This is a genomic window from Kitasatospora sp. NPDC127111, from assembly GCF_042677465.1.
Lineage (GTDB): Bacteria > Actinomycetota > Actinomycetes > Streptomycetales > Streptomycetaceae > Kitasatospora.
Genome location: NZ_JBHXTG010000004.1, coordinates 1 through 57,671, shown reverse-complemented (window position 1 = coordinate 57,671; position 57,671 = coordinate 1). Strand labels below are relative to the sequence as shown.

At 72.4% G+C, this 57,671-nt stretch carries 38 protein-coding genes; 14 read left to right on the top strand and 24 right to left on the bottom strand.

Annotation, left to right across the window (positions count from 1 at the left end):
- The first annotated feature begins 55 nt into the window (after positions 1-55).
- Complete coding sequence (locus ACFVHB_RS04355; protein ID WP_380314858.1) at positions 56-1,663, top strand: MFS transporter; 1,608 nt, start codon at positions 56-58, stop codon at positions 1,661-1,663.
- Between the two features lie 117 nt (positions 1,664-1,780).
- Here ACFVHB_RS04355 and ACFVHB_RS04350 read toward each other — a convergent pair whose 3' ends face one another.
- The 5 genes from ACFVHB_RS04350 to ACFVHB_RS04330 form a co-directional block, all read right to left on the bottom strand.
- A complete protein-coding gene (locus tag ACFVHB_RS04350; protein WP_380314855.1) occupies positions 1,781-2,617 on the bottom strand; it encodes a lysophospholipid acyltransferase family protein in 837 nt (278 codons plus the stop codon).
- Positions 2,614-3,537: a GNAT family N-acyltransferase gene (locus tag ACFVHB_RS04345; protein ID WP_380314852.1), complete on the bottom strand. Its 924-nt coding sequence runs from the start codon at positions 3,535-3,537 to the stop codon at positions 2,614-2,616. The genes ACFVHB_RS04350 and ACFVHB_RS04345 overlap by 4 nt, the downstream gene beginning before the upstream one ends.
- A 405-nt stretch (positions 3,538-3,942) precedes the next feature.
- On the bottom strand, positions 3,943-5,322 hold the full coding sequence (locus tag ACFVHB_RS04340; RefSeq protein WP_380314849.1) for a serine hydrolase domain-containing protein: 1,380 nt from the start codon (positions 5,320-5,322) through the stop codon (positions 3,943-3,945).
- A 158-nt stretch (positions 5,323-5,480) separates the two neighbouring features.
- Entirely contained in the window at positions 5,481-6,629 is a 1,149-nt protein-coding gene (locus ACFVHB_RS04335) for a polymorphic toxin type 44 domain-containing protein (protein WP_380314846.1), read from the bottom strand.
- Positions 6,630-6,669: 40 nt separating this feature from the next.
- Positions 6,670-7,011: a hypothetical protein gene (locus ACFVHB_RS04330; protein ID WP_380314843.1), complete on the bottom strand. Its 342-nt coding sequence runs from the start codon at positions 7,009-7,011 to the stop codon at positions 6,670-6,672.
- 204 nt (positions 7,012-7,215) lie between these two features.
- Here ACFVHB_RS04330 and ACFVHB_RS04325 point away from each other — a divergent pair, with 204 nt between their 5' ends.
- A complete protein-coding gene (locus ACFVHB_RS04325) occupies positions 7,216-9,234 on the top strand; it encodes a HEAT repeat domain-containing protein (protein ID WP_380314840.1) in 2,019 nt (672 codons plus the stop codon).
- On the opposite strand, the gene ACFVHB_RS04320 is transcribed toward ACFVHB_RS04325, so the two are convergent.
- The 10 genes from ACFVHB_RS04320 to ACFVHB_RS04275 all read right to left on the bottom strand — a co-directional run bounded on the left by ACFVHB_RS04320 (position 9,217) and on the right by ACFVHB_RS04275 (position 26,406).
- Positions 9,217-12,879, bottom strand: a complete 3,663-nt coding sequence (locus ACFVHB_RS04320; protein ID WP_380314837.1) for a tetratricopeptide repeat protein — start codon at positions 12,877-12,879, stop codon at positions 9,217-9,219. The two genes, ACFVHB_RS04325 and ACFVHB_RS04320, sit on opposite strands and share 18 nt — an antisense overlap.
- Before the next feature lie 82 nt (positions 12,880-12,961).
- A complete protein-coding gene (locus ACFVHB_RS04315; RefSeq protein ID WP_380314834.1) occupies positions 12,962-14,470 on the bottom strand; it encodes a hypothetical protein in 1,509 nt (502 codons plus the stop codon).
- Positions 14,471-14,480: 10 nt separating this feature from the next.
- Positions 14,481-15,662, bottom strand: coding sequence for a hypothetical protein (locus tag ACFVHB_RS04310; RefSeq protein ID WP_380314831.1), 1,182 nt, complete (start codon positions 15,660-15,662; stop codon positions 14,481-14,483).
- 7 nt (positions 15,663-15,669) lie between these two features.
- Complete coding sequence (locus tag ACFVHB_RS04305) at positions 15,670-16,875, bottom strand: hypothetical protein (RefSeq protein ID WP_380314828.1); 1,206 nt, start codon at positions 16,873-16,875, stop codon at positions 15,670-15,672.
- 208 nt (positions 16,876-17,083) lie between these two features.
- Complete coding sequence (locus ACFVHB_RS04300) at positions 17,084-18,415, bottom strand: M1 family metallopeptidase (RefSeq protein ID WP_380314825.1); 1,332 nt, start codon at positions 18,413-18,415, stop codon at positions 17,084-17,086.
- A gap of 77 nt (positions 18,416-18,492) precedes the next feature.
- Entirely contained in the window at positions 18,493-22,533 is a 4,041-nt protein-coding gene (locus ACFVHB_RS04295; RefSeq protein ID WP_380314822.1) for a Pls/PosA family non-ribosomal peptide synthetase, read from the bottom strand.
- A gap of 382 nt (positions 22,534-22,915) precedes the next feature.
- Positions 22,916-23,782: an NmrA family NAD(P)-binding protein gene (locus ACFVHB_RS04290; protein ID WP_380314819.1), complete on the bottom strand. Its 867-nt coding sequence runs from the start codon at positions 23,780-23,782 to the stop codon at positions 22,916-22,918.
- A 33-nt stretch (positions 23,783-23,815) separates the two neighbouring features.
- Positions 23,816-24,271: a hypothetical protein gene (locus tag ACFVHB_RS04285; protein ID WP_380314817.1), complete on the bottom strand. Its 456-nt coding sequence runs from the start codon at positions 24,269-24,271 to the stop codon at positions 23,816-23,818.
- A 197-nt stretch (positions 24,272-24,468) separates the two neighbouring features.
- Positions 24,469-25,002, bottom strand: a complete 534-nt coding sequence (locus tag ACFVHB_RS04280) for a MarR family winged helix-turn-helix transcriptional regulator (protein WP_380314814.1) — start codon at positions 25,000-25,002, stop codon at positions 24,469-24,471.
- Between the two features lie 222 nt (positions 25,003-25,224).
- Positions 25,225-26,406, bottom strand: coding sequence for an FAD-dependent monooxygenase (locus tag ACFVHB_RS04275; RefSeq protein ID WP_380314811.1), 1,182 nt, complete (start codon positions 26,404-26,406; stop codon positions 25,225-25,227).
- A 184-nt stretch (positions 26,407-26,590) separates the two neighbouring features.
- Between ACFVHB_RS04275 and ACFVHB_RS04270 the strand changes: the two genes are divergently transcribed.
- Positions 26,591-27,169 carry a TetR/AcrR family transcriptional regulator gene (locus ACFVHB_RS04270; protein ID WP_380314808.1) on the top strand — a complete coding sequence of 193 codons (579 nt, stop codon included), beginning with the start codon at positions 26,591-26,593 and terminating at the stop codon, positions 27,167-27,169.
- 81 nt (positions 27,170-27,250) lie between these two features.
- Here the strand turns inward: ACFVHB_RS04270 and ACFVHB_RS04265 are convergent, their stop codons facing one another.
- Positions 27,251-27,931, bottom strand: coding sequence for a TetR/AcrR family transcriptional regulator C-terminal domain-containing protein (locus ACFVHB_RS04265; protein ID WP_380314805.1), 681 nt, complete (start codon positions 27,929-27,931; stop codon positions 27,251-27,253).
- Between the two features lie 355 nt (positions 27,932-28,286).
- On the opposite strand from ACFVHB_RS04265, the gene ACFVHB_RS04260 reads away from it, so the two are divergent.
- Positions 28,287-29,882 (top strand): FAD-dependent oxidoreductase, encoded by a 1,596-nt coding sequence (locus ACFVHB_RS04260; protein WP_380314802.1) that lies wholly within the window; start codon positions 28,287-28,289, stop codon positions 29,880-29,882.
- A gap of 532 nt (positions 29,883-30,414) precedes the next feature.
- Here ACFVHB_RS04260 and ACFVHB_RS04255 read toward each other — a convergent pair.
- Both ACFVHB_RS04255 and ACFVHB_RS04250 read right to left on the bottom strand, forming a co-directional pair.
- Positions 30,415-34,866, bottom strand: coding sequence for a hypothetical protein (locus ACFVHB_RS04255; protein WP_380314799.1), 4,452 nt, complete (start codon positions 34,864-34,866; stop codon positions 30,415-30,417).
- Between the two features lie 62 nt (positions 34,867-34,928).
- Positions 34,929-35,369, bottom strand: coding sequence for a hypothetical protein (locus ACFVHB_RS04250; RefSeq protein WP_380314796.1), 441 nt, complete (start codon positions 35,367-35,369; stop codon positions 34,929-34,931).
- Positions 35,370-36,002: 633 nt separating this feature from the next.
- Here ACFVHB_RS04250 and ACFVHB_RS04245 point away from each other — a divergent pair.
- Entirely contained in the window at positions 36,003-37,727 is a 1,725-nt protein-coding gene (locus tag ACFVHB_RS04245; protein ID WP_380314793.1) for an RICIN domain-containing protein, read from the top strand.
- Between the two features lie 552 nt (positions 37,728-38,279).
- On the opposite strand, the gene ACFVHB_RS04240 is transcribed toward ACFVHB_RS04245, so the two are convergent.
- The gene (locus tag ACFVHB_RS04240) at positions 38,280-39,461 is read right to left on the bottom strand and encodes a M6 family metalloprotease domain-containing protein (protein ID WP_380314790.1); all 1,182 of its coding nucleotides are present in this window, start codon (positions 39,459-39,461) and stop codon (positions 38,280-38,282) included.
- A 793-nt stretch (positions 39,462-40,254) separates the two neighbouring features.
- On the opposite strand from ACFVHB_RS04240, the gene ACFVHB_RS04235 reads away from it, so the two are divergent.
- On the top strand, positions 40,255-42,798 hold the full coding sequence (locus ACFVHB_RS04235) for a collagenase (RefSeq protein ID WP_380314787.1): 2,544 nt from the start codon (positions 40,255-40,257) through the stop codon (positions 42,796-42,798).
- Positions 42,799-43,270: 472 nt separating this feature from the next.
- Here ACFVHB_RS04235 and kdpB read toward each other — a convergent pair whose 3' ends face one another.
- Positions 43,271-45,343: a potassium-transporting ATPase subunit KdpB gene (gene kdpB / locus ACFVHB_RS04230; RefSeq protein ID WP_380315180.1), complete on the bottom strand. Its 2,073-nt coding sequence runs from the start codon at positions 45,341-45,343 to the stop codon at positions 43,271-43,273.
- Positions 45,344-45,755: 412 nt separating this feature from the next.
- Here kdpB and ACFVHB_RS04225 point away from each other — a divergent pair, with 412 nt between their 5' ends.
- On the top strand, positions 45,756-46,625 hold the full coding sequence (locus ACFVHB_RS04225) for a hypothetical protein (RefSeq protein WP_380314785.1): 870 nt from the start codon (positions 45,756-45,758) through the stop codon (positions 46,623-46,625).
- A 25-nt stretch (positions 46,626-46,650) separates the two neighbouring features.
- Here the strand turns inward: ACFVHB_RS04225 and ACFVHB_RS04220 are convergent, their stop codons facing one another.
- Positions 46,651-47,016 carry a DUF488 domain-containing protein gene (locus ACFVHB_RS04220; RefSeq protein ID WP_380314782.1) on the bottom strand — a complete coding sequence of 122 codons (366 nt, stop codon included), beginning with the start codon at positions 47,014-47,016 and terminating at the stop codon, positions 46,651-46,653.
- Positions 47,017-47,387: 371 nt separating this feature from the next.
- A complete protein-coding gene (locus tag ACFVHB_RS04215; RefSeq protein WP_380314779.1) occupies positions 47,388-48,728 on the bottom strand; it encodes an NADH-quinone oxidoreductase subunit D in 1,341 nt (446 codons plus the stop codon).
- A gap of 515 nt (positions 48,729-49,243) precedes the next feature.
- Between ACFVHB_RS04215 and ACFVHB_RS04210 the strand changes: the two genes are divergently transcribed.
- Complete coding sequence (locus ACFVHB_RS04210; protein WP_380314776.1) at positions 49,244-50,026, top strand: hypothetical protein; 783 nt, start codon at positions 49,244-49,246, stop codon at positions 50,024-50,026.
- Between the two features lie 167 nt (positions 50,027-50,193).
- Complete coding sequence (locus ACFVHB_RS04205) at positions 50,194-51,291, top strand: glutamate--cysteine ligase (RefSeq protein WP_380314773.1); 1,098 nt, start codon at positions 50,194-50,196, stop codon at positions 51,289-51,291.
- 361 nt (positions 51,292-51,652) lie between these two features.
- Here ACFVHB_RS04205 and ACFVHB_RS04200 read toward each other — a convergent pair whose 3' ends face one another.
- Positions 51,653-52,039 (bottom strand): DoxX family protein, encoded by a 387-nt coding sequence (locus ACFVHB_RS04200; RefSeq protein ID WP_380314770.1) that lies wholly within the window; start codon positions 52,037-52,039, stop codon positions 51,653-51,655.
- A gap of 349 nt (positions 52,040-52,388) precedes the next feature.
- Between ACFVHB_RS04200 and sigJ the strand changes: the two genes are divergently transcribed.
- The 3 genes from sigJ (at position 52,389) to ACFVHB_RS04185 (ending at position 54,488) form a co-directional block, all read left to right on the top strand.
- Complete coding sequence (gene sigJ / locus ACFVHB_RS04195) at positions 52,389-53,303, top strand: RNA polymerase sigma factor SigJ (RefSeq protein WP_380314767.1); 915 nt, start codon at positions 52,389-52,391, stop codon at positions 53,301-53,303.
- Positions 53,304-53,443: 140 nt separating this feature from the next.
- Complete coding sequence (locus ACFVHB_RS04190) at positions 53,444-53,788, top strand: hypothetical protein (protein WP_380314764.1); 345 nt, start codon at positions 53,444-53,446, stop codon at positions 53,786-53,788.
- A gap of 61 nt (positions 53,789-53,849) precedes the next feature.
- Positions 53,850-54,488, top strand: coding sequence for a diguanylate cyclase (locus ACFVHB_RS04185; protein ID WP_380315177.1), 639 nt, complete (start codon positions 53,850-53,852; stop codon positions 54,486-54,488).
- Between the two features lie 98 nt (positions 54,489-54,586).
- Here the strand turns inward: ACFVHB_RS04185 and ACFVHB_RS04180 are convergent, their stop codons facing one another.
- Complete coding sequence (locus ACFVHB_RS04180) at positions 54,587-55,147, bottom strand: hemerythrin domain-containing protein (protein ID WP_380314762.1); 561 nt, start codon at positions 55,145-55,147, stop codon at positions 54,587-54,589.
- A gap of 483 nt (positions 55,148-55,630) precedes the next feature.
- On the opposite strand from ACFVHB_RS04180, the gene ACFVHB_RS04175 reads away from it, so the two are divergent.
- Together ACFVHB_RS04175 and ACFVHB_RS04170 are read left to right on the top strand one after the other, a co-directional pair.
- Complete coding sequence (locus tag ACFVHB_RS04175; protein WP_380314759.1) at positions 55,631-55,960, top strand: hypothetical protein; 330 nt, start codon at positions 55,631-55,633, stop codon at positions 55,958-55,960.
- Positions 55,961-56,209: 249 nt separating this feature from the next.
- The gene (locus ACFVHB_RS04170) at positions 56,210-57,520 is read left to right on the top strand and encodes an SgcJ/EcaC family oxidoreductase (protein ID WP_380314756.1); all 1,311 of its coding nucleotides are present in this window, start codon (positions 56,210-56,212) and stop codon (positions 57,518-57,520) included.
- Positions 57,521-57,671: the final 151 nt, after the last annotated feature.

The following is a 57,671-nucleotide window of genomic DNA, read 5'->3' as shown; positions in this document are numbered from 1 at the left end:
GTCCGTGCCGGTCGGTCCCTAACGCTGTTAGGGGCCTGGAGGATGGAGGAGATCCATGGGGGAGTCGGGCGCCCTGCGCAAGCGGCTCGCACTGGCGACGCTCTGCGTCACCATGTTCATGTCCATGCTGGACAACGTCATCGTCAACCTGGCCCTGCCCCGGATCGGGCAGGAGCTGGACGCCGGGATCAGCGGGCTGCAGTGGGTGGTCGAGGGCTACAGCCTGGTCTACGCCGCACTGCTGCTCACCGGCGGTGCACTCGGCGACCGCCACGGCCGCACCCGGGTGTTCCGGCTCGGGCTCGCCCTGTTCACGGCCGGGTCGGCGGTGGCCGCACTCGCCGGAACCACCGGCGTCCTGGTCGCGGCCCGGATGCTCCAGGGCGTGGGCGCCGCCCTGCTCACCCCGGGCAGCCTGGCGATCCTGCGGCAGGTCTTCACCGACGAGCGCGAGCGGGCCCGGGCGATCGGCCTCTGGTCGGCGGTCTCCGCGCTCGGCCTCTCGGTCGGTCCGGTGATCGGCGGGCCGATGGTCGACCACCTGGGCTGGGCCAGCGTGTTCTGGATCAACGTGCCGATCGGGGTGGCCGGGCTGGTCCTGGCGAGCCGGGTGCTGCCGGACATCGCCCCGCGGCGGCGGCGGATCGACCTCGGCGGCCTGGCGCTCTCCGCGGCCGGCCTCGGCGCGCTCGTCTACGCGCTGATCGAAGGCCCCTCCCGGGGCTGGACCGACGCCCGGGTGCTCGGCTGCGCGGTGGCGGCGGTCCTGCTGCTGGTGGCGTTCGTCCTGCTCGAACGACGTCTGCCGGAGCCGATGCTGGAGCTGGGGCTGTTCCGCGACGGCGTGCTCGGCGGGGCCCTGCTCAGCGGGTTCATGGTCAGCTTCGGGATGTTCGGCGCGATGTTCTTCCTGCCGCTGCTGATGCAGGGCGTCCTGGCCTGGGCGCCGACCGACGCCGGGTACGCGGGGCTGCCGATGTCGGCGATGATCGTCGCCGGTGCGCCGCTGGCGGGGCGGCTGACCGGCCGTCACGGCCCCGGCGTGCCGCTGGTGCTGGGGCTGCTGCTCTGCGCGGCCGGGCTGGGCGGGCTCTCGCTCTACGGCGACCAGGCCCGCTACCCGGAGTACCTGTGGACGCTGTTCACGATGGGCCTCGGGATGGGCATGACGTTCACGCCCGTCTCCATCGCGGTGCTCCAGCGGGTCACCCCGGCCAGGACCGGGATGGCCTCGGCGACCATCAACACCCTGCGCGAACTCGGCGGCGTGGTCGGCGTCGCGGCCCTCGGCGCCGTGCTGACCCACCGCCTGACCGGCACCCTCACCGACTCGCTGGCCCGGCTGGGCGTTCCGCCCGGCACGGCGGGCCGTGCCGCCGACGCGCTGGCCGGGGCGGGAGCCGGGCACGGCGGCCCGACCGGTCCCGGTGGCGCCGGGGCGTCGCTGACCGGGCCGGTGCAGGCGGCGGTGGACGGTGCGTTCGTCGACGGCGTGCACCTCGCGGTGCGCTGCGGCGCGGCCGGGCTGGCGGCCACGGCCGCCCTGGTCGCGGTCCTGCTGCTGCGGCGGGGCAGCCGGTCCGGGCCGGCCGCGCCGGCGAGCGGGCAGCCGCGGCCCGTGCCGTCGGCGGGCACCCGGTCGGCAGGCACCCCGTCGGCGTGAGCGCGTGGACGGCGCGAGCGCGTGGACGGCGCGAGTGCCGCGGGCGCGGCGGGCCGACCCGCGGTCATCGTTGGGCGGTCACCCGACGGCGCGCGCCCGCCGGCCACCGCCGCCCACTCACCCCCGCCCGGCCGCCTCGACCGCCGTCTGGGCCGCCCGGGCGAGCTCCCGGCGGGCCCGCCAACGCTCCCTCCCCGGCCCGGCCGGGGCCGCCGGCACCGCAACCGGCGGCAGCAGCGGCAGGAACGTCACGTCCGCCACCAGCCCGCGCACCGCGACCACCCGGGCGAGCGAGCTGAGCAGACCGTCCTCGCCGACGAAGGCGGGCGCGCGGGTGGGCCGGCCGTCCGCCAGCCGGTAGCGGATCGTCACCGGCTGGACGGGGGTGCCGGCCTGGACCGCGGCCTCGAAGAAGGCGGGCCGGAACCGGCCGCTCTCCCGCCCGCACCAGGTCGACCCCTCCGGGAAGACGACCACCGACCGGCCCCTGCGGAGCACCCCGGCGACGGCGGCGACCGTGCCGGGGAGGGCGCGCAGCCGGTCGCGGTCGAGGAAGACGGTGCCGCCCCAGGCCACCAGCGGCCCGAGGACGGGCCACCGGCCCACCTCGGTCTTGGCGAGCGAGCGGCCGGGCCGGCCCGCCGCGATCAGCGGGACGTCCAGCCAGGAGACGTGGTTGGCCACCACCAGCACCCCGCGCTCGGCCGAAGTGGGCGGTGCGAGCCGGACGTCGATCCCGAGCGAGCCGAGCAGGGTGCGCGCCCAGAGCCGGACCAGCCGGTCGCGCGCCGCCGGCGGGAGGGCGCGGACCGGAAGGCTGAGGCCGATGCCGGTGACGAGCACCGTCAGGCAGGCGGCCAGCCGCAGCGCCCGCCGGGGGAGCGCGACCACGGGGGCCCGGTCGGTCAGACAGGTCTCCGGCGTGCAGGGCGCGGTCGGCAGCCAGGCGCTCACGAGGCGGGGGACGCGCCGGCGCCGGCGGCGGGACCGGTGAGCCCGGGCGTCCCGGAGAGGAAGTGCCGCAGGTAGCGCGGGTCGGTGCGCTCCAGCGACAGCAGCACGTACAGGTCGGCGGTGGCGAAGTCCGGGTCGTGCGCGGGCGCGCCGCAGACCCAGGCGCCCAGCCGCAGGTAGCCGCGGAGCAGCGGCGGCAGGGCGGCCCGCCCGGCCCGCGGGACGCCGGTCGCGTCCCAGGGGCGGTGCGGGCTCACCCGGTACTGCTCGGGGGCGAGGTACTTGGCGTTGACGGTGTCCCAGACCCGGGCCGCGGTGGCGCCGCCGTCGTCCAGGGCGATCGAGCAGCAGCCGCCGACCCAGGTGTTGCCGGTGTCCGCGAGGTAGCGGGCGATGCCGCCCCACATCAGGTTGATCACGGCGCCGTTGCCCCGGTGGTCGGGGTGGATGCAGGAGCGGCCGAGCTCGACCAGTCCGGCGCGCAGCGGGGTCAGGTTGGCGAGGTCGAACTCGCCGTCCGAGTAGAGCCGGCCGGCCCGCCGGGCGGCCTCGGGGCGCAGCAGCCGGTAGGTGCCGACCACCGCGCCGTGCTCGCCCTCCCGGACCAGCAGGTGGTCGCAGAACTCGTCGAACGGGTCGACGTCCAGGCCCGGCAGCGGGCTGTGCAGCACGGCGCCGAGCTCGGCGGCGAACACCCGGTGACGCAGTCGCTGGGCGGCGCGCACGTCGTCCTCGTCGCGGGCCAGCCCGACGGTGTAGGCGGCGGGGGCCTGCGCGGACGCGGGCGTGGGCGCGGACGTGGGCGCCGACTGGACGGCGGTGGGCTGGACGGTGGCCGGCCGGGCCGGGCGCGGGGAGGGTACCGCGGCGGTCGGGCCGGGGGTGACTGCGGGCGGAGCGTACGTGGGGACGGTGGTCATGGCGGACCCTCCAGGGCAGCACGGACGGCGGCGGCCACGGAACGCCGTGGCACCGGCCCGGTCCGCTCGGTCGTGGGGCGTGCGAACCGGTATCCGTATGTTTCTCCGGGCCGGCTGGCGTCCACGTTGCGGTTCGGAGGAGCGCAGATGTGCACCTGCTGAATGGGGCCACCCGGCGCCTGTCGGACACCTGCCCGCTGGCCGCCCGCCGCCGTCCGCTCCGTTCCACGGGGTGGCGCCGTCGGCGGAGGTGCCGACGGGGTACGGGGACGGTGCCCGAGCACCCGGGTGGGCGACGCGGCCCGGGTGCCCGGCCGCCCGCGTGACGATCGCCCACGCCCGGGCCGCCGTCCCGCGGGGCCACCGGCCCCGGCGCGCGGGATCGGGGCCGTGCGGGAGCCGGGCTCAGCCGGCCGACCACCCCTGCGGGTCGACTCCGCCCGGCACGGCGTCGGAGGGGCCGTAGGGCTCGCGGGTGAGGACGAAGGAGCCGAGGTCCAGGTGGCTGACCGAGCCGTCGGCGGCCGGCACCGCCCGCAGCGTCTCGCCCGCGTAGTAGTTGTCCAGGCCCGTCCAGGTGCCGTCCGGCTCGGCGCGGAACCGCGAGCTGCGGGTGCCGCCGGCCAGCGGGGCCAGCTCCAGCATCCGGTTTGCCTTCAGCCGCAGCGCGTGCGCGGACGCGCCCCAGTACCAGGGACCGGTGAGTGCGAGCAGGTCCGGGTCGACGGCGGGCAGCGGCCGCCACGGCTCGGGCAGCCGGGGCTCGTGCCGGGCGGTGAGGGCGATGAGGTCCGCCGCGACGAGCGGGGTGTTGGCGCCACTGGTCGCGTTGGCGAGCGCGATCGCCGCCAGGCCGTCCTTCTCGCTGATCCAGAGCCCGGCCGTGAAGCCCGGCATCGAACCGGAGTGCCCGTACAGCACCCGGCCGTCGTGGCGCAGCAGTTGCAGGCCGAGGCCGTAGCCGCCGGTCCAGTCGTCGCTCTCCGGGCCGACGGCGGGCCGGCGCATCTCGGCGAGCGTGTCGGCGGCCAGCACCTCGTCGTCGCCACCGGCCAGGAAGGCGGCCCAGCGGGCCAGGTCGGCGGCGGTGGACCAGAGCTGCCCGGCCGGCCCCATCAGACCGGTGTCGGTCAGCGGCTCGGGCAGCATGACGTCGGCCCAGGGGTGGACGGCGAAGCCGCCGGCGTGCGGGTGCCGGGGGAGCAGGGTGGTGCGGTCCATGCCGAGCGGTTCGAGGATCTCGCGGTGCAGCACCTCGCCCCAGGAGTCGCCGCGCAGCCGCTCGACCAGCGCGCCGAGCAGGGCGTAGCCGGGGTTGGAGTAGTGGTGGCGCCGCCCGGCCGGGTGCTTCTGCGGGCGCTCGCGCTCCAGGATGTCGCCGAGGGCCGGGCGCAGTGCGCCGTCGGTCCGCTCCCACCAGGGCCCGGGGGTCTCGGCGGCGATCCCGCCCGCGTGGGCGAGCAGCTGGGCGACGGTGGCGTCGTCGGCCGGGGTGCCGGGCAGGTGGCGGCCGAGCGGGTCGGCCAGGTCGAGCAGGCCCTCGTCGCGCAGCCGCAGCACCAGCACGGCGACGAAGGTCTTGGTGAGCGAGCCGATCCGGTACTGCACGTCGGCGGTGGGCGCATGACCGTCGACCATGCCGCGGGCGTCGCTCCAGACCAGTCGGCCGTCCCGCACCACCGCGGCGACCAGCGAGGGGGTGCGGCCCTCGGACTGGGCCACCGCGATCCGGTGCAGCAGGGCGCGGCGGGTGGTGGGGAGCAGCTCGTCGTACTGGTCGGTCATCTGGTCCTCTGAACGAGTCGGTCTCACGGGTCTCACGGATCGAACGGGTCGGCGGGGACGCGGCCGTCGGCGGCCACCGGCGGCCACCGGCTGACCGCCGGCCCCGGCCGGGACCTCGCGGACGAGGGCCCGGCCGGGGCGGATCGGCGGTGCGGACGCTACCGTGTCGGGCGGACCTGCGTGATACTCGCGTCGCCGGCCCGGCGTTTGGCCTCCATCTCGTCGACCAGCTGCAGGACCGCCGCGTCCATCTGCTCCTTCGTCATGTTCGGCCCGTACTTCTCGTACAGATCCATGCCGATGGTCATCGACATGTCGTCACCCGGGTCGTTGGTGCCGGTACCGCCGGTGCCGGCGTTGGCGGCTTCGATGAGCTCCAGCCGGCTGATTCCGGCCGACCGCCCGACGTACCCGTAGTGGATGTTGGAGTAGATGTCGTACGAGACCTCGACGTCCCGGTCGGGGACCTTGAAGTAGAAGTCGTTACTCGACTGGAGGTCGTAGCGCTTCTCCAGGATCGGCTTGTGATCCCACGGACCACCGCTCTTGACCTGCTCGTACCAGATCGCCAGCCCCACCGCGCGCGGCCCGGCCATCGAGCCCGGCACCGGGTTGATGACGGCCCAGGGACTCTCGCTCTGCTCCATGTTCCACCGGATGTCCTTGACCTGCGACGAGTTGATGTTGGTCTTCATCTCGTCGAAGATGAAGTTCGAGGCATCGGCGTAGTGCGCCTCGCCCAACCCGGCCTTGGCACTGCCGAGCGTGCTGTACGAGCCCGGGTTGAACTCGTTGTCGCTGCCGCCGGTGTTGCGCCCCAGCGCCCAGGCGGCCGCGCGGTCCGCCTCGTGGGCGGCCGCCCGCGCGTTGACGATGGCCTTTTCCAGCGCCTTGATGTTCTGCTCGTTCTGGATGCGCTTCCCCAGATCCAGCTCGACCGGGGCCTTCGTGTGCGCCTTCCCGCCCGCCCCGACGACCAGGCCCAACCGCGGCGCCTCCTCGTCGGCAAGCCGCAGCAGCTCCCTGCGGGCGGCGGTGATCGCCGTGTGGGCCTCCACCAGGACGCCGTGGATGGCGTCCGCCTCGGTCATGGCGTCGTACAGCTCCTTCGACACCTTTCCCATGAAGTCCTGCGCCGCGTCCGCGTCGGCGCCGTGCCAGCTGGCGCTGGTCGGCACGATCACCTGGTCGCGGTAGTTGTCCTGCTGCGCGCCCATCACCCGGGCGGCCTTCGACCACTGGTCGGCAGCCTCCTTGAGGTCGGCGAGCGGCGCGGCCAGGACTTGTTCGTATGTCAGCATGCTCATCCCCGTGCTGTGTTCGATCCCGTCCGCATCGGCGGCGGGGTCAGTGGAACTGCGAGCCCATCCCGCGCATCTGTTGTGCGATGCCGTTCTCGGTCGCACTGTGGCCGGCGGCGCTCTCGTCGAGGTTGCGGCCGGTGAGCTCGATCGCCCTGAGGATCGAGACGGTCTGCCGGGCCCAGCGCGCGCTCGCCGCCTGGAGCGCCACCCCCAGCTCGAAGTCCTGGTGCTGCAGCATGCTGCCCGCCTTCCCGCTGGCATACTCCGGCAGCTTCCCGCCGGCCTGCACGGCCGGGGCTATCTCCCGGCAGTGCCCGGCGGACTTGCGCAACACCCCCGTGTCGACGCCGATCCCGCCCGAACCACCGTTCTCGCCTTCCGCCATCCCTGCTGCCCCCTTCGTCGCCGGGGCCTTCAGCCTGCGGCATCGCCAGGCCGACCGGCCCGAATCATCGTACGACTGTACGTTTCTGACGGGGTGGAACGATAGCGGCGATCGGGCCTTCCGGAGGCCGGCCGTCCACCTGTCAGTCGCGTGGTGCAGAGTGTGGCGCAGCACGTACAGCCGGCGACCAGCGAGGAGGGCACCGTGTTCGACAGCCTTCACGAGACCGACTGGGCCGCCCTGACCCACGCCCACGGCCCCGCCGACGACGTGCCCGACATGCTGCTCGGCCTGCTCGCCCCGCACGCCGGCGAACGCGGGGCGGCCCTGGACGACCTGTGCGACACCGTCCACCAGCAGGGCGACGTGTACGACTCCACCCTCGCCTGCGTGCCCTTCCTGTTCGAACTGCTCGCCGCGCCGGACCGGCCCGACCGCGGGCCGGTGGCCGAACTGCTCACCGACATCGGCGAGTCCGTCCACCACCACCTGGTGGACGAGGAGGAGGCGGAGAGCGCCGGCGCGTCCCGCTGGCGCGTCCTCCTCGCCCGCGGCCGGGCCGCCGTCACCACCCGCGCCGACGCATTCGTACCGCTGCTCACCGACCCCGACCCGGCCGTACGCCGCGCCGCACCGCGGGCGCTCGCCCGGCTGCACCCCGACGGCCCCGCCACCCTCGACCGGCTCCGCGACCGGCTCCCGCACGAACCCGACACCGAGGCCCGCATCGCCCTCGCCACCGCCGCGGCCCTGGCGGCCGAGCGCTTCCCCGACCTCGCCGGGCCCGCCACCGGCTGGCTCACCACGCTCGCCGCCGACCCCGACCAGCCCGCCGCGCTCCGCCTCGCCGCCACCGCCCGGCTCGCCGACCGCGCCGCCGGCCCGCTGCCCGCCGACACCGTCGCGGCCGCCGTCGACCTGCTGCGCCGCATCCCCGCCCACCAGGCCGGCCGCTCCACCGACACCGCCCTGCGGATCCTCCACCGCGCCCTCGGCGACCGGCTGGACGACCGGGTGGCCCTCTACACCGAGCAGCTCACCGCCGCCGACCCGGCACTGCGCCGCGGCGCCGTCCGGCAGACCCGTCAGCTGTTCCACGAGCTCCGCGGCCCGTACGGCGGGCTGGTCGCCCTGCTCGGCCGACAGCTCGCCGACCACGACCGCAGCCCGGGCAAGGCCGCCGCCGCCGTCCTGGCGGACCTCTTCGGGCTGGCCGCCCCGGCCGCCGACGCCGTCGCCGCGAGCCTCGCCACCGTCGCCGACCCGTGGGACGACCACCGGGCCGACCACCGCCCCGACGACCACCCCGACCCGCGCGACCTGCTCCGGATCCTCACCCGGCTCGGTGACCCGCGCGCCCTGCCGGCCCTGGCCGCCGCCCTCGACCGACCGGTGCTCCCGCCCGACCTCGGCTTCCTGATCGCCGACCTCGGCCCGGCCGCCGCCCCGCTCGCCACCCCGCTGCGCGAGCGCCTCGCCGCCCTGCCGATCGACCGCACCCCGCGCCACGACCAGGCCGACCCGCTGCTCACCGCCCTCGGCGCGTTCGGCGGCGCCGACGCCGTCCCCGCCGTCCTCCGCCTGCTGCGCGCCGTACCCACCGGCCCGGTGGCCGGCTCCGCCCTGCGCGCCCTGACCCGGCTCGGCCCCGCCGCCGCCGAGGCCGCCCCCGACCTGCGGGCGCTGCTCGCCGACCCCGACTCCCCGCAGGCCCTGCCCGCCGCGGCCGCCCTCTGGGCCGCGACCGGCGACAACGCCGCCGTCCTGCCCCTGCTCCTCGCCCGGGCGGCCGGCACCGACCCCTGGGCCCGCCGCGACGCCGCCAAGGCCCTCACCCCGATCGGCCCGGCCGCCGCCGAGGCCGCCCCGGCCCTGCGCGCGATGCTCACCGCCCCCGACGTCTGGGTCCGGGTCGACGGCGCCACCGCCCTCTGGCACACCACCGCCGACGCCGAGGCCGTCCTCCCCGTCCTCACCGCCGCCTGGACCGCGAACCCGCACACCCGCACCGCCGCCGCGGCCTGCCTCACCGCCATGGGCCCCGCCGCCGCCTCCGCCCTCCCACTCGTCCGCACCGAACTCGCCGCCGCCCGCCGCCACAACGCGGGCTTCGCCGGCAGCCACGTCATCGCCGACGACGAACGACTCCTCGCCACCTGCCGCACGGCAGTGGCGGCGATAGCCCCGGCGGGCGCCCGCGCCGGCTCACGCGGCGACGGGTGACCGCTCGGCCTGCACCGGACTGCCGAGCGCAGCCGGCAGCGGACGGCGGGCGAGCTCGGTCTTCAGCACGATCTCCGTCTCCCGGCGGGCCTGCTCGGCCCCCGCCGGGACCGCCCGGGCCAGTCGGAGGTCGTGCAGGGCGACCGCGAGCGGGGCCCGGGCCAGCAGGTCGGACTTCCGGCCGATCTCAGCCAGCGCCCTGAGGTACGCGGTCTCCGCGGTGACGGGATCGCCACGTTCCAAGGAGTTGAGCCCCATGTCGAACAGCAGCATGGCGGGGTCGTCCGAGGTCGCCAGTGCGCGCAGGTAGGTGGCCGAGGCAAGGTCGTGAAGCTTGAGGCGGTAGAGACACCAGCCCAAGTCGTGAAGCGTCGGGGAGTCGGTGGAACGGGCGTCTGACAGCCGCTCCACCACCTTGCGGTAGCCGAGTTCGGCCTCATCCAGCCGTCCGGCAAGCAGATATCCGTTCGACCGGTGCCGAAGGGGGGCCGGGTCGCCCACAGCCAGTGCGCAGGCCCGTTCGTAGGCGCCGAGCACCTTAGCGATGTCTACCGGCTCGTTGTGCTCCAATGCCCAGCCGAACGCGGCGAACCCGCTGCTCTCGAACGGCGGGAGGAGCACCGCCTCCTCGAACGCTGCCACGGCCTGAGGCCATGCGGCCACGCTCGACAGGAGGTCGCCCAAGGTGAGCAGCGCGTCCCGGGTGCGCGCACGGGCCAGTGCCCGGGCGGCGGTCGCCAAAGCGGTGAAGAAGAGTCCGCACTGGCTCTCGGTGACGGCGAGTTCGGTGAGCAGGCCGATGACAACCGAGTCGTCCGCGCCTGTCCGTTCTGCGAGCCGGACGGCGCGACGGTAGGCGCCCAGGGCCTCGACGAGGTTGCCGGCGTGTAGGCTGACGCGGCCGATGAGCTGTACCGCCTCGACGTCGTCGGGCTGCTGTTTGAGGACCTCGGCCAGGATGCGCAGTGCTTCGGCATCGCGGTCGGCCACACTGAGGACCGCTGCGTACTCCTTCGACAATTCCGGGTCATCGGGACGCCTCGTGCGGGCTTGCTCAACGGCGGCGAGCCCCGACCGCAGACGGCCGCGGTCGTTCTCCAGCAGCCAGAGCCGCTGGAGCGCGAACCGGTTCGTGGGATCGATCTTTACGGCCAAGGTGAGGTTGTCGACGGCCTGTTGGTCCTCGCCCCGGTTGAGGTGGAGGACGCCGAGGGAGGCCAGTGCCCCGTCGTGATCGGGTGCGACAGCGACCGCCCTGTCGAGGAAGTCAAGTGCCTCGTCGAAACGGCCTAGCAGCCGGTAGGCGTCGCCGAGACAGTAGAGGGTCTCGGCGTCCTCCGGGCCGGCGTCCACCCCCTCGGGCGGGAGAGCCCGGCGCAGCTGCTCCACCGCACCGTTGTACTCGTCCAGCCAGTAGAGCGCCCGTCCGCGCAGAGCGAGGACCTCCCGTGTGGCCACCCCCGCGTTGACCAGCAGGTCCAGTTCGGCCAGCGCCTCGGAGTTGCGCCCGACCGCAATGAGCAGCTCGCCCAGGGTCGCCCGGCGCTCCCAGCTGTCCGGGTCCAGTTCGACGGCATGCCGGTGGGCCAGGACCGCGTCGTCGTGGCGCTGATGCCGGAACAGCGCGAAGGCGAGTTGTTCGAACACATCGGGGTTTTCCCCGGCTTGCCGGGCGGCGGTTTCCAATTGCTCGGCGGCCTTGGCGTTGGCGGCAGCTGCCTCCTCTCGCAGGCGTGCTGCCGTCCCGGAGTCGTCCGCTGTCATAGCTTGGTCAGAGAAGTCGTCGCTGGTACGGAGGTAGGCCTCGCCAAGACTGGCATGTGCCCACCAGTCGTCCTGCCCGTGGGCTAGGGCTTCTTCGAGACGGCCGACGGCCTCCTCGGTACGGTCGGCTGCGAGCAGTGCCTGGCCCAGGGTCGCCACGGCGTACCAGTACGGCGGGGCGAGCCTGATCGCCTCGCGGAGCTCGGTGATGGCGGCCTCGTGATCGTCCAGGCGACGCAGCGCCTCACCGAGGACAGCATGTGCGGCCGCATGTGTGGCGTCTTGGGCGACGGCGCGCCTAGCCAGGCGTTCGGCGTCGACCGTGGCCGTCCGGTCTTGAGGGCCATGGGAGTTCAGGATTGCACTGGCCATCCCGGTCAGCGCCTCCACCGAGTCCGGCTGAAGCGCGAGTGCCCGCCGGTAGGACGTCTCGGCCGCCTGGTGGTGCCCCTGAGCGGTGAGGACGTCGCCGCGCAGGGCCCAGCCTGCGGGCCAGTCACCGTCGGTGTAGGTGAGTCCGTCCACGAGCTCACGCGCATCCTCCAGGCGGTCCGCCAGGATCAGAAGCTCGGCGAGGACAGGGAGGGCAGGGCTTCGCCACGGCGCAAGGTCCACGGCCTGGCGCAGATCGGCGATCGCCTCCGGATACGCGTCGGGATCGGCGTCTCTCTCGGCCCCAGTCGCTCGCAGCTGCGCCCGCAGGATCAGCGCGTTGACGTAGTGCGGGTCGACCTGGAGGGCTCGCCGGAGGGTCTCCAGGGCCTCGTCCGTGGCGCCCTGCTCGATCTGGGCGGAGGCGAGCTCGACCAGGATGAACGGGTTCCTCGGGTCGACCCAGTCGGCCGTCCGCAGGGCGGCGACCGCCTCGTCGATCCGGCCGAGGGCACGTGAGACCTGACCGTCCAGGAGGTGGACAACCGGATGCCGGGGGAGCAACTCCTTGAGTCTGTCCAACGGCCCGGCGGCCTCCTTGGCCCGGCCGTCCAGGGCCAGTGCCTGGATCAGGACGATGAGTCCGTCAGGCGTCGCGGCGAGGTCGCTCGCGTCGGCCTCAACGGCACGGATGGCTTCCCGGGGCAGCCCTGCCTCGAGAAGTTTGTAGCCGACCATGGCGCGGTCCGACGCGCTCGCCGCCAGGCTGACCGCGGTGCGGAGCACGTCGGCCGTCCTGCTCCCACCTGCCGCGGCTAGTGCCGTTCCGAGGGCCAGCGCAGCGGCGAAGTCTCCGGGCGCGAGCGCAGTGGCCCGCTCGGCCGTGGTCACCGCGCGAGGGATGTGCCGCACGGCCAGATGGGCTTGCGAGGCGGCCGCCCAGGCGGCGGCCACCTCGGCGGGGCTTGCTCCGTGGTCGGCCAGGACGGTGGCTAGGAGCTCCTGCGTCTGCCACTCGTCCGGAGCGTTTCGGGTGGCTTCCCGGAGCTCGTGCAGCGCCTCGGTGGGTTTGCCGGAGCGCCAGAGGGCAAGGCCCAGGGCACGTCGTACATCCGGACTGTCTCCGTGCTGCCGGATCGCCTTCCGCAAGAGCGGCACGGCTGCGCCGTACGCTCCCGTCAGCGCGAGTGCGATGCCGCGGTAGTCGGTGAATTCTTCCAGCAGAGCGGTCTGTTCGGTCCCGGATTCGAAGGTCTTCACGGCCCGCGCGAACACCTCCCGGGTTGCCGCGGGTATCTCCTCGGCCAGGGATTCCGGCTGGTCCGCGAGTTTGCACAGGCCGAGCAGGACGCCTGCGGCAGCGGCGATGGCCAGCGTGTCCGCCGCGTCGGCGCTGACCGTGCCGAGGTTCCACTGGGCGCGTCCGATCCGGCCTGCGGCCTCGGCGGCTTGGGGGACTCGCCCCTCGGCGTAGTCGGCCTTGGCCTGGTCCAACTGCCGTCGCAGCACGGCCGCCGACGAGGAGGTGTGCGCGGCCCGGGCATCGGTCGCGGGGAGCCAGGGGCCTGGCGGGCGGAGGGCCCCGGGCTGCCTACGCGAGAACATCGCGGCCTCCCTGCGGTGGGCGGACCGGGACACGGTTGTGCCCGGGGACCGTTCCCCTCGGTTTCGGGGTGCCCCAGAGCTTGGCGACCCGGTCGGTGATCGACTGGGCGAGGTTCGAATCTCCCAGGTTCGTGAGCCGGGCCGCCCAGGCGGCGTTGATGACCTCGCAGACCTTGTACTCCGACGCCGACCCCAAGTCGCCCGAGTCATCGGCCAGCATTGCACGAAGACCGTCCAGAGACTTGGACGCGCCGTACACAGACAGGAAGTCGCCCCGCAGGTCGGTCCTCATCGCCTCACAGAAGTCATCGGTGAAGTCACCGAAGGCGGTATCGTGGAGTCTTGCGGGATGATCAACGCCGGCCAGTGCGTTGGCCCACAGTTGCCGGACGTGCTCCACGACCGGTGCGAGCGGGTTGGTTGAGGTGGGGTCCAGCCGGTGGAGCACGCCGAAGACGAGAGCGGCGCGTTCGACATCGGATGGAAGCGTCGTGGTGGAGGCGTCGTGATGCGGCTGGAACCGAAGCAGGGCTGAAGCACACGCATAGGCGGGGCCCATGGTGTAGGTAGCGAAGGCATCGGCGTAAATCTCCGTGGCGAACTCCGACCGGTGGTCGGGAATTCCCTCCGCCAGCACTGAACGGCTCCGTCGTCCCGACTCACCCGGATCCAGTGCGATGAACAGGCCGAGCTCGCGTGCCACGAATGGCAGCTCCCACAAGCTCCATTCGGGGAAGCCGAGCCGTAGCAGGCGCTTGAGGGCGAGGTGCACGGTGTCCCGCCGGGCGGGAAGCGCGATCATCTCGGCCGGGGTGGTTTCCCCCCTCGTCGGTGCGACGAGTTCCCGGATCAGGTTGTCGGCGATCCGACAGACCTGTCCGTCGAGGGATGCGTCGCGGAGGGTGAGTCCGCCGAGAAAGTCGACGTATTCGGCGAAGACGACCTCGCACTTGGTACTGACCAGGTTCTCGTAGGCGAGCCACGAGTCCCGTTCACTGATTCCTCCGTGCTGGATCTTGTCGCGAAGATCCGCGACGTCGTTGTCGATCGCCGAGCAGTGATCCTCGAGGCTCTGATCGAGCTTGAGATTGTAGCCGTCGATCCTCACCGATGTCTCGCGGGCCCTCCGCAGGATTTCCTGCAGCGCGTAAAGGCTGTCCTGAACTTGGTCGATGAGGTGCGGCAGTCCTATCAGGCGGTTCGTCAATTCGTCTTCTGGAAACTTCATGCGTTCGAATTCGGACCGGTGCTTGTGCAGGTCGAGCAACTTTTCGCGCAGTCCGTTCGGACTCTTGACCAGGGCTTTCAGGGAATCCGCCAGCTCCTTTCCCTGGTCGAGAAAGCCGAAGACCTCCGATCCGGGCGCGAGCTGCTGCTCTAGAGCGCTGAGGGTCTCCCCTCGGCAGGACGCGTCGGAGGCGATGCTCCTGACCCGGTTCACGTAGTCGCCGAGGGTCTCAAGGCGCATGTCGAGCAGCTTCTGACTGGCAGGCATCGGGTCCTCCTCACCCCGCCATGACGCACAGCCTTAGCGCGCTGCGGCTCACTTGGTCGGTCAGCCAGCGGCCCGCATTCCAGTGGTTCAGCCACCACAACCAGGCCGCGCCGACCACCTGTGCGGGAGTCGTGCCGTCCGGCGGACCGGCAGGCTGTTCCGCGAGCCCGGTTGCCAGTCGGTCGACGTCGGCGCCGATCGGGTAGAGGAGATCCGCCGGGGTGTTCGCGGCGAGCTTCCGCACCATGTCGCGTCCCTGCTCGGCCGACTGCTGCGCGGCCGGATCGTCGGGCGGGAGGGGTTCGGCACCGGTACTGCGCCAGAGCGGCTCCACCACGCTGTCGGCGAACAACGCGAACCGGGCGTTCTGGTCCGTGGATGAAGGGCGTTCGCTCATCTCGTGCAGCGCACCCAGCATGGTCACGACCCGGCGGTTCCAGGACGGATGCGTTCCCAGGTCGTCGTCGAACCCGTCCGGTACGGCGCGCAGAGCGATGACGCTGAGCGGGTACGCGGGTCCGAGAGCATAGGTGGCGTAGACATCGGCAAACAGTTCGTTGAGCCAGTCGCGCGCCTTCTTCTCCGTCACGTCCGACACGTCGCGCTCCGCCACGGCGGCGGTGCCCAGGTGAGCGACGACCGGACGGCTGTAGAGGTACTCCGGCTTCGTCTCGGCGAGCAGGTGGTTGGCCGCGTGGTGGCCGAGTTCGTGCACCATGCTGGGAAGCGCCCAGACGGTGGTGTCGGTGAAGCGGAACCGCATCATGCTCGTCGAGGGCGCCAGGAACTCCGACACGTCGACCGAGAGCAGGACGTCCCGCTTGATGCCGGAGCGGATGGTGAGGTCGTCCAGCAGCCGGGTGGTCGCCTCGACGAAGTCCCGTTCCAGGACGCTTCTCTGCATCAGCAGCCCCTGGACGAAGGCGAGCAGCTCGCGCTTGACCGGCGTCAGCTTGTCCTGCTCTGCGGCCAGGTCCGCCCAGCGGGCGTGCTGCGGGTCGTCGGCCAGGCCCTGCAGCTGCCCGGTGGCATCGGCCAGCAGCATGCCGAACCGCTGCTGGGCGGCCTTTCCGATCCCGGCCTCGGCGGACACCTCGCGCAGGGCGCGCATCATCAGCTTCAGATCTGCGAGCTCCTGCCCGATCCGGCCGGCAAGCAGGGCATTCCGGTCCGGGAGGGCTGCGGTCGCCACGACGGCATCACCTCACCGCGTCGAGGACCGTCCCGTGGACTCCGCGCACCAGACCGCGGCCGGTGCCCGAGTCAGCGTAGTCGCTGCCCAGCACCACGCTGGCCGCGACCACCGCCAGGGCGATCGCCCCGATGGCGATCGCCACCTGGGGCAGGACGAGATGGAAGATCGCGGACACCACCCCGACCGCCGCCAGTGCCCCGACGACCGCCTGGGCGACGCCCATCAGCCGACCGAACTGTGAACCGAGCTCGCGCACCCGCCCGGCGGCGAGGTCGAGCCGGTCCGGGTGGAAGCCGTCGCCGGTGAGCGCGCGGCCCACCCCTTGTTCGGCGGCGTCGGCACCGATCACGACGCGGATCATGGCGGGCGTGGTCGCGTCGTCACGGGCGTTCTCCCAGATCGCGTGCACCTTGTCGCGGGCCGTGCGCAGGAAGTCGGCGTGGACGAGGGTGTACAGCCGGTTGAGTGCGGCCTCCACCGCTCGCAGGCCCAGGCGGACGAACCTTCCGACGATCTGGCCCACGCGGACCACTTTGCCGATCTGCTCCCATGCCGCGTCGAAGACGGGTACGGCTTTGCGCGCGAGTGACGCAGCACCCGTGGCCACGTCGCTGACCTGAGCGACCAGTCCGTCGAGCGTCGCCGAGGCCTGCTGCCGCAGTGCGCTCGCGGAGACGGCGGATCCGCCCGAGGCGGCCGGAGGTGTGGGCGGGGTGCTCCAGGCCGCTGCTGTCGGGCCGGAGTTCATGCCGGTGGCAACGGCCTCCGCACTCTCCCGAACGAGCCGGAGCGCCTGGTCCAGTGGTGCGGCGGTGTCCGGAGCGGGCCCTGTCCCGGCGACACCTCCGGGGGAGGCTCCGCTGGTGTCCGGCGCAGGTTCCGCCTCGCCGCCCTCCCCGAGCGCGGCTCCGGCCGCGAAGGTGACCTGTGCGACGTTCAGGTCGCCCACGGTGCCGGTCAGCACCTCATCGGCGGCGGTTTCGCGCTCCTCGGGCGTCTCGCCCCCGGCCCCGCCTTCCACCGCCTCGAAATTGCGGACGGCGAGGTCATCCAGGCCACCGAGAGCCGCCTCCGCGACCAGCGCGAGCCGGTCCGCAGCAGCGGCCCTGTGAGCGGGGTTGTCGAGTGCGTTCCGTAACTCGTGCCCGGCGGCGAGAACGTCCTGGGCGGTGCTGACGACGAAGATCTGCGTAGCATTCGCGGGGCTCATGACAACCTCCCGAGGCGTCGGGTGCCTCGTTCCCCAGCCCTTTTCCCCAGGCTAACCAGCGGTCATGACCGTCAGCAATGGGCAATCGGTCCCGACCGTCAGCCCCTCGTCAGGTCTCCCGTCCCTCCCCGAAGCCCACGGTAGGACCTGCACGCCACGGACTCGGCCAGATACGCTCCGTAGTGGAGTCGCTCCGTCCGGCGGCCCGTCAGGCCGCCGGGAGCGGGGGCAGCTCGGGGCGGTCGAGCCAGGCGGTGAAGAGGCCGCCGAGGGAGGTCCGCGAGTAGCGGGCCGCGTGGGCCACGAAGTCCGCGGTGGTGACGACGCCGTGGCGGTTGAGCGTCGCCCAGTCCATGAGCAGGCGGAAGAAGGCCGGATCGCCGACGGCCGTCCGGAGCGCGTGCACCGTGAGCCCGCCGCGCTGGTACAGCCGGTCGTCGAACATCAGCTTGCGGCCCGGGTCGCCCAGCCGGAGGTCCCGCGGGAGGCGCGACAGCAGGGCGTGGGCGGTGGCCGCGTGCGAGGCGGCGGACGGGCCGCCGCTGTACTCGGACCAGAGCCACTCCGCGTACTTGGCGAGGCCCTCGTTCAGCCAGATGTGGCTCCAGTCGGCGATCGACACGCTGTTGCCGAACCACTGGTGGGCCAGCTCGTGGGCGATCAGCCGCTCGCGCTCCCAGCCGCCGCCGAGGTGGTTGGTGCCGAAGGTCGCCACGCCCTGCGCCTCGACCGGGACGTCCAGCTCCTCGTCGGCCAGGACCACCGCGTACTCGCCGAACGGGTACGGGCCGAAGACCTCCTCGAAGTACGCCGCCATCCGGGGCTGGCGGGCGAAGTCCGTCGCGAACGCGCCGGCCAGCCGCTCCGGCACGTAGCCGGTCTGCCGGACGCCGGGGCGGTCGGCGAGCGGAACCGCGCGGTAGGGGCCGATCGACACCGTGACCAGGTAGGTCGAGGTCGGCGCGGACTGCTCGTACACCCAGGTCGTGCTGGACGCCCGGGTGGTGCGGGTGAGCAGCCGGCCGCCGACCACCACCGTGTACGGGGACGGCGTGGTGACCGCTATCTGGTACGTCGCCTTGTCGGCGGGCCGGTCGTTGCACGGGAACCACGACGGCGCGCCGACCGGCTGGCTGGCGACCAGCGCCCCGTCGGTCAGCTCCTCCCAGCCGAGGCCGCCCCACGGGCTGCGCACCGGGCGCGGGTTCCCGGTGTAGTGCACCTCGACGGTGAACGCGGCCCCCGCCGCCAGGGCCTTGGCCGGACGGACCCGCAGCTTGCCGCCCCGGTGGGTGTAGTGCGCGGCCTTGCCGTCCACCAGCACCCGGCCGATCCGGAACTCGGCCAGGTCGAGCGCGAACTCGGCCAGCGCCGGGCCCGCGACGGCGCTGAGCCGGGCCGTCCCGCCGAGCCGGTTCGGGCCCGGCCGGTAGTCCAGCGCGAGTTCGTAACGGTGGACCTTGTAGCGCGGGTCCCCGCTGTTCGGGAAGTACGGGTCGGGCGCGGCGGTGGGGGCCGCCGGGGCGTGCTGGTGGTTCACCGGGCGGGATTTCACCGGGCTGTGCGCTCCCTGCAGGGTTCGGGACGAGGTGGCGGACGGCGGGGAGGCCGGACCGGTCACGAGGTGGTCTGCCACACCTCGATCGGGTTGCCCAGCCACCGCGTGTCCGCGGGGACCGACTCGGCGCGCATCACCAGCGAGGCCGGGCCCAGCGTGCTGCGCGCACCCACCGTACTGCCGGGCAGCACGATGCCGCCCGGGCCCAGGGTGGCGCCCTCGCGGAGGATGACAGTATCCATCCGCATGATCCGGTCGTGGAAGAGGTGGGTCTGCACCACGCAGCCCCGGTTGATGCTGACCCCGTCCCCGAGCGTGACCAGGTCCGCCTCCGGCAGCCAGTAGCTCTCGCACCAGACACCCCGTCCGACGCCCGCGCCGAGCGCCCGCAGCCAGAGGTTCAGCACCGGGGTCCCCGATACCGAGCCGATCAGCCACGGCACCGCCAGCACCTCCACGAAGGTGTCGGCCAGCTCGTTGCGCCAGACGAAGCCGCTCCACAGCGGGTGCTCCACCGCCCGGAACCGCCCGACCAGCAGCCACTTCGCCGCCACCGCGACCAGGCAGGCCGCCCCGCCCGCGGCCAGCAGCACCAGGCCGGACAGCAGCGCCGCCGCCACCGGCGACCAGGCGGCCGCCAGCCCGGACAGCGCCGCCAGGGTCAGCGCGCCCAGCGCCCCGGAGGCCAGCACCGGCAGCAGCCGGCCCACCTCCACCAGCCCGCGCGCCCAGAGCAGCCGGGCCGGCGGCTCGTACGTCAGGCTCCGGTCCGCCCGGTCGGCCGAGCGCGGCAGCCGCATCGGCGGCATGCCCAGGTAGGAGCCGCCCTTCTTGGCCTTCGCCGGCGTCGCCGACAACACCCCCACCAGCCCCCGCTTGGGGACCGACCGGCCGGGCGCGGTCATCCCCGAGTTGCCGAGGAACGCCCGCTCGCCGACCTTCGCCTCGCCCAGCCGCACCCAACCGCCGCCCAGCTCGTACGGGGCGATCAGGGTGTCGTCGGCCAGGAACGCGCCGTCCCCGACCGTGGTCAGGCTCGGCAGTGCCAGCACCGTGGACACCTCGGCGCCGCGGCCGACCTTCATCCCCAGCGCCCGCAGCCAGAGCGGCGTGACCAGTCCCGCGTACAGCGGGAAGAGCACCTCCCGCGCCTGGTCCATCAGCTGGGTGACCGTCCACGCCTGCCAGCCGACCCGGCCGTGCAGCGGGTGCACCCCCGGCGTCAGCCCGATGCTCAGCAGCCGCACGGCCGCGACCAGCTGCGCCGCGTACACCAGCCCGTAGGCCACGGTGGCCGGGAGCAGGCCGAGCAGGGCGCCGCCGAGCGCCGCGCCGAGGCCGGCGCCGGGGTGGACGAACCGGGCGAGCACCGAGAGCCCCGCGAGCGCCGGCAGGACCGGCAGCAGGCTCAGGGCGGTGCCGCTCGCGCCGTAGAGCGCGGCCCAGCGGGCCCGGCGGGCCGGCCGCTCCTTGGGCCAGCTCCGCTCGGCCCGGCCGAGCTTGACAGCGGGCGCGCCGCCCCAGCGCTGGCCGGTCGGCACCTGCCCGGTGACGCTGGAGCCGGGCACCACCTGGGCCCGCTTGCCGACCCGGGCCCCCGGCAGCAGCGTCGAGCGGGTGCCGACCACGGCGCCCGAACCGACCTTGACCTGGCCGACCTCCAGCCGGTCGCCGTCCAGCCAGTAGCCGCAGAGGTCGACCTCGGCCTCCACGGCGCAGCCCCGGCCCAGCTTGAGCATCCCGGTGACCGGCGGCAGTGAGTGCAGGTCCACCTCGGGGCCGACCTTGGCACCGAGCGCCCGCGCGTAGCGGACCAGCCACGCCCCGGAGAGCGCGGTGGCACCGCTCACCTCGGCGAGCCGTTCGGCGGCCCAGAGCCGCAGGTGGGTCGAGCCGCCGCGCGGGTAGCTGCCGGGGCGCAGGCCGCGCAGCAGCAGCCGGGCGCCGCCGGCCGCGACGGCGAGCCGGCCCGGCGGGGAGTACAGCGCCAGCGCGCCCGCGCCGACCGCCCACCAGGAGGCGGTCGGCGCCCACGGGTAGTCGCCGAACCGGGCGAGGACGTTGCCGAGGGCCAGCAGCGCGACCGTCCAGCGCAGCCCGACCACGGTGAACAGCGGGATCAGGAGGAGCAGCTGGAGCAGCTTGGCCCGGGTCGGCACCGGCGCGACCGTGCGGGCCTCGCCGCCGTTCGCCGCGGTGCGCTCCAGGTGGCGGGCGAGCTTGCGCAGGGTCGGCTGCTGGTAGACGTCGAGCACGGCGGCGCTCGGGTACCGGGTGCGCAGCAGGGTGGTGAGCCGGGCGGCGGCCAGGCTGCCGCCGCCGATCGCGAAGAAGTCCTCGCGCGGGCCGCTCACCGGCACGCCGAGGATCTCGGTCCACTGCTCGGCCAGCCAGGCCTCGGTGCCGTAGAGCTCCTCCGTGGGGCCGGCGGTCTCGAGGTCGGGCAGCGGCCAGGGCAGGGCGTTGCGGTCGACCTTGCCGGAGGTGCGGGTGGGCAGCGAGTCCACGGGCGCCAGCAGCGGGACGAGGGCGGCGGGCAGTTCGGCGCGCAGCTGCGCGACGGCCTGTTCGCGGTCCCAGCCGTCCTTGGTCACCAGGTAGCCGACCAGCAGCTGGTTGCCGCCGCGCGCGGTGCGGACGGCGGCCGCCGCGCCGGCCACGCCCGGCAGGGCCTGGAGGGCGGCGTCGACCTCGCCGAGTTCGATCCGGCGGCCGCCGAGCTTGATCTGCTCGTCGGCGCGGCCGAGGAAGAGCAGGCCGGCGGGGTCGGCCTGGACGAGGTCGCCGCTGCGGTAGGCGCGGTCCCAGCCGAGCGAGGGCAGCGGCGCGTACTTCTCGGCGTCCTTGACCGGGTCGAGGTAGCGGGCCAGGCCGACGCCGCCGATCACCAGCTGGCCGGTGCCGCCCGGGGCGACCGGCGCGCCGGCCTCGTCGACGACGGCGAGGTCCCAGCCGTCCAGCGGCAGGCCGATCCGGACCGGCCCGTCGCCGGTCAGCAGGGCCGCGCAGGCCACCACGGTCGCTTCGGTCGGCCCGTAGGTGTTCCAGACCTCGCGGCCCTCGGTGACGAGGCGCTGCACCAGCTCGGGCGGGCAGGCCTCGCCGCCGAAGATCAGCAGCCGGACCTCGTTCAGCGCCTCGGCCGGCCAGAGCGCGGCCAGCGTGGGGACGGTGGAGACCACGGTGATCTCCTGGTCGGCGAGCCACGGCCCGAGGTCGGCGCCGCTGCGGACCTGCGAGCGCGGGACGGGCACCAGGCAGGCGCCGTAGCGCCAGGCCAGCCACATCTCCTCGCAGGAGGCGTCGAAGGCGACCGAGAGGCCGGCCATCACGCGGTCGCCGGGGCCGATCAGCTCGTCCTGGAGGAAGAGCGCGGCCTCGGCGTCCACGAAGGCGGCGGCGTTGCGGTGGGTGACGGCGACGCCCTTGGGGCGGCCGGTGGAGCCCGAGGTGAAGATGATCCAGGCGTCGTCGGCCGGGGTCGGCCTGCGGGGTGCGGTGGCGCTCCGGTCCGCGGCGGCGGGCCGTTCCGCGGTGACGGTCAGCTCACGGCCGGCGCCGAGCACGGCGGCGACGGCGGCCTCCTCGAAGACCAGCTGGGCGCGTTCGTCCGGGTCCTCGGCGTCCACCGGGACGTAGGCGGCGCCGGCGGCGAGGACGGCGAGGATGGCGATGTAGAGGTCGTTGGTGCCGGAAGGGACGCGGATGCCGACCCGGTCGCCCGCACCGATCCCGGCGGCGGTCAGCCGGCGGCGCTGCTGCTCGACCTCCGCGGCCATCGCGCGGTAGCTGAGCACCTGCCCGTCGTCCAGGGCCGGCTCGTGGGGGTGGGCGCGGACGGTGGCGTCCAGGACGTCGACCAGGGTGCGCGGGGCGGGCGCCGGGCGGCCGGGGAACAGGGCCGGTCCGGCGCCGGGCGCCTCGGCGGCCGGTGTCTCGGTGGTCAGTGTCTCGGTGGTCAGTGCCTCGGCGGCGGCATTGCCGGCGGGGGCGTTGCCGAGGGGAGTGTCGCCGGCAGGGGCGGCGCAGGGGACCGGGCGTGGTGGGGTCTGCGGGGCGGCCTGCGGGGTCTGCTCCGTCTGGCTCGGTTCAGCTGTCATGGCAGCCCGTGCGCTCCTCGTCCTCGCCCCTGTCCCGACCGGTGCTCGGCCCCTGGGGGCGGTGGGAGCACTCGTCTGGTCGGGTGACCCCACTCCGGGGCCGGAGCGGACAACCCGACCGATGGTAGCCCCGGGTGATGAACGGTGTACTGCCCGACACTTCACCCAACTCGCGCCGGAGTGGCCGAATCTGACTGGATGTCACTCAATAACTGAGCTGTCGTGAGTCGATTGTGACGAACTGTCAGCGATTTTGACGGACCGTCAGCCTTTTTTCGAGGCCGTGATCCACGCCACACCGGATTTGCTCCGTTCGGGTGCCGGCCGGCACCCCGGCGGCCCGAGTCCGGACCGCCGGGGTGCCCCGGAGCTCGCCGCCGGATCAGCGGAAGCCGTCGAGGTGCTCGCGCAGGAAGGCCTCCAGGGTGCGGGGCGCGCGCCCGGTCAGGCGGGTGAACGCGTCGTCGGGCCGCTCCGGGCGGTGCACGGCGAGCTGCTGGATCTCGACCACGTGGGACGCCAGCCAGTCCGGCATCCCGGCCCGCCGGACGAGGTGGGCGTGCAGCTCCCCGGGGGTGAGGTCGACGTATCGGACGGGCCGGCCGAGCAGCCCGCTCAGCAGTGTGGCCAGCTCGGGGTGGCTGTACGCCCGTCCGCCGGTCAGCTCATACGTGCCGCCGGCCGGCTCGGGCCGGGTGAGCACGGAGGCCGCGGCGTCGCCGATGTCCCGGCAGTCGACGTAGTTGCACGGAGCGGCGCCCATGGCACCGTGGAACTGCCCGGCGGCGGCGATCCCGGGGGCGAGCAGCAGCAGCTTCTGCATGAACGCGTACGGGCGCAGCACGGTCGCGGTCACGCCCGACGCCCGCAGGTGCTGCTCGACGCGGTGGTGGCCGCGGGAGACGGCCACCGGGGAGTCCGGTTCGGCGGCGGGTGCGGAGACCTTCACGATGTGCTCCACGCCGCTCGCCGCGGCCGCGTCGATGACGCGCAGCTCGTGCTCGACCTGCTGCGGGCCGTTGGCCATGGTGAGGAGGAGCCGGCGGGCGCCGCGGAGGGCCGCGCGCAGCGAGGCCGGGTCGCCGGCGTCGGCCGGCACCGCCTCGACCAGTGTCCGGGTGTGCTCGTCCAGCCCGGCGAGGAGCCGGCCGGGGTCGCGGCCGAGGGCGCGGGCCGGGATGCCGAGCCGGGTGAGACTGCGCAGGGTCGCGCCGCCGGTGGCACCGGTGGCGCCCATGATGACGATCATGTTGTCCGCTCTTTCGGAGGTGTGGGTGGGTGGTCAGTGCTGTCGGCGCCGGCGCGGGCGGCTGCCGCGCCAGCGCCAGGTGATCGCGGTGGCGGCGATGGCGGCGGACAGGGGCAGGTCGAGGGGCAGCCTGGCTGGCCACGGGCTGTGCGCCAGGCTCGGCACCCTCGGCAGCCACTGCGCGCCGGACCAGCCGACCAGGAGGCCGAGGCCGGCGGCGGTGATCCCGAAGCCGGCCGCCAGCAGGGCGCGCGGCGGGCGGAGCGTCCAGGAGTGGGCCGGGCGGCGGTGCAGGCGGGCGCCGAGGACGGCCGCGACCACGGCGGAGGTGCCGGCGATGGTGGTGGCGGCCGCGATCATCAGCTCGGACCGCCCGGTGATCGCACCGCCGACGCCGGCTGTGGCGGCGGGCATCACGTAGGCGGCCAGTACTTCGCGCCAGAGGACGAACGGCGGGGGCTGGGCGGGGGAGTCGGAGGTCTCGGACACTGTCGTGGTTCCTTTGATTAGGTGGCTAACTATTTGTGTTTAGGTGGCTAACTACATGGTCGTGCGGATGCCGGCCTGAGGCTGGGGTCGCCGTGGTGGGCGGCCTGCCGGTCGAGTGGTGCGGGTGCGGGTGCGGGTGCGGGTGCGGGTGCGGGGTGCGGGTGGTGGTGGCCGGCCGGTCGGCCGGGTCGGTGGTCTCAGTCGGCGGTCAGGGCGGACATGCCCTCGACCAGGCGGGCGAGCAGGTCCAGGAACACCGCCCGTTCCTCGATCGAGAGGCCGCTGACCATCGCCTCCATGCGGGCGAAGTGGTCGGGCGCCAGCTCTCGCAGCCGCTCGGCGCCGGTCGGGGTCAGGATCACCACGTTGCCCCGGCCGTCCTCGGTGGACGGCCGCCGGGCGACCAGGCCCTCGCGTTCCAGTCCGTCGACCAGGCCGGTCACGGTCGCCCGCGACACGCCGAGGCTCGCCGCCAGCTGGGACGGCGACTTCTCGCCGCCGTGGTCCTCCAGGTCGGCGAGCAGCCGGTAGCGCCCGGTGGACAGTCCGAAGCGGGAGAAGTGCGCCTCCCCGGCCTGACCCAGTCGCGCGCCCGCCGCCATCAGCCGGGCGGCCACCAGGACGGCCTGCGGATCGGCCGACAACCCGTACCGGCCGAGCTGTCGCCGGGCCTGGTCGAGCGTGGGCGCGCCGTGGCCGGCGTCGCCCTGCGGGGGGTGGTTCGGGGTCATGAAAGTAATATGGCGGCTAATCATCTGCCCCGTCAAGGCCGGCCGTCCGGGCCGCGTGGCGGCCTGCGGTGCCGGCCCCTGAGCCGCCGCCACCCGTGAGTCGCCGCCACCCGTGAGTCGCCGCGAACCGTGAGCCGCTGCGGCCCGGGGCGCGGCTTCGGCCCGGGCGCCGCTGGGGCCCGGGCCCGGGTGGGGGTGCGGGTGATTCGGCCGGGCCGTGGGTCAGGGCCGACCGGCCGCGGGGGTGATCCGCGGCGGGGTCCAGTCGGCGTGCCGGAGCGCCGTGCTGATCATCGCACCGGAGGGGGTCAGACGGATGGCGGTGTTCCGGGCGGCGACGGCCAGCGGGTGGGCGAGCTGCTGACCCATCCGGCCCGCCCGCCGGGCGTCCCGCGCCACCGTCTGGCTGCGCGGGCGCCGCTCGGCGTCGTACCGGGCGAGCGCCGCCTCCACGGTCGGCTCGGTGCCGAGCGCCGCGGCCAGGGTCACCGCGTCCTCCAGCGCCTGGCAGGCACCCTGCCCGAGGTGCGGGGTCATGGCGTGCGCGGCGTCACCGAGCAGGGCGACCCGGCCCACCGTGTACGAGGGGAGCGGGGTCGCCAGCTCGTTGATGTCGTGGTGCAGCACCGCGTCCGGGCGGGTCGCCGCGAGCAGGGCCGGGATCGGCTCGTGCCAGCCGGCGAAGCGGCGCCGCATCTCGGCCATCGGGTCCGGGTACCGCACCCCGGCCGGGGCGTTGAGCACCGCGTGCCACTCGGCCCGGCCGTCCGGGAAGGCGATGTGGCCGAACTCCGCGCCGTGCCCCCAGGTCAGCTCGAAGTCGGCGTCCAGTCCGTCGACCGGGTGCTCGGTGATCGCCCGCAGCACCGTCGAGCCGCTGTGGACCGGGCCGGGGTGGTCGGGGAAGAGCCGACGGCGCAGCCGGCTGCCGATCCCGTCGGCGGCCACCACCAGGTCGGCGTCCAGCGCGGTGTCGCCGTACCCGACCCGGACCCGCGACGACGGCGCGGCGTCCACCGCCGTCACCTCGGCGCCGGTGACCAGCGACCCGGCCGGGAGCGCCGCGCGCAGGATGCGGTGCAGGACGGCCCGCGGGATGCCGATGATCGGCGCCCCCAACTCGCGTTCGAGCGCCGCGCCGTCCATCCGGGCCAGTCGCCGGCCGTCCGGCGTGCGGGTGCCGCCGGTGTACTGGCGGCGCGAGGCGGCCTCCACCGCGTCGCCGACGCCCAGGGCGGCGAGCGCCCGCAGTCCGTTGGCGGCCAGCGAGATGCCGGCGCCGGCGTCGTCCAGGACGGGGGCCCGCTCGACCACCGTGACGTCCCACCCCGCGAGCCGGAGTCCGATCGCGGCGGCCAGTCCGCCGATGCCGCCCCCGACCACCACCGCGCTGCTGCCGCTCATGCCCGGCCCCTCCTCCGTCATCGCACTCTTTCTACAGCTGTAGAAGGAGCGTACTACGCACTTACTACGGGTGTAGAAAGGGGGGATGCGGGAAGCTGGGACAGACGGACAGGGGCAGCCGGACGGACGCCGAGCGGGCGGGCGCGGATCGGCGGCGCGCGGGGCCGACCGGCGGGGGGCCGAGGTGCGCGGGGCCGACCGGCGCAGGTTGCTGGCGGACGCGGCGATCGGCGTCCTCGCCGACGCGGGCGTGCGCGGGCTGACCCACCGGGCGGTGGACGCGGCGGCGGGGCTGCCCGCCGGCACCACGTCCGCGTACCTGCGGACGCGGCAGGCGCTGCTCACCGCGCTCGTCCGTCGCCTGGTCGAGCTGGACCAGGGCGAGCTGCAGGTCATGGGCGAGCAGGTGGCGGTACGCTCGGCCGCCGAACTCGCCGAGGGGATCGCCCTGCTGACGGGGCGCCGGCTCACCGGCGAGGGGCGGCGCCGGTCACTGGCGCGCTACGCCTGCGCGGTGGAGAGCGTGCGCGACCCCGAGCTGCGCGAGATCCTCGTCCCGCGCGAGAACGCCGGCCGCGCCGCCGTCCGCGCGTTCATCGCCGGCCAGGGCGTGGCGGATCCGGACGGGCGCACCACCACGCTGCTGGCCTGCGTGGACGGACTGGTCTTCGACCGGCTGGTCGGCGGCGGGAGCGTCGGGGTGGACGAGATCGAGGGGCTGGTCGCGGCGGCACTGCGCCCTTCCGGCGGCGCCGCCGGCTGAGTCGCCGCCCGACCGCGTCGCCGCCCGGTGAGCCACTGCCCGGGTGAGCCGCCGCCCGGGTGGCGACTCGACCGGCAGCGGCTACCCCTCGGCGGTGTCGGGGGCGGGGCCGATCTCCGCGGCGAAGCCCGCGAGCAGGATGCGGAGGGTGCGGTGGAACCGCTGCTCCGAGTCCAGGCCGGCGCCGGTGGCGAAGGCGTGGGCCAGTTGCGGGAACACGGCCGGATCCAGCGAGCGGAACTGCTCCGGGTCGGGCTCGGTGCCCTCGTGGTGCGGGGTCTCGCCGGCTTCGGCGAGGGTGTGCCCGAGGGTGAAGGTGACCACGGCGTTGAGCACGTCCAGCGCGTCGGCGAGCGGTACGCCGTCGTCGCGCAGCGTGCTGAGCCCGCGCTCCAGCAGCCCCAGTGCCGCCGGGGTGGCGACCGGGCGGGTGGCGAGGACGGTGAGCATCGCCGGGTGGTCCAGCAGGATCCGGCGCAGGGCGACGGCGAAGTCGCCGATCACCGCCGTCCACGGCCGCCCCGCGGGGCCGGTGAAGAGGTCCCCGGCCGACAGCTCCAGCAGGCGTTCCACCATCCCGTCGAGCAGTGCCGCCTTGCTGGGCACGTAGTAGTAGAGCGTCATGCCCTCGACGCCGAGGGCCGCGCCGAGCTTGCGGTTGGACAGGGCCGCGAGCCCGTGCTCGTCGACGAAGGCCAGGGCGGCGTCGATGACCTTCTCCCTGGTCAGGCCCGTCCTCGGGCGTCCGCGTCCGCTGGCCATGACCTGTTCCTCCGTGCTCTCCGGGCTGCTCCAGGGTTGCGGCCCGATGACTCTTGCAGTGTAAGAAAATCATAGCGGACGGCCGGTCGTCGATCGGCGGCCGTCGGGTCGGACGGTGCGTCGCCGGTGACCGGTGGGCGGTGCCGGAACACTCATCCGAGTCACTGACAATGCGGCTCCCGGTGAACGGGGAAGGCATTTCTCGAAAAGGACGTACAGTCACATTAATTCGTACAGGGATTCACAGGGGCAAACGTGCGTGCTAGCGTGCGGCTGCCAGCTTCTCAGTTCGAGAAAGTGGGTCCTGTCCATGCGTCAAGAATTCTCCCGACGGGGATTCCTGGGTACGGCCGGAATGGCCGCCGCCGGGGTGTCCGCCGCCTCGCTCGGTCTGGCCGCCGGTCCCGCGGCCGCCGAGCCCGCTGAGTCCGAGGGGTCCAAGGTGTCCGAGGGCCAGACGGTGTTTCCGGGCGATCCGCGGTACCAGACGCTCGGCCAGGGCTTCAACCAGCGGTTCAGCAGTACGCCGGCCTACATCCGGCTGGCCGGGAACGAGGCCGACGCGGTGACGGGGCTGAAGACGGCGCTCGACCAGGGGCGGCGGCCGACGATCCGGGGTGGCGGGCACTGCTACGAGGGCTTCGTCGACAACGACAAGGGCGTCATCCTCGACCTCAGCACCATGCGCGGCGTCCGGACGGCGACGGACAAGTACGGTGCCTCCACCTACTGCGTGGAGGGCGGCGCCACCAACTGGGACGTCTACACCACCCTGTTCCGCAAGTACGGCGTCACGATCCCCGCCGGGTCGTGCTACTCGGTCGGGGCCGGCGGGCACATCTGCGGCGGAGGGTACGGGCTGCTCTCCCGGAGGCACGGCCTGACGGTCGACCACCTGGCGCAGGTCGACGTGGTCACGGTCCGGGGCGGCAGGGTGGAGGTGACCAGGGCGCACCGGGACGACCCGAAGGACTCCCCGGAGCAGGACCTCTTCTGGGCGCACACGGGCGGCGGCGGGGGGAACTTCGGGGTCGTGCTGCGCTACCACTTCCGCCACGACATCCCCGAGCCGCCGCCGCGGGTCTGGCTGAGCAACGTCGCGTGGGCGTGGGGCGACCTGATCAAGGAGCCGGAGGACTTCCACCGGCTGGTGAAGAACTTCGGCGCCTTCTTCGCCGCGCACAGCGGAAAGGACGAGACGGTCTACCGGGGGCTGTTCTCCATCCTCAAACTCACCCACCGGTCGAACGGCAACGTCGTCCTGCTCAGCCAGTGGGACGAGGACGATCCCGCCCCGCTGGACCATTTCCTGGCCGCGATGGAGGCCGGGATGAAAACCAAGGCCACGGTCCAGACCTTCAGCGCGGGCGGCCTGTTCCTGCCGTTCCCGGACAAGCGCCGTCAGATGCCGTGGTTCCAGGCCACCATGACGCTCAACGGCTCCGGCGACAACCAACGCGGCAAGTACAAGTCCGCCTACCACCGCACGACCTTCACCACCCGGCAGATCGACAGCTTCTGGGAGTGGCTGACCAAGCCCGACCCGGAGGGAGAGTTCGGTCAGACCCTGGTCCAGATCGACTCCTACGGCTGCCGGATCAACGCGCGCAATCCCACCGAGGCAGCCATCCCGCAACGCGACTCGATCCTGAAGCTCCAGTACCAGACGTACTGGACCGACCCGGCCAAGGACTCCCTCCACCTCGACTACCTACGCGGCCTCTACCAGGACGTCTACAAGGCCACCCACGGCATTCCGGAGATCGACACCGACACGGACGGCGCCTACGTCAACTACCCCGACACCGACCTCGGCACGGTCGGCCAGAAGAACCCCGTCTATCCCCGGCTGTACTACAAGCACAACTACACCCGCCTGCAGAAGACCAAGAAGACCTGGGACGACAAGAACGTCTTCCACCACGCCCAGTCGATCACCCTGCCGTCCTGACCGCACACGCAGAGCCATGTCCTCCCTCCGGCAACCGGATGATATCGGGGTGAATAGTGCGAGTAGAAAAGCTCAGAGTAGCGACTTGCCCGAGCGCGGTCGCCCACCGAACCTGCTCGCGGGAGTGGTACGGGTTCGGCGTGCCAGGGCGGGAGCTCTCAAGTGCGCGCGTGTTTGTGAGGGTGTACTCGGACTGATGCTGACTTTTGCTGACCTGAGCTGATTGCGCTCACGCCCGGGCCCCCAAGGCCACCGATCGGCCGCCAACCTCGGCGCGCGCCTGACCGCCCAAGCCCCCTGGGCCGCCGACCCACCCCGGAAACACGCACCACACCTTCACCGCGATCGCCGCCGAACTGCACGCCCACCCCTACTGGGCAACCACAGACAACCAGCACAAAGGCGAGGCGAAGCTCAAGCGGGACGCCTGGCACGACCGAGCGCTCTGACTTGGCACGGGCGACTTCCCGCGTCAACCGGCTCGGCGGCTCAGCCCGCCGGTCCGAGCGAAGGGAAGCTGAGCCGCGCCCGGTCAGCAGAGCTTCGGCTGTGCGACGCCCGGGGCGTGCCTCTTCCACAGCTCGTCGGGAATCGGACCGCTCAGCCGACGGCAGGCGAACTCGGTGAGATCGGCCGCGAGGGCGGGAAAGTCGCCCAGTTCCCAGACCTGCAGTGTCTGGTCCGACACACCCACCAGCAACCGCCCGTCCGGGCTGAAGCCGACCTCTCCGCCCGTCGGCATGCTCAGCCGTGCCACCAGGAAGGCCTGGGCGGGAGCCTCGACGTTCCAGACGGCGATCGCGCCGGTGGAACTCGCAGCTGCCACCAGCTTGCCTCCTGGGTGGTACGCCACCGCCTCGCTGTCCCTGATGTCGGCCAGTCGCGCAGCCTCCTTGGGTCTGTCGGGGTTGGCGAGGTTCCACAGGACGACGGCCGCGCCGCTCTCGGTGACGGCCAGCGTCCGGCTGTCCGGGCTGAAGGCGCCCCGGCCGACACCATAAGGATGCCCGTCGTCCTGGACCGCCGTCCATCCGCCCTCCGGTGTCCGGCGGAACACCGCCGACATGGGCTTGGTGAAGTTCCCACCGGTGTCGAGCGGGACGAGCAGCAGCCGACCGTCCGGGCTGATCCGGACGGGGGCGGTCGCGCTGGCCCCTTCCAGGGTGTACGCGGCCACCGGGCGGGTGCGGCTCCTGACGTCCCAGACCACCGAGGTGCCGGACGCGAACGGGTTCTCGGCCCCGGACGTGATCAGCGTCGTCCCGTCCGGGGTGAAGCCGACCGAGGCGTTACCCCGGACACCGGGCAGAGTGACGGCGAGGCGCGGGGCGGCGCGGTCGGTGACGTCCCAGAGGATGGTCTCGTCCACCGCGCCGCTCGCCAGCATGGTGCCGTCGGGGCTGAACGCCACGGTCTCGACCATCCTGTTGTGACCGGTGAGCGTGGCCGCCGCCCGCGGGTGCCGTGGGTCTGAGATGTCCCACAGCTCGACGGTCTCCACGGCGGTGCCGACAGCCGCAAACCGTCCGTCCGGGGTGAACGCGATCCCGTGCCCGGTCGATCCGAGGTCCGCGCGCCCGAGGAGGGTGGGCGCAGCGCGCTTGCCGACGTCCCAGGCGGTCAGGTTGTTTCGGCTGTCCAGCGCCGTGATGGTCCGGCCGTCAGGGCTGTAGGCCAGGCCTTCGACGGGCGTCTCCCGGTTGGTGACGGTGGCGGCCACCCGGGGGTGTGCCGGGTCCGTCACGTCGACCTCCATGACGGTTCCCACGCTGTCCCCACTCGCAAGCCGCCGGCCGTCGGGGCTGAACCGCAACGCCGAGACGTCGTCTACGTGCTCGGCCACGGTGGCCAGCGCCCGGGGGCCGGTCGGGTCGGCCATGTCCCACAGCCGCACGCGCCTTCCGGAACGGGTCACCAGCAGACGGCCGTCCGCGCTGAACACCAGCCCGGCGGACCAGCCGTCGATTCGCTTCAGCCGCCTCGGCTGGCTGGGATCGGAGACGTCCCAGACGGTCATGCCGGAGCGCTTGACGATCGAGTCCGGGTCAGGCACGTCACCGCTGAACTTGATCATGCCGTCGCCGATCACGAGCGTGCGGCCGTCCGGGCTCAGCGATACGGTGTCGCAGTCGTAGAGGTCAGACACCCGGGACACTCTGACCGGCTTCGTACGGTCGCGCAGGTCCCAGAGCGTCAGCGTGCCGCACTCCGTACCCTTCACGCTCCCGACGACGGCCATCATCGCGCCATCCCGGCTGAACGAAACGCTGTCCGCCCCCTCGGTCAGCGCGGGTTCCAGTGCCGTGGTCCTGACGGGCCCGGCCGGATCGGCGAGGTCCCAGAGGGTCACCGTCTTGACCCAGGCGGGGTCGCCGCTGCTCTCCAGCACGGCAAGTGTCCGGTCGTCGGGGCTGAAGACGAAGCCGGTGACCCGCTGCCGGTCCACGGGAACCTCCGTCAGCCGGCGCCGGTGAACGGGATCGGCGACGTCCCATAGGACGACGGCGGTCCGGGTGACGCCCACCAGCAGCCGGCCGTCGTGACTGAACGCCGACTCGTCGATGTAGTCGCCGGGCCGTTCCTCGTGGGCACCCAGGAAGCGCGACTGCGCGAGTGTCTCGGTCAGGCCGGCCCGGGTGTGCGGGGCGGGATCCAGCCGGACGGCCGCAAGCCCCATCGCGATGGCGTTCTCTGGCTGGACGTCCCGGAGGTCGCGGGCGTCGGAGACCAGCACCCGGGCAGTGGCGGCCTGACGCTGCTCCTGCGCCGTCAGCTGCTGCTGTCGGGCGAGGTAGGCGGCTGCCAGGGCGAGGCAGAGCGCCACCGCGACCGCGCCGAGCATGCGCCGCAGTACCCGGACCCGGCGGAGATCGCGCGCCTTCGTGGTCCGTTCCCTGGCCTGGCCGGCCTGCAGGAACTGTTGGTCCACGGCACGCAGCAGCCGCGCCGCCCGTTCGTCGGCGGCCCATTCGACCGCGGCCGCCAGGCGGGTTCCGACGTACAGGTAGGCCGGGTCCCGGTCGGAGTCCTCCCACAACTGAACGTCCGACAAGAGTTTCTGACGTTTGATCAGGTCATCCCGATCCGCTGTGATCCAATCCCTCAGTCGAGGCCAAGCGCGCAGTAGGGCCTCGTGCGTGAGTTCGGCACCGCCGCGGCCGACGGTGACCAGCCGGGCGGCCGCCAGCCGGTCCAGGAGCAGTGACAGTGAAGCCCGCTGCTGGTGCGACCTGCCTTCCCGCAGTACACGCAGCCGGGCCTGCCGACGCACCGCCTCCTCCCGGCCGTCCGGCAGTTGGACCATGCTCAGCATCAGGTCACGCAGAAGGGCGCGGCCCTCCTCGTCCAGGTCGTCGTGGATCGTCTCGGCGGTGTGGGTCAACGAGTCCCAGATCCCCCCGGTGGCGGCGTACCCCGCAAGCGTGAGAGTGCGGCCGGACCTCCGTACCCAGGTCTCACGCAACGCGTGTGAAAGGAATGGGAGCGCCGAACCGAGGGAAGGGTCACCGCCCTGTCCCACGTCGCGCAGCAGCAGATCCACAAGACCCTGCTCCAGTACCAGGCCGGTCAGAGCGGCTGGCCCCTCGATCGACGCCCGCAGGCCGTCCTCACTCATCTGCGGGACGATCACTTGACGTCTGCGCAGCGCCCTGACCAACTCCGGATGATCCAGACAGCTGTCGTACCGGTCGGCACGCAGGGCGATCACCACACGCACACCGGCGGCGCTGGCCCCGGACAGAACGGCGATGAAGCGGCTCCGCTCCTGCTCGTCCCGGCACAGGCTGAAGACCTCCTCGAACTGGTCGACCAGCAGGACGGGGCAGCCCGGGGGCACTGCGCCCGCGCCCAACTCGTTCTCCAGATCGGCCGTCGGCCGGTTCACCATCTGCGCCCAGCGGGTTGCCAGCGCCCGCAACGGGCGCGAGCCCGGAGCCTCCAGCAGCAGAGCGGGCCAGGGAGTCGCGGGGTCGGCGCCGTAACGGTGCTCCAGCGCTGGCAGCAGGCCGGCCCGCAGAATCGACGACTTGCCCGCGCCGGACGCGCCGACCAGCATGACCGGCGATGCCGGCTCCTCTTCGGGGCCGTCGTCCCCAAGGGCGACCCCTTCGGGACGGAGCACCTCGGCCAGGAGGCGCTCGACCAGTTCCTCCCGACCGAAGAAGAACTGGCACTCCTCCGGCCGGAATGCCTCCATCCCCGGGTAGGGGCAGACGGAACCATCGTTGCGGGCCGGTTCTTGGTCCCGGTCGGCCGGCGGCGAAAGGGGGTACGCCCGGTTCCGGGCCAGCACGAGTTGGCCGGCGCTGTCCGAGCTCTGCCGGTGCGGGCGGACATCGGTGTTCGCGAACAGCTGGTCGAGCCGGATATAGACAGCCTCGAGCGTCAACCGGGCGGGCGCGCCGGGGTGTCCCTCGCGGATCAGCCGCAGGAGTTCGCCACTGAATCGGGTGTGCCGCCGGCCCTCGGGTGCGTACGAGCGGTCGTAGCCCGAGGCGGAGGTCAGCAGGAAACTGCCTCGCGGGCGGGCCGAGACGAACGGGTCGCGGCGGAGCCCACCGCCGACATCGGCGAGACCGGAGAAGCAGCAGTCCAGGATCACGGCCGTCGGATGGGGACAACCGCTCAACACGTCCCGAATGGTGCGGAAGTGCACTGCTCCGGCAACCCGGCCGGCCCCGGTACTCGCGCTGGTCGCCACGTAGAGCTCTTCACTGGTACTCAGAACGCCGTGCCCGACGAAGTAGAACAACACCGGGCCGCGCGCCTCGGCGACGGCCTCCTCGACCACGGCGACCACCTCACCGCCCGTCGACGGATCCACCAGCAGGGTGACCTGTTCGGGTGTCATGCCACAGGCCTCAACCAGGGTGGCAGCCATGTCACAGGCGGTGGTGGCGGCACTGGGAAGATCCGGCAGACGCGGCAGGTCGACGGTCCCGTTCGGCGCGGCCGCCGTGTGACGGGCCGTGCCGACGACCACCGCCCGCGCTCCGGACACCCCGAAGCCCTCGGAGGGGTACGTCAAGGGCGATGTCACGGCCGTCAATCCCGCGCGGGCGGCAGCTCGTGGCCGGTGGGCGGCGTCACGGCGGCCGGCGCCCGCCCGGCTGCGGGAGGCGCGGGTTCAATGGCCTCCGCGATCCGACGGGTGAGCTCGGCGAGCTGCTCAGGACTCATCGGACGGACGCTGTCCGAGGCCACCGTCACCTGGCCGCCGTCAGGCCTGGTGACCGTCACCGCGACGCTCTGGCCGCCGCGGCGGTTCTGGACCCAGGTCACCACCGCGGTCGCGAGAACGGCGGCGACACCGCCAGGGGCGAGCACCGCGAGAAGCAGATCTCCGGTGCTGCCCATCGTACCGGGCGGCGGCTCGGCACTGTCGTCCCGCCTGACGGCCCCACGTAGTTCGGGCTGGCGGCTGAGCCACCTCCGCAGGTCGCCAGAGACGTCCTCCCCATCGACGGTCCGCGCCGATATCGCCACCGCCCCGACCGACTTAACGTCACATCACCCTGTTCACCGATCAGTTGACCCATGGGTACTCCGACCCATCCACCCTCTCACCATCGAGCGGGCATCGTCAGGCGCTTACGACGCTTCGGTGGGGGCTTGGTGCTCCAGGACCGCGAGCATCCACAGCGGTGCGCGACATCGGCAACCTTGCCGCAGCGCAGACTCAAGCAGATCCAGTACCGCCCGGATGTGGTCGACGGCTGCCTGGCCGGCACCGGCTTGATCACGGTCGAGTCGTGTCGATGAGTTCGGGGGCGTCGGATCGTCTTGACCTCTCTTTCCATGGCCATTCCTGATGCATGTTGTTGACAGATTGTCTTGCAATATCTGAGCTGTCATCACATTCGCCTTGCCACAGGGCCTTGACGTGGAAGTTCATCGCGGCCAACATCCTCTACCGGCAGGTCGAAGAGTCGCCAGGGGGCGGTGTCGCGGCGCTCGTTCGGCAGGACGTCCGAGTGCGATGTCAGCATCTACCGCGCTTCCGGGGCGTCCGCGCCCGTGGCGTTCCTATTTACGGCCTGTGGCGTTCACGCCCCCCTTGCCGCATCGCGCGGTGACCGTTCGACCGCAAACCCCCGCGGGGCACACAGAGGAGAAGAGATGCCGGACTCGGTGAATGACGTGGCCGCAGATGTCGAAGTGGCACGCCTGATCCGAGGAGGACACGCACGGGGTCGTTCGGCACTCGAGGAAGTGACGCACCGCCATGCAGGTGCGGTGAGGACCTACGCCAGCCTGTTCTGCGGGGAGGACCAAGCCGCGGAGAAGCTCGTGGAGGAGTCCTTCGAGCGAACCCTGGAAGCCGTCCACACCGACGCCGGACCGACGGAGAGCTGGCGGCCGCACCTCCTGGCCGAGGTGAGGAGAGTCGCGGCCGGTTGGGCGGACAGCGGACGCGAAGCGGCGCTGAGCCCCGGCTTCGTCGCCTGGCTGAACGGTCTGCCCCAGCCGGATCCGGCGGTCCCGTCGGCGCGTGCGGCGGTCGCCGCGGCGGAAGCGGACTCGTTCCTCCTGCGCGCGTTCCGGAGTCTTTCGGATCGTCAGCAGGTGGCACTGTGGGGCTGTCTCGAGGAGTCGACCGGTTACCCGTCGACACCTCGACCTGAGCCGGATGCGCCGACCAGAGAGATCCTCTACGACGCCTATCTGCAGGTGTACGCCTCGCGAGTCCCTCATCGGCCCTGCCGCCACCTGACCGCCGCCCTGGGGGACTACGTTCGGCGCGGTGTCGCCGACGACACCAAGAGGCTCGATCACCACCTCTCGTGGTGTGAGAGCTGTGGTCACGCCCGGGCGGAGCTCGTCGCCATCGACATCTGGCAGCGGCCGGTTCTGCTCCGGGGACTGCTGCTGTGGACGGGAGAGCCGTCGTCCTCGGCGCTGCCGGTGGTCGCGGCCTCCTCCCGGCCGCCGTCGACAGCCGTACCACGGTCCTCGCCCGGCACTCGAGTGCGTCCGCCGCACACCGACGGTCGGCGCCCCGGTGGGGGACGTGCACCGGTGGCCTTCGCCGCCGTGGTGGCGGCGCTGGTCATCGCCGGGGTGGCTCTCACCACCGTGGACGCCGCGGAGACACACCCTCCGCTGGTCGGCGCCCTCCCGCTCGCGTCCTCCGCGGGATCGGCATTCCCCACGAGTTCCCCGAGCGCGAGTCCGGTGGACATCTCGGCCTCGCCGTCGGCCTCGGAGGCGGCCTCGCCGTCGGCCTCGGAGGCGGCCTCGCCGTCGGCCTCGGAGGCGGCCTCGCCGTCGGCCACCCCGTCGGCCTCCCCGTCTCCCCGCAAGCCGACCGCCTCGGTGACGGCCCTTCCGTCTCCCACCCCGTCGACCCCACCACCGACCCTGGTCGTCGCCCCGCCACCGCCTGAGCCCGTCGGCCTCCCCCTCGTCAACCGGAGCTCGGGGCTCTGCGTCGGAATCACCGATCGGAGCGCCGGCAGCCCGCTGCAACTCCAGCAGTGCACCGGCCAGGCGTCCCAGCGCTGGGAGCGCATCGCGGCCGATCGGGACACCTACCAGCTCCGCAACGCGGACACGGGAACGTGCCTGGACGGGACCACCTCCGGCGGGAACCTCGTCATGGTCGTGCTCCGAGGCTGCCTGTCCGGTCCGGTCCGCACGCAGCAGCTGTGGCGTTTCGAGCCGGACGCCACATCCGGCGCAGTCCGGCTGTGGTTCGTACCGCCGGTCCCGTCGAGCGACTACGCCTCCCATCTGTTCGGCCCGCAGAACTGGCCGAACACCGACCCACCGCGCGTTGGATCGTCCCTTGTCCACCTGCCCGATTACTACCATTCCGGCAGCTTTCTGTTCACCATGGGCTGACCGGCGTGGGAGCCTGCCGGGTGCGGTGCGGTGCGGTGCGGTGCGGTGCGGTGCGGTGCGGTGCGGTGCGGTGCGGTGCGGTGCGGTGCGGTGCCGTCCGCACGGAGAAAGCGCGGCGGCGCTCCGCGAGCAGGTGCGGGGCGTGGCCGCGCTCATCGTGAAATGGACGGCGCCGTCCGCGGCGGGCAGCCCGACGACCAGCACCAAGTGTCGCTCGCGGCGAGCAGGTCCCGCCGGTCCGTCGCCAGGCCGGCTCGGCCGCCGAGCTGCACCCCCACCCGGCGGCCGAGCCGCTTGTCCTCGACCATGGTGTGCACCGGGAGGAGAGGGCCGGGCGGCGCGGCCGTGGGTCTCGAACGATCACCGCTACTGCCGGGCGGTCGCGTCACGACCGTGTCGTCGAGCTTGCGCTCCCTCCAAGGGGCGTGGTCGAGCCGATCGCCACCGAGCCGGTGCTGGCTCGCACGCCACCAGGCCGCCGCACCGCCGCCGGGCACTGCAGCGGCCTGGTGAGCGGTGTCGTGCCTCTGAAGCGTTTCCGGCGCTAGCCGGTCACCACTTGTAGGTCCAGACCGTGTCGGTGGACGCGTCGGAGGCGTTCACGTAGATCCGGATGCGCGCGGTGTCGTCCTGGAACCACTGGCCGGGGTGCCAGGTCTGCATGTCCAGCGTTGTGCAGTTCCCGGTGGGCGCAGCTGCGTTGGGGTTGCTGACCACGCGGATCGGCCCCCTGCCGGTGGTGACGGAGGTGTCGACCCGGTAGATGACGATGCCGGTGGCGCAGGCGTTGGAGTCGTTGTAGGCGGCCTTGCGGGACTCGGCGACGTAGGCGGTGGTGGGGCTGGTTCTGATCACCGCCAGCCGGTAGCCGTTGCCCCCGTACTCCAGCCCGGTCAGCGTGGTGGAGTACGTGTTCGCCGTGTCCAGGCAGGACACCTGGCTGTCGGTGATCCAGCCGAACTTCCACGCCTGCCAGCCGAAGTACAGCGGGGCCGGGCCGGAGATCCTGCCCATGAGGTCCCAGCCCCCGACGTACTGGTTCAGATCGCCGTCGAAGGCGTACAGGTCGGGCAGGCCGAAGGTGTGGCTGGTCTCGTGGTCGGCGACCTTGTAACCCCAGGTCCACATGTCCTGGCCGAAGGTCACCGCCCAGTGGATCAGCACCCAGCTGCCCGTCTGCGGGTTCCGGACCCAGGTGGGGGCGGCGGGGTCCTGGACGAAGGTCGGGGAGTGCTTGATCGCGCTCGCGGTGGCGGTCGGTACGACGTAGAACATGTCGTACCGGGAGAGGTCGACTCCGGCGTTGGCCGCGGCGGTGAGCGCGTCCTTCACGTAGACCTGGTGCGTCGACCAGGAGAAGCCGCGCTCCCAGTTGTAGGCGGTGGAGTTCTTCGGCATGCGGACCCAGTTGGCGTACGGGACCTGGATGTCCAGCGTGGTTTTGCCGTAAGAGGCGTTCCGCATCCAGTCCTTGGCGCCCTTCAGCGTGTCGTAGTAGGACGTGAGGGGCAGGGAAGTGCCGCCGGCGTCCGGGAAATCGACGTAGATCAAGCCGATGCGCTTGGTGCCGATCGGGTCCTGGAACCGGGCGTAGTCCGTCTGCTGGCCCTCGTCGGTGTACCCGGTCGTCCCCCGCAGCGCACATGCGGAGGCGCTCCGGTTGTTCCCGCGGGCGGGTTGGACGGGGACGACGGCCAGGGCCAGCACGGCGGCGGCCAGGACGAGCACGAGCACTGCCGGCAGCGTGCGCCGGCGTCTGGCTGAGGGTTCCACGGGAGCCTCCGAAGAGATCGATCCGGTGACGAGCCCGGCTGGCCTTCCCCTCACGGGTGGTCAGCAGGGTGTCCTGAGTGCTCCCGCGCACGGCCGGCTACTGCCGCGGTGCGGGGAGCGTGCACGCTATCGTCCGGATCGATCGATGCCTGCGGTAGCTCCCAGTTTTCTATCACGTTGTGTTATGGAAGCGGAGACCCTCCTTCCGAAAACGTTCAGCGGTGGCGGCCACTCGACGTGGCGAACCGCCTCACGGCCAGTGACGCCATCCGCGAGATCGGCCTTCACGGCGCAGAAGTTGACACCGCACCAAACCGCCTCCCACCTGCGGTCGAGCGCTTCGGGCCGGGCGCCCGCGTCCAGCCCTCCTGAAGACCTCCCGCACTTTCCGTTATCCGCAGCCCCGTGCCCGATCTCCCATACGTCGGCGGCAAACCACCCCCATCTGCCGACGAGGAGAGCACATGACCGGCAAACGAGCGGTACGCGGGCGCGACAACGGCCCTGTACCGGTGGGAACTTCGGTAGCGGCGAGCGTCAACGGCGGCGCCCTGTCCCGCCACGGACGATCCCCGAACTGACTGTCAGTCGACTCATCGCCGAGTCTGCGATCGGCCAGGACCAGCCATCGACTCGGTGCCCCACAACCGACACCGGCCGACCGTGCCGGACGAATTGACGAGCATCACCTCGAAGAGCGCAGCCTCCCCGCGAGGCCGCGCTGCACGGTGCTGCCCCCACACCAGGAGAACCCATGAAAGCCGCACACGCCCGCAACAAGCTGCCCAAGCTCCTGATAGCCGCCGCCCTCGCGCTGACCGCCGGGGTCGGGATCGCCGCCAACGGGCCGGGCAACGCCCAGGCGGGGCTCACCAGCCCGTCCCCCGAAGCCAAGACCGACGCTCCCAGCCCGGGTCTGGCACCCCAGTCGGCCACCGACGCCGTCCAGGACGACACGAAGCGGGTGCGTCCCAAGGACCGTCGGCCTCTGCCGTCCAACAACGAGGCGCAGCACCAGACCTACGGCAGCCCGACAACGCCCGCCGCGGCAAAGTCGAAGGCAACGACCGGAGAAGCGGGCAGCCCGAACGCGAGCGCCGCCTGCTCCACCAGCGCCTTCACCGCGAACACGGGCGGCGCCCTGATCCAGGCGATCCAGTCCGCCGGCCCGGACTGCATCAACGGCCTGTTCAACCTCACCGGTTCAGACGCACACCTGGCCTTCCAGGAGTCGCAGATGACCACGGTGGCGAACGCCTTGGCCGCCGCCTCCCGCAGCTACCCGGGGGACAACAGCACCCACGTCCTGGAACTCGTGCTCTACCTCCGGGCCGGCTACTACGTGCAGTGGAACCACAAGTCCGACGTCGGTGGCTACGGCAGCGCTCTGCGGACCGCGATCCAGTCCGCCCTGGACTCCTTCTACGCCAACGCCCACAGCCTGGACGCCACCGACGCCAACGGCGCCGTCCTCTCGGAAGCCGTCACCCTGATCGACAGCGCCAGCCAGAACGCGCGCTTCCTGTCCGTCCTCAAGAAGCTGCTCACCGGCTACAACAGCTCGTACAACAACTCGTACAACATGCTGACCGCGGTCAACAACGTCTACACCGTCCTCTTCCGCGGCCACCAGAACCCCGACTTCGTCACCGCCACCGAAGCCGACCCCTCCATCCTCACCACCCTCGAGACCTTCGCCAACAACAACCTCGGCCTCCTGGGCGGACCGCAGAGCTACCTGGCGTCCAACGCGGGCACCGAGCTGGCCCGGTTCCTCCAGGACCGCACCCTGACCCCCACCGTCCGCCCGATGATCAAGAACCTGCTGGCCAAGTCCTCGATGACCGGCCCCACCGCCCCCCTCTGGGTGGGCATCGCCGCCCAGGCGAACGACAACGACCAGAACAACTGCTCCGACTACGGCACCTGCGACCTCCCCAACCGGCTCAAGAAGGCCGTGCTGACCATCGACCACCAGTGCGGCACGATCCACATCGTGACCCAGGCGCTCACCAAGGAGCAGCTGCTCAGCACCTGCGACAGCCTCACCGGCGAGAACGCCTACTTCCACCAGCTCGCCAAGGACCCCGGCCCACTGCCCAACGACCACAACAGCGCCATGGAGGTGGACGTCTTCCACTCCACCAGCGACTACCAGACCTACGCCAACGTCATCTTCGGCGTCGACACCAACAACGGTGGCATCTACGAGGAAGGCGACCCCTCCAAGCCCGACAACCACGCGCGGTTCGTCGCCTACGAAGCCGACTGGCTGCGCCCGGGCTTCCAGATCTGGAACCTCAACCACGAGTACACCCACTACCTGGACGGCCGCTTCAACACCGCCGGCGACTTCGCCGCCACGACCGCCGTCCCCGGCACCATCTGGTGGATCGAAGGCTTCGCCGAGTACGAGTCCTACGGCTACCGTGGCGTGACCGACACCGCGGCGGTCGCCGACGCGGCCAAGGGCAGCTACCCGCTCAGCACCATCTTCGCCAACACCTACAGCAGCGGCACCGACCGGATCTACCCCTGGGGCTACCTCGCGGTGCGCTACATGATGGAGAAGCACCGTTCCGACATCGACACCCTGCTCGGCCACTACCGATCCGGTGACTACAAGGCCGCACTCGGCCTGATCAAGTCCATCGGCACCAGCTACGACGCCGACTGGGCCAAGTGGCTCAAGGAATGCGCCGCCGGCGCGTGCAACGCCCCCGGCAAGCCGCTCACCGCCACCTTCACCGCCAAGGCGAACGGCCTGAACGTCACGCTCACCGACACCACCGAAGACTCCGCAGCGATCACCGCTCACAAGTGGGACTTCGGCGACGGCACCACCTCCACCGATGCCAATCCGACCAAAACCTACGCCAAGCCGGGCAGCTACCACGTCCGGCTGACCGTCACCGACAAGGCCGGCGCCACCGCGACCGCCGACCAGACGGTCGCGGTCGGTGCTTCGACCGCCGAGTGCACCGCCGACGACCCCCGCCGCCTGGCGCAGAACTGCAGCCGATCCAACCTCACCGCCGCCGCCCGAGACAACACCTACCTCTACCTCGACATCCCCGCCGGAACCAAGAGCCTCACCATCACGACCACCCCCGGCACCGGAACCACCGACCTCTACTACAACCCCACCACCTGGGCCGACAGCACCGCCAACACCGCCTCCGCCACCGGCGACGGCCCGCACACCCTCACGATCCCCAACCCCCCGGCCGGCTGGAACTACATCACCCTCCACGCCACCACCGCCGTCACCGGCGCCACCGTGACGACCAGGTTCTGACCCTGAGGGTCACGCCGTCCCGGCGCCCGGCTTGCTGCCGGTGAACTGCTTCTGCCCGACGCCGGATTCACGTTCGGGTTCGGGTTCAACCGATTCGAACAGGACGGGGCCTTAAACTCGCACAAAAGATCGTACAAGTCTGGTGTGTGACAGGCCGGCCGGGACTCGACCTCGGGTCCTGGCCGGCCTGTCACGGACGTTTCGGACGTTTGGGTTCTGGTCCTGGGTGAGGCGCCCGTGCCCATCGGTGCAGGCCCACCGATGACCTGGGCCGAAGCCGCCTGCCTCGCCCGCCCGAGATCTTCCCGGCCGAGATGACCAGGCTGTCTCGGCCGGGCTCCGCTGCAGCTCGGACGCCTTCCGGACCCCGATGGTTCACCATGAACGCCCTGCCGGGCCGGCCGGAGGGCCGATGACGGCGCCCTGACGGCTGGGCCCGGTCCTTCACGAGGCCTTGACGGCGGGCGGGTGGTCAGTCGAGGCCGGGGACGAACTGGACGAGCAAGTCGATGGTCTTGATGCCGAGGAAGGGCAGGACGAGGCCGCCGAGGCCGTAGACGCGCAGGTTGCGGCGGAGCAGGTCGGTGGCGTTGGCGGGCTGGTAGCGGACGCCGCGCAGGGCGAGCGGGATCAGGGCGGTGATGATCAGGGCGTTGAAGATGATCGCGGAGGCGATGGCGGAGGTCGGGCTGTGCAGGCCCATGATGTTGAGGCGGTGCAGGCCGGGGTAGGCGCCGGCGAACATCGCGGGGATGATCGCGAAGAACTTGGCGACGTCGTTGGTGATCGAGAAGGTGGTCAACGCGCCTCGGGTGATGAGGAGTTGCTTGCCGACCCGGATGATCTCGATCAGCTTGGTGGGGTTGGAGTCGAGGTCGACCATGTTGCCGGCCTCCTTGGCGGCCGGGGTGCCGGTGTTCATCGCGACGCCGACGTCGGCCTGGGCGAGGGCGGGGGCGTCGTTGGTGCCGTCGCCGGTCATGGCGACCATGTTCCCGGCGGCCTGTTCCTTCTTCAGGTAGGCGAGTTTGTCCTCGGGGGTGGCCTCGGCGAGGTAGTCGTCGACACCCGCCTCGGCGGCGATGGCGCGCGCGGTGAGCGGGTTGTCGCCGGTGACCATGACGGTGCGGATGCCCATCCGGCGCAGGTCGGCGAAGCGCTCGGCGATGCCCTCCTTGACGACGTCCTTGAGTTCGATCACGCCGAGGGCCCGGGCGCCGTGCCGGTCGTGGACGGCCACCAGCAGTGGGGTGCCGCCCGCGGCGGAGATCCGGTCGACCAGCGGCTTGGCCTCGACCGGCAGCCGCCCGCCGGAGTGGACCACCCAGCGGGCGACGGCGTTGGCGGCGCCCTTGCGGACCAGGCAGCCGGTGCCGTCGGGCCGGCGCAGGTCGACGCCGCTCATCCGGCTCTGGGCGGTGAACGGGACGGCGGTCTGCTCGCCCAGTTCGCCCTCGGCGCGCGGCGGCACCCAGTACTGGCGGTCGGTCAGCTCGACGATCGACCGGCCCTCCGGGGTCTCGTCGGCGACCGAGGCGAGCTGGGCGGCCTCGGCGAGCTGCTCGACCGTGGCGCCGGGGAAGGGGTGCAGGGCGGTGGCGCGGCGGTTGCCGTGGGTGATGGTGCCGGTCTTGTCGAGCAGCAGGACGTCGACGTCGCCGGCGGCCTCGACGGCGCGCCCGGAGAGGGCGACGACGTTGCGCTGGACGAGGCGGTCCATGCCGGCGATGCCGATCGCGGAGAGCAGGGCGCCGATCGTGGTCGGGATGAGCGCGACCATCAGCGCGACCAGGACGATGGTCGTCTGCGGGGAGTTGGCGTAGATCGCCATCGGCTGGAGTGAGACCACGGCGAGGACGAAGACGATGGTCAGCGAGGCGAGCAGGATGTTGAGGGCGATCTCGTTCGGGGTCTTCTGCCGGTTCGCGCCCTCCACGAGGGTGATCATCCGGTCGATGAAGCTCTGCCCTGGCCGGGAGGTGATCCGGATGACCAGGTGGTCGGAGAGGACGCGGGTGCCGCCGGTGACGCCGGTCCGGTCGCCGCCGGACTCGCGGATCACCGGCGCGGACTCGCCCGTGATCGCGGACTCGTCCACCGCCGCGACGCCCTCGACGACCTCGCCGTCGCGCGGGATCACCTCGCCGGCCGACACCAGCACGATGTCGTGCAGCAGCAACTGCTCGGCGGGGATGGGCTCGTGGCGGTGATCGCGGATGCCGACCCGCCAGTGCGTCAGCCGGCGGGCGACGGTGCCGGTCCGGGCCTGCCGGAGCGAGTCGGCCTGGGCCTTGCCCCGGCTCTCCGCCACCGCCTCGGCGAGGTTGGCGAACAGCACGGTGAGCCAGAGCCAGAAGCTGATCATCCAGGCGAACACGCTCGGGTGGACGACGGCGGTGAGCGTGGTGAGGGCGGAGCCGGTCTCGACCACCAGCATGACGGGGTTCTTCGCCATGGTGTGCGGGTGGAGCTTGCGCACTGCGGCCGGCAGGGCCCCTCGGAGCTGGCGCGCGGTGATCAGCCGCCGCCGTCCGGGCCGGGGCATGGCGGGCCGGTGGCCCGGGTGCGGTGGCGCCGTCTCGGCACCGGAGTCCTTCGGGCGGCGGAACCAGTCGGGCCGGGTCCCGGCCGGGTTGGTGGTGGTGTCCGGTGGGGTGAGGGCCGAGCGGCGCATCGGTTCTGGGACCTTCCGGAGCCGCCCCGAGTGGCGGGGCGGCGTTGGTCGGGGACGGGGGACGCCGCACAGCGAAGCACCGGATCTCCATACGCCGTGTACGTTTTGACGCCCGCTTGGCGCGACACGGGAGCTCCTTGACACCACTCTGACGCGACCACCTGACGCACCGTCGGCCCGCCCTGTCGCACCAGCGGCGTCCGGACAGCACCGGGGTCGTCCGCCGACCGGGCCGGACGGAACGGTGCGGCCCACTCCCGCCGAGTGGAAGATCCTCGCCCTGTTGGTCGCCACCCCCGGGCGGCTGGTGCCCGGCCGGCAGGTCCTGAACGAGGTCCCGAGGCCTGATGCCGTGGACCAGAGCAACTGTCCGCGGGTCCGTCGGGTCCGTCGGGTCCGTCGGGTCCATCGGGTCCGTCGGGTCCATCTGGCCGCCCATGCGCCGCAAGCTCGAAGCCGACCCGGGGCTGGTGAACGTGCCCCTCGCCGTCACCACCCTGCTCGCCCTCGCGGGGCTGATCACCGCGCTGATGCTCGCCTCACGGGCCGACCGCCAGCTGGTCGCGCGGTCGCCTACGACCTGAACGCGGACGAGAGCCGCTACCTGACCGACCCGGCCCGGGCCGCCGCATACGAGCAGGCTTTCCTCGACAAGTCCCAGTCCTTCGCCCGGGTCGACGGCGCGGCCCTCGGCACCTACAACGCGAAGCTCGCCGCTCTGGCGGACGCACACCGGGCGAACCACGCCACCGTCGGCTTCGGCGGGTTCCTCGGCGACGAGCTGCGGAACATCACCTTCCCCGGTGAGCAGGACGCGGCCGAGCGGGTGCTGACAGCGTTCGAGGCCCATCAGCGGGACGACCGCAAGATCCGCGAACTGAACGCGCAAGGGCGCCTCAAGGAGGCCGTCACCTTCAACACCGGCACCGCCGCGGGCCAGTCCAACGCCGACTTCGGCGTGATCGCGGTGCATGCCGCCGGGGTCGATCCCGATGTGCCCGAGGACCCGCAGCCGTACACGCTCTGCGGGCTGGAGAGTGCTCCGATGGAACACGCGCACTACCGGCCGCTCCGGCCGGGCGAGCCGTGGTACCCGCCCCCGCTGGCCGATCGGCGCTGCCTCGAGTGTGACCGGGCCCTGCGCACCCGATGACCGCCGCGGCCGGGGTCGCCGCCGGTCAGCGTGTCCCTTCGGCCAGCCATTCGGAAAGGACGGCGGCCTGGCTGTGGTCCGCGTCCTTGGTGGCGGTCAGCAGTGTGAGCTTGTCGTGGGCGGCGAGGTCGCGCAGACGTCCGGCCGCCTCACGGTGGTGCGCATCCCGCAGTTCGGCCAGGTAGCGGCGGCGGAACTCGGCGAAGCGCTGCGGGTCGTGGCCGTACCAGCGGCGCAGCTCGGTCGACGGGGCCACGTCGCGCAGCCACTCGTCCAGGTCGGCGTCCTCCTTCTTCATCCCGCGCGGCCAGACGCGATCGACGAGCACCCGCCGCCCGTCCCGTGGGGAGGCTGCTTCGTAGATCCTCCGGTAGGTGATCCGTGCGGACATCGGGGGGTCCTTCCGGTCAATCGGCAGCTCCGAACGCTTTCGGCCCGGGGCAGTGCGGGTCGGGGCAGGGCTCGGGCTGCCAGACACGGTGACCGGCCAGGGCGGCGGTCTCGGCGAGGATCCAGCATCGTGGGTGTCCACAGATCGGGCACGGCTGTGCGAGGGCGCGAGACAGCACGGGTCTGGACGTGGGCATGGTGGTCATCGCGGTCACTCCTGCCGGATCGGCCTCAGGGACTCGACCCGCGATGCCGCGGGCGTCCCGCGGGTGCGTGTGCCCGGATCAGGAGGATCCTCACCTGGCCGGAGCCCCGCCGCACAGCCGGCCCGCTCATCGCCGCGTGCCCTGCCAACGCGAGTCCCGACCGCTCTCACCGGTCCACGCCCCCCATCACCGGGTCGATGCTGGCCACCGCGACGATGACGTCCGCGACCTGGCCGCCCTCGCACATCGCGGCCATGGCCTGGAGGTTGGTGAAGCTCGGGTCGCGGAAGTGCACCCGGTACGGCCGCGTGCCGCCGTCGGAGACGACGTGCACGCCCAGCTCGCCCCTGGCTGACTCGACCGCCGCGTACGCCTGGCCGACCGGGACGCGGAAGCCCTCCGTCACCAGTTTGAAGTGGTGGATCAGCGCCTCCATGGACTCGCCCATGATCTTGCGGATGTGGTCGAGCGAGTTGCCCAACCCGTCCGGGCCGACGGCCAGTTGGGCGGGCCAGGCGATCTTCTTGTCGGCCACCATGACCGGGCCCGGACGCAGCCGCTCCAGGCACTGCTCGACGATCCGCAGCGACTGGCGCATCTCCTCCAGCCGGATCAGGAAGCGGCCGTAGGAGTCGGCGGTGTCGGCCACCGCGACCTCGAACTCGTAGTCCTCGTAGCCGCAGTACGGGTCGCTCCTGCGCAGGTCGTGCGGCAGGCCGGTGGCGCGCAGGATCGGCCCGGTGGCGCCGAGCGCCAGGCAGCCGGCCAGGTCCAGGTGACCGACGTCGACCAGGCGGGCCTTGAAGGCCGGGTTCTTGGTCGCCAGCTTGTCGTACTCGTGCATCCGCGAGCGCAGCAGCTTCACGGCCTCGCGGACCTGCTCCACCGCACCCGGAGGCAGGTCCTGCGCCAGGCCGCCCGGCCGGACGTAGCCGTGGTTCATCCGCAGGCCGGTGACCAGCTCGAAGACGTCCAGGATGACCTCGCGGTCACGGAAGCCGTAGACCATCAGCGTGGTGGAGCCGATCTCCATCCCGCCGGCGGCCAGCGCCACCAGGTGCGAGGAGATCCGGTTGAGCTCCATCATCAGCACGCGGATCACGCTCGCCCGGTCCGGGACGTCGGCGGTGATGCCGAGCAGCTTCTCGACCGCCAGGCAGTAGGCGGTCTCGTTGAACAGCGGGGTCAGGTAGTCCATCCGGGTGACGAAGGTGGTGCCCTGGACCCAGGTGCGGAACTCGAGGTTCTTCTCGATGCCGGTGTGCAGATAACCGATGCCGCAGCGGGCCTGTCTCACCGTCTCGCCGTCGATCTCCAGGACCAGGCGCAGCACGCCGTGCGTGGACGGGTGCTGCGGACCCATGTTGACGATGATCCGCTCGTCGTCCGCCCGTTGTCGTCGTAGCGCGGCACCGGCGACCTCGTCCCAGTCACCACCGGTGACGGTGTAGACGCGGCCCTCGGTCGTGTCCCGTGCTCCCGCCGGCTCGTGCTCGGTGCCGCTCATCAGCCGCATGACCTCCGATCGGGTCGCCGGTCGCGTCGGTGTGCCCGTGTCGCGCTGCGTGACCGGTACGACGGGCCGCGGCCCGTCTCAGCAGGCCGGCGCCGGCGCGAGCCGCACGGGCACGACGTGCCGGCACGGGCTGCTCAAGTCCAGGATCGCGCACACGTGCCTGGAACACCCGGCCGGACCGGCAGCGCACCCGCCGCGCTTACCGCGGAACGGCGCCTGCGGCGGGCCCACACCCGCGGGCGCGAGGTCGCTCTGGCGCCGCAACCCGTGATCTTTCCCGACCCGCGCCCGACGGGTGGTTCCCCAGGTGTCCTCCTCCAGCCGCGTCAGCCCGGTGGCGGTTGTTCCGACACGCTACGGCGCGGCCCTGCAGCCGTCGTGGGTGACGGCAGACTGGCCTTGGCGCGGATGGACGACTGACTTGACGACGTCGCTGGCGTTCGTGACGCTCGTCCCCGGAAGTCGGAGGAAAGTTGGTCTCATACAGTGAGGGGATTCCATATGCCTTGGCCGGTATCGGTGCCGGCGTGGGCTGCGGCTTGTGGGCCACCCGTGGTCAACGGCGAATCCGCATTGCTGCGATCGTGGGCGGCGGGGCCCTTGGTTTCTCGTCCGCCTTTGTACTGGCCAATGTTCTCCTGCAGTCGGATGCAGTGGACCGGGCTTTCCTGGCCGAGGAGATCGGGTCCGGTCGGCTCGCCCTGCGAATCGCGACGATCGCTGCGGCATACCGGTTCTTCGTGAATGCCCGCCAGGTGTCCTACGACTTGCCGCCGCAACTCGACGACGAGGACGACAGCCCCTATGACCTTGAAGAGGCGAGGGCGAGACGCGCCAGAATACGGGCCTACCTTGCCGATCGAGACTGGCGGCCAGTGCGGATTCTGACCCGGAGCGTGGTTCACGCCTGCGCGCTCGCCACTCTCTGGGCGCTTGTGATCCTTGGGCGTCGGTCGCTGGAAATCACCGTGCTCAACTTTTTGATTGCGTTCAGTGTGGATGATTTTCTCCTGATGGCCTCCTATCGACTGGACAAGAAGACCACTCCTCCCGCCTGGCCCCGCCTCCAAGTCGCACTCACGCATTGGGCGATCCTTGCTCTTCTCTGTACTGTCCTTTTTCAGGAGTTCGAGATCTGGATTGCCGCTTGCGGGACCGTCATCGTCCTGCTGGTCGTTCTGGGCTCGGAGCTCGGCTCAATGGCAGACAGGTTCGCTGCGAATGTTTCGGTCTTCCTGGCTCACTTTCCGGATCCCGATGAAATCGAGGGTCCGGACGACGAAATCTAGTCGCCGCCTGCTTGGCGTGCGCTGACCGTGCTGGCGCCCGCCCGCAGCGTGACCAGGGCCGATCACCGCCCACAGGTCTCCGCCCGCCCGGCCCGCCTGACTCCGCCGGCCCCGCGCGTTGCCGTGGCCGGCCGCATGCCTCCTCCGCCCCCGGGTACCTGCTCAGCATGCTGACCCTCGGCGTCGAAGAGGAATACCTCCTGCTCGATGCGGCCACCGGCCTCCCGGTGGCCCGCGCCGCCCAAGTACGTGAGGCCGCCCGCCTCCAACCGTCCCTGGAGCGCGACGAGGTCCAGCGAGAACTGCTCCAGGCCCAGCTGGAAGTCGCCACCCCCATCTGCCATGACCTCGAGGAAGCCGGCGGACACCTGCTGCGCATGCGGCTGGCCCTCGGGGAGGCCGCCCGGCAGCAGGGCTGCCGCCTGGCCGCGTGCGGTGCCGCGCCGTTCACCGACCGCCTGCCGGTCCCCGTCACGGACACCGCCCGCTACCGCACCATGCGCGCCGACACCCGGCTGCTCACCGACCAGCAGCTGATCACCGGCATGCACGTCCACCTCGGCATCCCGGACCGCGGCGCCGGCGTCACCGTGATGAACGGGCTGCGGGCCTGGCTGCCCCTGCTGATCGCGCTCGCGGCGAATTCACCGCTGTGGCAGAACACCGACACCGGCTTCGCGAGCTGGCGCACCGTCGTCTTCGGCCGGTGGCCCGTCAGCGGGCCGCCGCCCTTCTTCGACGGCGCCGACGCCTACGACCGGCGCACCCGGGCCCTGGTCGAGCGCGGGCTGATCCGCGACATCGGACAGGTCTACTGGCACATCCGCCTTTCCGAGCGCTTCCCCACCGTCGAGGTCCGCGCCATGGACGTCCAGCTGCGCCCTGACGAAGCGGTGATGCTCACCGGCGTCGTACGCGCCCTGGCCACCCGCGCCCTCGGCGACGCGCGAGCCGGCCACGGCATCCCGCCCATCGAGCAGGAGATGCTCGCGGCTGCCGTGTGGCACAGCGCCCGGCACGGCTGCACGACCACGGTGTTCGATCCGCTCTCCGGCCGCCTGTCCAAAGCCTGCGACGCGGTGGCCGCCCTGCTCGACCACCTCGACCCGGTGATCGGGGACAGTGCGGACCGGCGACACGTCGTCCCCGTCCTGGAGCGCCTGCTACGCGACGGCAACGGTGCTGCCCGCCAACTTCGCCAGCTGCGCACTGAGGGCCGCAGCGGTCTCGTGGCGATGATCGCCGACCAGACCACCGGTGTATAGACGCCCGGCCTTCACGGTTCGGCGGCGGCGCGGATACCGCTCGTGCGGGTGCTGCCTCCGGACGCGTACGTCGGCCCGGATTGGCCGGCCTTCGCCGCCGAGGTGGGCTCGGACGTGGCCGGTGAGGTCGTGGAACGGCCCGGGGGGCGCCTGCTCTCGCGACGTCCGAGGCCGAGCCCGCCGTGCCGCCGATCGCCACCGAGCACACCACGGGGAAGCCCGGTCTCCCGGCAACGCCCCACGCGGCGCGGCAGTTGCCCGCCGGTGACCGCACCCTCCCACACCGCCGCCGCCCGGCTGACCGAGGCGGCCCGAGGCTTGGGTCCATCGCTGCGCGGGGGTTCAGCCGGTGCTGTCTCCGTCAGTTGATGAAGGGCTCGGGCCCGAGGCGGCCCCACGCCACGAGGGCGGCCAGGAGGACGTAGAACAGGTCCACTGCCACGAGCTTGAGTTCGTTTCGCCGGAACCGGGTGACAGCCGCACCGAGCATGAGCATCACCAGGCCGAGGGCGGCCAGCGGCACCAGAACCGGTGCGATGTCGAGTACGGCGGGCAGGATCAGGCCGACCGCGGCCAGGACCTCGACGGCTCCGATGGCCTTGACTCCGCCCGCACTGAAGTCGTCGACCCATCGGCCGCTGGCCCCGGCGGCGGCGATCCTCTCCTTCGGTGTGACCACCTTGAAGACGCCGCCCAACAGGTAGACGACGGCAAGCAGTCCGGCGACGATCCACAGTGCGAGGTTCACGAGCTTCTCCCTGAAGGTGTTGTGCGGGGACTTCGGCCGTGCGGCCGATCTGACGGTCGGGTGCTTCGAGGCCTCGTACGGTGGTGCGAGGCCTGAGACCAGCCCGTGGCCGTGTTCCGTTGGTGCCCTCTAGGACAAGGCACACCGACGGCCCGTGACAGCAGGGGTTGTGACCTGCGCCACCTGCCGAGGCGCTCAGCAGGACGCGGACGGCGGCCACGGCGCGGGCTGGATCCGGCCTCGGATACCCTGCTGGATGCTTTGTGGATCTTCGGACGAGGCGGAGAGGGCCCGTCGGAGACCCGTGACAGGAGAGCCGGGGGAGGGTTCCGTGTCGGGATCAGCAAGAGTGACGGACGCAGCCGCCTACCGGCCGCTGCTGTTCTCCATCGCCTACGGGATGACCGGCTCCGTGGGCGACGCCGAGGACCTCGTCCAGGACGCCTTCGTCGGCCTGACCCGAGCGCACCGGGCGGGGACCACGATCAACGACCTGAAGGCGTATCTGACGACATCGGTGACCCGGCTGGGGATCAACCACCTGGGTTCGGCACGGGTGCGGCGGGAGACTTATGTGGGGGAGTGGCTGCCCGAGCCGGTCGTGGTGTCCGCGGACCGGCCGGGACCGGCCGAGTACGTCGAACTGGCCGACTCACTGTCGATGGCGTTCCTCGTGCTCCTGGAAGCCCTCTCCCCGGTGGAGCGGGCGGTGTTCATGCTGCGCGAGGCCTTCGGATGGGGCTACCCGGACGTGGCGGGGGCCGTCGGCAAGTCCGAGGCCAACTGCCGACAGATCTTCGCCCGTGCCAGGAAGCGCATCGCCGCCGGAAGACAGCCGGCCGACATCGCGCCGCCGCCGGCCCGGCGGGCGGAGGGCGACGAGCTCGCCCGCAAGTTCTTCGAGGCCGCCGACGGCGGCGACCTCGACGCGCTGCTCGGCATGCTCGCGCCCGACGTGGTCTTCCACGGCGACGGCGGCGGCAAGGCGCAGGCGATCGGGAAGTCGCTGACCGACCCGCAGCGCATCGCCCGACTGCTCATCGCCGGGTTCCACCGGATCCGGCTGCTCGGCGTCTCCGCCCGACCGGCGTGGATCAACGGCAGGCCGGGCGCCGTGATGTACGACGCCGAAGAGCGCGTGGCCAGCGTCATCGAACTCGACATGGCCCACGGCGTGGTCCAAGCGGTCCACTCCGTGTCCAATCCCGACAAGCTCGACCATCTCGGACCGGTGTCCGACGTCGCACGGCTGCCGAAGAAGTGATCCGCCCCTACCGCCCGCGGGTTCGCGCCCGGGTGGTGGTTCACCCGTCTGCCCGGCATCCGGAGGCCGTGTCCCGGCGGTTCGCCGTCCGGGTGCCCGGCCCGGCGGCGGATGGCGGGGAGGCGTCGTAGGTTGCGAGCATGACCAGTGACGAGACGACGATCCCGGCCGTCGGGGTCCGCCCGCTGGACGAGGTGTTCGACGCGATCGAGTCCGCCGCCCGGCGCCCGCAGCCCTGGACGGACTTCGACCACGGCGTTCTGGGGGCCTACCGGTGGGCCGCCGGAGCCAAGGTGGCGGCGCCGGTCACTGCCGCCGCGGCGCTCGGGGTCACCGGGCCGTGCCGGGCACAGCTGCTGGCCGAATGCCAGGCCGCCGCGGTCCGCCTGCGCGACGCCCTGAACGGGCGAACGGACGCCGCGTACGCCCTGGGCGCCTACCAGGCGCTGGCCTGGCTGTGCGGTCACCACGAGGACTGCCCCTGACCGGCGCCGAGGAACAGCGCCCGCCCTCACCGCCGCTCCGCAGGAGGTGCCGACCGTGCCCGTGACCATCGTGAACACCCTGCCGCGGTGGAGGGGGTGGCGCTCCCGCCCCGACCTGCCGGTCGACCGCTCAGCCGACGACGTCGAGAACGCCAGCAGACGCTTCCTCCTCTACGGAGTCCTGCCGCTGTGGTTCGCCCCGGCGATCGCGGACTGGACGATGCACCGGCGGACCAGGATCGAGGACACCAGCGGCCTGCGCGAGTCCCTGATCCACACCCTGATGATGGCCGAGGCCGGCGGTCCGGTCGTGCTCGGCCTGACTGCCGAGATCAACCCGCTGGTCCTCGCCACCATGGCGGGCGCGGCCCTGGTGCACGGCGCCACCGCCGTGTGGGACGTGACCCTGGCCTCCGGGGAGCGGGAGATCACACCGATCGAGCAGCACGTCCACAGCTTCCTCGAAGTCCTCCCCCTCACCGCCGTCGCCTTCACGGCCTGCCTGCACTGGGACCAGGTCCGCTCGCTCCTGCGCGGCGGCGACTCGCGCCGCAGCTGGCGCCTGCACCCCAAGCCCCGCCCGCTTCCCGCCGGCTACCTGGCCGGATTCGCCGCCGCTGTGACCGTGTTCATCGCCCTGCCCTACGGCGAGGAGCTGCTGCGCTGCGCACGGGCCCAGGCGGCCCGCCACAAGCCGTAGGCGGGAGAGGATCCGACGACTCCGGGCGCTCCGGGGCCGGGCCGGCGGGGTGCGGCCCGGTCCCGGGGTCCGTCGCCGCCTGTCGGCGGCGGAGGGGTTCAGGACTTGCCGCGGCCGGTGACGAAGTCGCGCGCCCGGTCGACCAGGCCGACACCCGGGGCGAGCAGTTTGCTGGCCGTGGGGGTGTCGGGTGCGGCGGGGTGCGGGCGGGTGGGCGCCATGGCCTTGGCCCGGCGGATCTTGTCCCCGAGGTCGTCCAGCTGCTCGGCGGTACAGGCCTGGCGCAGCAGGGGGAACAGCTGGTACTCCTCCTCCTGGACGTGGCCGGTCACCTCGTTGATGAGCTGCCGCAGCAGTGGGATGATCTGCGGATCGTCCGCGCTCGTGTGCTCCAGCTCCTTGAGGATCTCCTCGACCCGGGCGTGGTCGGCGATCTCCTTGTCCGCGAGCCGGTCGCCGTCCTGGACGTGCTCGCGCACCGCCGGGTAGAGGTACTGCTCCTCGGCGACGGAGTGCCGCACCAGCTCGATGGTGACCTCGTCGACCGCATCACGCAGCTGCTGGCCCAGGCCGGACATGCCCCGGATCCGGGCGAACATCTCCTCCACCTCCCGGTGGTCGGCCATCAGTTCCTCGATCACGTTTCCGCCGTGCCCCATCGCACGCCCGCCTCTCGCTGGTTCCGTTCCGGGCCGGGTCGGTCCCGCCCATCGGGCAGTGGTTCCCCGATCACGCGGACGATGCGAGCGCGGGCGGAGGCACCCCACCCGATCGGACGCCGAGCCCGGGAGCCCTCGCGACCACGGCCCCAAGATCGGCAAGGCCGGCGAGGCCGACAAGGAACCCGCGCCGGCCGCGGCCGACACCCGGGCCCCGTGCCCGGTGGCGCCCCCGCCGTGCCGGCCCTCGGGTCGCGCCCGATCGCCCGACGGGGGGCCGCAGGACCGGACATGTGGGTGCTCTGTCATCGAGGGGGTCCGGAAGTAGCCGGACGATCAACGGGTGCACACTGGTTGACGCGACGTCGGTTCCGCGTTGGCGGTGAGGAGGGGCCGGAGGCTGGCCGCCGGTGGCGGGCTGGTTCACGCAGGGAAGCGGCAGGGGAGGAAGCCCGAGGGCGGGTGAGGTCAGGGGGAGCGCCGATGATGTTCGGGTATTCGGACGAGTGGTGGGTTCTGCTGTTCGTCCCGGTGGTGTTGTGGGTGCCGTTCGGCCCCTTCGTCATGGGTGCCATGGGGGTGTGGTGCGCCCGTCGGCCCGGTTGGGGGGCCCGGCTGTGGTCGGTGCTGCTGCCGGCGCTGCCGGTGGGGGTGTTGGCGGTCGACACGGTCCTGCCCACGGACACCTGGGACGAGCCGACCTGGTGGGACCACTTCCTCGGCTACCTCGGCGTGTACGTCGGGGGCCTCACGGTGCTGCCCTGGCTGCTCGGCTACGGCATCACGCGCGTGACGCGCGCACTGCGCTCCTGACCCCCGCCCCGCGCTCCGATAACCGCCGAGTTATCGATCGATGCACAAAGCGCGCGTTGATCCAGGCACGGCTCTCACGGGAGGCTTTGGGCACCCGCGCAGAAGCGAGCAGCCCACGGAATCGCCGGACAGATGGTCAATCTCTGAGGCGAGAACCTGCGCGCACTGCGGGGGGTCGAAGCGAGTTCGAAGCACCTCACCATGCGCTCGAACGAGACGTAGCGTCTCGTTCCTCAAGACGGGAACGTCATGAAGGTCCTGCTCACCGGTGCCACCGGCTACATAGGCTCCGCCGTCACCGACCACCTCGCCGCCGCCGGCCACCAGGTCGTCGCGCTCACCCGTGGCTCCGAGCCGCAGCCCGGCCGGGCCTGGCACGCCCAGCTGGTCGGCGACACCGCCGACCCGGCCTCGCTGGCCGGTGTGGTGACCCCCGAGATCGAGGCCGTGATCCACCTGGCCCCGCCGAGCGGCGACGCCGACGTCGACACCGCCGTCATCGAGGCGCTCGCCACCCCGCTGCGCGGCACCGGCCGCCCCTTCGTCTACACCAGCGGCGTCTGGGTGCTCGGCGCCACCGGCGAGGCCCAGGAGGTCGGCGAGGAGGCCCCGACCGACCCGATCGACATCGTCGGCTACCGCCCGCTGATCGAGCGGCGGGTGCTGGCGGAGGCCGCCGGGGGCGTGCGCGCGGTCGTCGTGCGGCCCGGCATCGTGTACGGCCGCGGCGGCGGCATCCCCGCCATCCTGGTCGACCGGGCCCGGCAGCAGGGGGTGCCCGAGTACTACGGCGAGGAGGACGTGCGCTGGCCGACCGTCCACGTGGACGACCTGGCCGAGCTCTTCGTGGCCGCCGTCGAGCGGGCCGAGGCCGGCACCGTCTGGCACGGCGTCGGCGAGTCGGCCGTCCCGGTCCGTGACCTCGCCCGGGCCGCCGGCCGCGCGGCCGGAGTGCTCGCCGCCCCGCACGCGGTGCCGGTGGAGCGGGCCGCCGAGGTCTTCGGCCCGCTCTTCGCGGACGCGCTCGCCCTCGACCAGAGCGTCAGCGGCGCCGCCGCCCGCACCGCCCTCGGCTGGCGGCCGCGCCGGCCGGGCGCGGTCGCCGAGCTGGTGTCGGGCTCGTACCGGCCGGTCGAGGTGTTCGGCGCCCCCGACGGCCCGGAGACCGACGCCGAGGTGGCGGCGATCCGCCGCCTGGTCGCCGAGGTCGAGCACGCCCAGCAGAACGAGCTGGTCGACCGGTTCCTGAGCGTCTTCCGCCGGGAGGACCCGGTGTGGACCACCGGCCACGGCAAGCGGCTGTCGGGCTTCGAGGAGATCGCGGCCTTCACCCGGAAGGTGCTGCCCGGTGCGACGGCCGAGTCCAGTGCCGTCTACGACGTGGAGCGCGTGCTGTTCCTGCGGCCCGACGTCGCCGCGGTGAACGTCCGCCAGCAGCCGGTCCGCCACGACGGCAGCCGGATCGCCGACCGGCCCGAGGGCCGCCCGTTCTACATCCTGGTCAAGGAGGACGGCACCTGGCGCGTGGGAGCCGCCCAGAACACCGTCGCGAGCGACTGACGGGCCGCACGGTTGCCCGGCTCGCAGCGCGGGTCTCGCGTTCGAACCGGCAGGAGTAGCACATGACATGGCCGGGGCCCGCTTGGCGCGTGCGGCTCGACCTCGGTGACGGCGGGCTCCGCCGCACGAGGGCATCGGCGCGCCGATGCCC

Excerpts from the sequence above, each read along its gene's own strand:
- ACFVHB_RS04355 (WP_380314858.1), top strand. The coding sequence starts at position 56 with ATGGGGGAGTCGGGCGCCCTGCGCAAGCGGCTCGCACTGGCGACGCTC.
- ACFVHB_RS04345 (WP_380314852.1), bottom strand. The coding sequence starts at position 3,537 with ATGACCACCGTCCCCACGTACGCTCCGCCCGCAGTCACCCCCGGCCCG.
- ACFVHB_RS04340 (WP_380314849.1), bottom strand. The coding sequence starts at position 5,322 with ATGACCGACCAGTACGACGAGCTGCTCCCCACCACCCGCCGCGCCCTG.
- ACFVHB_RS04335 (WP_380314846.1), bottom strand. The coding sequence starts at position 6,629 with ATGAGCATGCTGACATACGAACAAGTCCTGGCCGCGCCGCTCGCCGAC.
- ACFVHB_RS04330 (WP_380314843.1), bottom strand. The coding sequence starts at position 7,011 with ATGGCGGAAGGCGAGAACGGTGGTTCGGGCGGGATCGGCGTCGACACG.
- ACFVHB_RS04315 (WP_380314834.1), bottom strand. The coding sequence starts at position 14,470 with ATGCCTGCCAGTCAGAAGCTGCTCGACATGCGCCTTGAGACCCTCGGC.
- ACFVHB_RS04305 (WP_380314828.1), bottom strand. The coding sequence starts at position 16,875 with ATGAGCCCCGCGAATGCTACGCAGATCTTCGTCGTCAGCACCGCCCAG.
- ACFVHB_RS04295 (WP_380314822.1), bottom strand. The coding sequence starts at position 22,533 with ATGACAGCTGAACCGAGCCAGACGGAGCAGACCCCGCAGGCCGCCCCG.
- ACFVHB_RS04290 (WP_380314819.1), bottom strand. The coding sequence starts at position 23,782 with ATGATCGTCATCATGGGCGCCACCGGTGCCACCGGCGGCGCGACCCTG.
- ACFVHB_RS04280 (WP_380314814.1), bottom strand. The coding sequence starts at position 25,002 with ATGACCCCGAACCACCCCCCGCAGGGCGACGCCGGCCACGGCGCGCCC.
- ACFVHB_RS04275 (WP_380314811.1), bottom strand. The coding sequence starts at position 26,406 with ATGAGCGGCAGCAGCGCGGTGGTGGTCGGGGGCGGCATCGGCGGACTG.
- ACFVHB_RS04265 (WP_380314805.1), bottom strand. The coding sequence starts at position 27,931 with ATGGCCAGCGGACGCGGACGCCCGAGGACGGGCCTGACCAGGGAGAAG.
- ACFVHB_RS04260 (WP_380314802.1), top strand. The coding sequence starts at position 28,287 with ATGGCCGCCGCCGGGGTGTCCGCCGCCTCGCTCGGTCTGGCCGCCGGT.
- ACFVHB_RS04245 (WP_380314793.1), top strand. The coding sequence starts at position 36,003 with ATGCCGGACTCGGTGAATGACGTGGCCGCAGATGTCGAAGTGGCACGC.
- ACFVHB_RS04235 (WP_380314787.1), top strand. The coding sequence starts at position 40,255 with ATGAAAGCCGCACACGCCCGCAACAAGCTGCCCAAGCTCCTGATAGCC.
- kdpB (WP_380315180.1), bottom strand. The coding sequence starts at position 45,343 with ATGCCCCGGCCCGGACGGCGGCGGCTGATCACCGCGCGCCAGCTCCGA.
- ACFVHB_RS04220 (WP_380314782.1), bottom strand. The coding sequence starts at position 47,016 with ATGTCCGCACGGATCACCTACCGGAGGATCTACGAAGCAGCCTCCCCA.
- ACFVHB_RS04215 (WP_380314779.1), bottom strand. The coding sequence starts at position 48,728 with ATGAGCGGCACCGAGCACGAGCCGGCGGGAGCACGGGACACGACCGAG.
- ACFVHB_RS04205 (WP_380314773.1), top strand. The coding sequence starts at position 50,194 with ATGCTGACCCTCGGCGTCGAAGAGGAATACCTCCTGCTCGATGCGGCC.
- ACFVHB_RS04190 (WP_380314764.1), top strand. The coding sequence starts at position 53,444 with ATGACCAGTGACGAGACGACGATCCCGGCCGTCGGGGTCCGCCCGCTG.
- ACFVHB_RS04180 (WP_380314762.1), bottom strand. The coding sequence starts at position 55,147 with ATGGGGCACGGCGGAAACGTGATCGAGGAACTGATGGCCGACCACCGG.
- ACFVHB_RS04175 (WP_380314759.1), top strand. The coding sequence starts at position 55,631 with ATGATGTTCGGGTATTCGGACGAGTGGTGGGTTCTGCTGTTCGTCCCG.
- ACFVHB_RS04170 (WP_380314756.1), top strand. The coding sequence starts at position 56,210 with ATGAAGGTCCTGCTCACCGGTGCCACCGGCTACATAGGCTCCGCCGTC.